The 57,671-nt window shown below is 55.6% G+C and carries 52 protein-coding genes, 1 other RNA gene and 1 pseudogene (2 of these 54 only partly in view); 24 read left to right on the forward strand and 30 right to left on the reverse strand.

Features of this window, described 5'->3' with window-relative positions:
- Positions 1-633: the 5' portion of a site-specific tyrosine recombinase XerD gene (gene xerD / locus HB631_RS07930; protein ID WP_213990614.1), read on the reverse strand. The gene continues 267 nt to the left of window position 1, outside the view; 633 of the gene's 900 nt are visible here — the first part of the coding sequence; it begins with the start codon at positions 631-633; the stop codon falls past the left edge of the window.
- A 102-nt stretch (positions 634-735) separates the two neighbouring features.
- Here xerD and fldB point away from each other — a divergent pair, with 102 nt between their 5' ends.
- The gene (fldB, locus tag HB631_RS07935; RefSeq protein ID WP_213990615.1) at positions 736-1,254 is read left to right on the forward strand and encodes a flavodoxin FldB; all 519 of its coding nucleotides are present in this window, start codon (positions 736-738) and stop codon (positions 1,252-1,254) included.
- Between the two features lie 4 nt (positions 1,255-1,258).
- On the opposite strand, the gene HB631_RS07940 is transcribed toward fldB, so the two are convergent.
- A complete protein-coding gene (locus HB631_RS07940; protein WP_213990616.1) occupies positions 1,259-1,684 on the reverse strand; it encodes a protein YgfX in 426 nt (141 codons plus the stop codon).
- Entirely contained in the window at positions 1,665-1,931 is a 267-nt protein-coding gene (sdhE, locus tag HB631_RS07945) for an FAD assembly factor SdhE (protein WP_213990617.1), read from the reverse strand. Before sdhE ends, HB631_RS07940 begins: the two co-directional genes overlap by 20 nt.
- A 216-nt stretch (positions 1,932-2,147) precedes the next feature.
- Between sdhE and ygfZ the strand changes: the two genes are divergently transcribed.
- The gene (gene ygfZ / locus HB631_RS07950; RefSeq protein ID WP_213990618.1) at positions 2,148-3,134 is read left to right on the forward strand and encodes a tRNA-modifying protein YgfZ; all 987 of its coding nucleotides are present in this window, start codon (positions 2,148-2,150) and stop codon (positions 3,132-3,134) included.
- Positions 3,135-3,186: 52 nt separating this feature from the next.
- Here ygfZ and HB631_RS07955 read toward each other — a convergent pair whose 3' ends face one another.
- The gene (locus HB631_RS07955; protein WP_345945699.1) at positions 3,187-4,140 is read right to left on the reverse strand and encodes a sugar-binding domain-containing protein; all 954 of its coding nucleotides are present in this window, start codon (positions 4,138-4,140) and stop codon (positions 3,187-3,189) included.
- 238 nt (positions 4,141-4,378) lie between these two features.
- On the opposite strand from HB631_RS07955, the gene HB631_RS07960 reads away from it, so the two are divergent.
- From HB631_RS07960 to HB631_RS07990, 7 genes are all read left to right on the forward strand, one after another.
- The gene (locus HB631_RS07960; RefSeq protein ID WP_213990620.1) at positions 4,379-5,323 is read left to right on the forward strand and encodes a tagatose-bisphosphate aldolase; all 945 of its coding nucleotides are present in this window, start codon (positions 4,379-4,381) and stop codon (positions 5,321-5,323) included.
- A complete protein-coding gene (locus HB631_RS07965; RefSeq protein ID WP_213990621.1) occupies positions 5,316-5,990 on the forward strand; it encodes an AAA family ATPase in 675 nt (224 codons plus the stop codon). Before HB631_RS07960 ends, HB631_RS07965 begins: the two co-directional genes overlap by 8 nt.
- Positions 5,991-6,195: 205 nt before the next feature.
- Complete coding sequence (locus HB631_RS07970; RefSeq protein WP_213990622.1) at positions 6,196-6,639, forward strand: PTS sugar transporter subunit IIA; 444 nt, start codon at positions 6,196-6,198, stop codon at positions 6,637-6,639.
- A gap of 11 nt (positions 6,640-6,650) precedes the next feature.
- On the forward strand, positions 6,651-7,643 hold the full coding sequence (locus HB631_RS07975; protein ID WP_213990623.1) for an ATP-dependent 6-phosphofructokinase: 993 nt from the start codon (positions 6,651-6,653) through the stop codon (positions 7,641-7,643).
- A gap of 10 nt (positions 7,644-7,653) precedes the next feature.
- Positions 7,654-7,953 carry a PTS sugar transporter subunit IIB gene (locus HB631_RS07980; protein WP_132923349.1) on the forward strand — a complete coding sequence of 100 codons (300 nt, stop codon included), beginning with the start codon at positions 7,654-7,656 and terminating at the stop codon, positions 7,951-7,953.
- A 53-nt stretch (positions 7,954-8,006) separates the two neighbouring features.
- The gene (locus HB631_RS07985) at positions 8,007-9,272 is read left to right on the forward strand and encodes a PTS sugar transporter subunit IIC (protein ID WP_213990624.1); all 1,266 of its coding nucleotides are present in this window, start codon (positions 8,007-8,009) and stop codon (positions 9,270-9,272) included.
- 17 nt (positions 9,273-9,289) lie between these two features.
- A complete protein-coding gene (locus HB631_RS07990; protein WP_213990625.1) occupies positions 9,290-9,595 on the forward strand; it encodes a hypothetical protein in 306 nt (101 codons plus the stop codon).
- Positions 9,596-9,714: 119 nt separating this feature from the next.
- On the opposite strand, the gene HB631_RS07995 is transcribed toward HB631_RS07990, so the two are convergent.
- Positions 9,715-10,362: a hemolysin III family protein gene (locus HB631_RS07995; protein ID WP_213990626.1), complete on the reverse strand. Its 648-nt coding sequence runs from the start codon at positions 10,360-10,362 to the stop codon at positions 9,715-9,717.
- A gap of 196 nt (positions 10,363-10,558) precedes the next feature.
- Between HB631_RS07995 and HB631_RS08000 the strand changes: the two genes are divergently transcribed.
- Positions 10,559-11,167 carry an HD domain-containing protein gene (locus HB631_RS08000; RefSeq protein WP_213990627.1) on the forward strand — a complete coding sequence of 203 codons (609 nt, stop codon included), beginning with the start codon at positions 10,559-10,561 and terminating at the stop codon, positions 11,165-11,167.
- A 171-nt stretch (positions 11,168-11,338) separates the two neighbouring features.
- Here HB631_RS08000 and HB631_RS08005 read toward each other — a convergent pair whose 3' ends face one another.
- Positions 11,339-13,648 (reverse strand): YgiQ family radical SAM protein, encoded by a 2,310-nt coding sequence (locus HB631_RS08005; RefSeq protein WP_255556870.1) that lies wholly within the window; start codon positions 13,646-13,648, stop codon positions 11,339-11,341.
- 159 nt (positions 13,649-13,807) lie between these two features.
- On the reverse strand, positions 13,808-14,284 hold the full coding sequence (gene mntR, locus HB631_RS08010) for a manganese-binding transcriptional regulator MntR (RefSeq protein WP_213990628.1): 477 nt from the start codon (positions 14,282-14,284) through the stop codon (positions 13,808-13,810).
- Between the two features lie 217 nt (positions 14,285-14,501).
- On the opposite strand from mntR, the gene HB631_RS08015 reads away from it, so the two are divergent.
- The 5 genes from HB631_RS08015 to HB631_RS08035 all read left to right on the forward strand — a co-directional run bounded on the left by HB631_RS08015 (position 14,502) and on the right by HB631_RS08035 (position 20,181).
- Positions 14,502-15,425, forward strand: a complete 924-nt coding sequence (locus HB631_RS08015) for a metal ABC transporter substrate-binding protein (RefSeq protein WP_213990629.1) — start codon at positions 14,502-14,504, stop codon at positions 15,423-15,425.
- A complete protein-coding gene (locus HB631_RS08020) occupies positions 15,422-16,225 on the forward strand; it encodes an ATP-binding cassette domain-containing protein (protein WP_213990630.1) in 804 nt (267 codons plus the stop codon). Before HB631_RS08015 ends, HB631_RS08020 begins: the two co-directional genes overlap by 4 nt.
- Complete coding sequence (locus HB631_RS08025; RefSeq protein ID WP_213990631.1) at positions 16,225-17,082, forward strand: metal ABC transporter permease; 858 nt, start codon at positions 16,225-16,227, stop codon at positions 17,080-17,082. Before HB631_RS08020 ends, HB631_RS08025 begins: the two co-directional genes overlap by 1 nt.
- Positions 17,082-17,930 (forward strand): metal ABC transporter permease, encoded by an 849-nt coding sequence (locus tag HB631_RS08030; RefSeq protein WP_213990632.1) that lies wholly within the window; start codon positions 17,082-17,084, stop codon positions 17,928-17,930. The genes HB631_RS08025 and HB631_RS08030 overlap by 1 nt, the downstream gene beginning before the upstream one ends.
- 274 nt (positions 17,931-18,204) lie before the next feature.
- Positions 18,205-20,181: a pentapeptide repeat-containing protein gene (locus tag HB631_RS08035; RefSeq protein ID WP_213990633.1), complete on the forward strand. Its 1,977-nt coding sequence runs from the start codon at positions 18,205-18,207 to the stop codon at positions 20,179-20,181.
- Between the two features lie 191 nt (positions 20,182-20,372).
- Here HB631_RS08035 and gcvP read toward each other — a convergent pair whose 3' ends face one another.
- From gcvP to HB631_RS08070, 7 genes are all read right to left on the reverse strand, one after another.
- Positions 20,373-23,237, reverse strand: coding sequence for an aminomethyl-transferring glycine dehydrogenase (gene gcvP, locus HB631_RS08040; RefSeq protein WP_213990634.1), 2,865 nt, complete (start codon positions 23,235-23,237; stop codon positions 20,373-20,375).
- Positions 23,238-23,327: 90 nt separating this feature from the next.
- Entirely contained in the window at positions 23,328-23,735 is a 408-nt protein-coding gene (gene gcvH / locus HB631_RS08045) for a glycine cleavage system protein GcvH (protein ID WP_213990635.1), read from the reverse strand.
- A 22-nt stretch (positions 23,736-23,757) separates the two neighbouring features.
- Complete coding sequence (gene gcvT / locus HB631_RS08050) at positions 23,758-24,858, reverse strand: glycine cleavage system aminomethyltransferase GcvT (RefSeq protein WP_213990636.1); 1,101 nt, start codon at positions 24,856-24,858, stop codon at positions 23,758-23,760.
- A gap of 340 nt (positions 24,859-25,198) precedes the next feature.
- Positions 25,199-26,428 carry an FAD-dependent 2-octaprenylphenol hydroxylase gene (gene ubiI, locus HB631_RS08055; protein WP_213990637.1) on the reverse strand — a complete coding sequence of 410 codons (1,230 nt, stop codon included), beginning with the start codon at positions 26,426-26,428 and terminating at the stop codon, positions 25,199-25,201.
- Between the two features lie 28 nt (positions 26,429-26,456).
- A complete protein-coding gene (gene ubiH, locus HB631_RS08060) occupies positions 26,457-27,635 on the reverse strand; it encodes a 2-octaprenyl-6-methoxyphenyl hydroxylase (RefSeq protein WP_213990638.1) in 1,179 nt (392 codons plus the stop codon).
- 3 nt (positions 27,636-27,638) lie between these two features.
- On the reverse strand, positions 27,639-28,952 hold the full coding sequence (gene pepP, locus HB631_RS08065; RefSeq protein WP_213990639.1) for a Xaa-Pro aminopeptidase: 1,314 nt from the start codon (positions 28,950-28,952) through the stop codon (positions 27,639-27,641).
- An 82-nt stretch (positions 28,953-29,034) separates the two neighbouring features.
- Positions 29,035-29,616, reverse strand: a complete 582-nt coding sequence (locus HB631_RS08070) for a YecA family protein (protein ID WP_213990640.1) — start codon at positions 29,614-29,616, stop codon at positions 29,035-29,037.
- A 336-nt stretch (positions 29,617-29,952) separates the two neighbouring features.
- Between HB631_RS08070 and zapA the strand changes: the two genes are divergently transcribed.
- From zapA to HB631_RS08085, 3 genes are all read left to right on the forward strand, one after another.
- Positions 29,953-30,282, forward strand: a complete 330-nt coding sequence (gene zapA / locus HB631_RS08075; protein ID WP_213990641.1) for a cell division protein ZapA — start codon at positions 29,953-29,955, stop codon at positions 30,280-30,282.
- 92 nt (positions 30,283-30,374) lie between these two features.
- Positions 30,375-30,558, forward strand: a non-coding RNA gene (gene ssrS / locus HB631_RS08080) — 6S RNA.
- A 21-nt stretch (positions 30,559-30,579) separates the two neighbouring features.
- Positions 30,580-31,179 carry a 5-formyltetrahydrofolate cyclo-ligase gene (locus HB631_RS08085; protein WP_213990642.1) on the forward strand — a complete coding sequence of 200 codons (600 nt, stop codon included), beginning with the start codon at positions 30,580-30,582 and terminating at the stop codon, positions 31,177-31,179.
- Positions 31,180-31,306: 127 nt separating this feature from the next.
- Here HB631_RS08085 and HB631_RS08090 read toward each other — a convergent pair whose 3' ends face one another.
- From HB631_RS08090 to rpiA, 6 genes are all read right to left on the reverse strand, one after another.
- Entirely contained in the window at positions 31,307-32,065 is a 759-nt protein-coding gene (locus tag HB631_RS08090; protein ID WP_213990643.1) for a DeoR/GlpR family DNA-binding transcription regulator, read from the reverse strand.
- A gap of 24 nt (positions 32,066-32,089) precedes the next feature.
- Positions 32,090-33,103: a D-threonate 4-phosphate dehydrogenase gene (locus HB631_RS08095; RefSeq protein WP_213990940.1), complete on the reverse strand. Its 1,014-nt coding sequence runs from the start codon at positions 33,101-33,103 to the stop codon at positions 32,090-32,092.
- Positions 33,063-34,337: a four-carbon acid sugar kinase family protein gene (locus HB631_RS08100; protein ID WP_213990644.1), complete on the reverse strand. Its 1,275-nt coding sequence runs from the start codon at positions 34,335-34,337 to the stop codon at positions 33,063-33,065. Before HB631_RS08100 ends, HB631_RS08095 begins: the two co-directional genes overlap by 41 nt.
- Positions 34,334-35,287 carry a 2-keto-3-deoxygluconate permease gene (locus HB631_RS08105; protein WP_213990645.1) on the reverse strand — a complete coding sequence of 318 codons (954 nt, stop codon included), beginning with the start codon at positions 35,285-35,287 and terminating at the stop codon, positions 34,334-34,336. Before HB631_RS08105 ends, HB631_RS08100 begins: the two co-directional genes overlap by 4 nt.
- A gap of 576 nt (positions 35,288-35,863) precedes the next feature.
- Positions 35,864-37,096: a phosphoglycerate dehydrogenase gene (gene serA, locus HB631_RS08110; protein WP_213990646.1), complete on the reverse strand. Its 1,233-nt coding sequence runs from the start codon at positions 37,094-37,096 to the stop codon at positions 35,864-35,866.
- A gap of 335 nt (positions 37,097-37,431) precedes the next feature.
- The gene (gene rpiA / locus HB631_RS08115) at positions 37,432-38,088 is read right to left on the reverse strand and encodes a ribose-5-phosphate isomerase RpiA (RefSeq protein ID WP_213990647.1); all 657 of its coding nucleotides are present in this window, start codon (positions 38,086-38,088) and stop codon (positions 37,432-37,434) included.
- A 177-nt stretch (positions 38,089-38,265) separates the two neighbouring features.
- Here rpiA and HB631_RS08120 point away from each other — a divergent pair, with 177 nt between their 5' ends.
- Positions 38,266-39,159, forward strand: coding sequence for a LysR family transcriptional regulator ArgP (locus tag HB631_RS08120; protein ID WP_213990648.1), 894 nt, complete (start codon positions 38,266-38,268; stop codon positions 39,157-39,159).
- On the opposite strand, the gene HB631_RS08125 is transcribed toward HB631_RS08120, so the two are convergent.
- From HB631_RS08125 to HB631_RS08165, 9 genes and pseudogenes are all read right to left on the reverse strand, one after another.
- A complete protein-coding gene (locus HB631_RS08125; RefSeq protein ID WP_213990649.1) occupies positions 39,156-39,881 on the reverse strand; it encodes an oxidative stress defense protein in 726 nt (241 codons plus the stop codon). The genes HB631_RS08120 and HB631_RS08125 overlap by 4 nt on opposite strands.
- Before the next feature lie 365 nt (positions 39,882-40,246).
- Positions 40,247-40,864, reverse strand: a pseudogene (locus tag HB631_RS08130) (LysE family transporter); the annotation flags it as partial.
- A 462-nt stretch (positions 40,865-41,326) separates the two neighbouring features.
- Complete coding sequence (mscS, locus tag HB631_RS08135) at positions 41,327-42,244, reverse strand: small-conductance mechanosensitive channel MscS (protein WP_213990651.1); 918 nt, start codon at positions 42,242-42,244, stop codon at positions 41,327-41,329.
- 207 nt (positions 42,245-42,451) lie between these two features.
- On the reverse strand, positions 42,452-43,528 hold the full coding sequence (gene fbaA / locus HB631_RS08140) for a class II fructose-bisphosphate aldolase (RefSeq protein ID WP_213990652.1): 1,077 nt from the start codon (positions 43,526-43,528) through the stop codon (positions 42,452-42,454).
- Positions 43,529-43,645: 117 nt separating this feature from the next.
- The gene (gene pgk / locus HB631_RS08145) at positions 43,646-44,809 is read right to left on the reverse strand and encodes a phosphoglycerate kinase (protein ID WP_213990653.1); all 1,164 of its coding nucleotides are present in this window, start codon (positions 44,807-44,809) and stop codon (positions 43,646-43,648) included.
- 662 nt (positions 44,810-45,471) lie between these two features.
- Positions 45,472-47,466: a transketolase gene (gene tkt, locus HB631_RS08150; protein WP_213990654.1), complete on the reverse strand. Its 1,995-nt coding sequence runs from the start codon at positions 47,464-47,466 to the stop codon at positions 45,472-45,474.
- Between the two features lie 633 nt (positions 47,467-48,099).
- Positions 48,100-49,017 carry an agmatinase gene (speB, locus tag HB631_RS08155; RefSeq protein ID WP_213990655.1) on the reverse strand — a complete coding sequence of 306 codons (918 nt, stop codon included), beginning with the start codon at positions 49,015-49,017 and terminating at the stop codon, positions 48,100-48,102.
- A gap of 22 nt (positions 49,018-49,039) precedes the next feature.
- The gene (speA, locus tag HB631_RS08160) at positions 49,040-51,016 is read right to left on the reverse strand and encodes a biosynthetic arginine decarboxylase (protein WP_213990656.1); all 1,977 of its coding nucleotides are present in this window, start codon (positions 51,014-51,016) and stop codon (positions 49,040-49,042) included.
- Positions 51,009-51,185 (reverse strand): hypothetical protein, encoded by a 177-nt coding sequence (locus tag HB631_RS08165; protein ID WP_213990657.1) that lies wholly within the window; start codon positions 51,183-51,185, stop codon positions 51,009-51,011. Before HB631_RS08165 ends, speA begins: the two co-directional genes overlap by 8 nt.
- A gap of 847 nt (positions 51,186-52,032) precedes the next feature.
- On the opposite strand from HB631_RS08165, the gene metK reads away from it, so the two are divergent.
- Complete coding sequence (gene metK / locus HB631_RS08170) at positions 52,033-53,187, forward strand: methionine adenosyltransferase (RefSeq protein WP_213990658.1); 1,155 nt, start codon at positions 52,033-52,035, stop codon at positions 53,185-53,187.
- Between the two features lie 127 nt (positions 53,188-53,314).
- Here the strand turns inward: metK and HB631_RS08175 are convergent, their stop codons facing one another.
- Positions 53,315-53,458, reverse strand: a complete 144-nt coding sequence (locus HB631_RS08175; RefSeq protein WP_213990659.1) for a hypothetical protein — start codon at positions 53,456-53,458, stop codon at positions 53,315-53,317.
- A 127-nt stretch (positions 53,459-53,585) separates the two neighbouring features.
- Here HB631_RS08175 and HB631_RS08180 point away from each other — a divergent pair, with 127 nt between their 5' ends.
- The 4 genes from HB631_RS08180 to rsmE form a co-directional block, all read left to right on the forward strand.
- Positions 53,586-54,983, forward strand: a complete 1,398-nt coding sequence (locus HB631_RS08180; RefSeq protein WP_213990660.1) for a sugar porter family MFS transporter — start codon at positions 53,586-53,588, stop codon at positions 54,981-54,983.
- A gap of 423 nt (positions 54,984-55,406) precedes the next feature.
- The gene (locus HB631_RS08185; RefSeq protein WP_213990661.1) at positions 55,407-55,913 is read left to right on the forward strand and encodes a SprT family zinc-dependent metalloprotease; all 507 of its coding nucleotides are present in this window, start codon (positions 55,407-55,409) and stop codon (positions 55,911-55,913) included.
- A gap of 194 nt (positions 55,914-56,107) precedes the next feature.
- On the forward strand, positions 56,108-56,824 hold the full coding sequence (gene endA / locus HB631_RS08190; protein WP_213990662.1) for a deoxyribonuclease I: 717 nt from the start codon (positions 56,108-56,110) through the stop codon (positions 56,822-56,824).
- A gap of 123 nt (positions 56,825-56,947) precedes the next feature.
- Positions 56,948-57,671, forward strand: the 5' portion of a protein-coding gene (gene rsmE, locus HB631_RS08195) for a 16S rRNA (uracil(1498)-N(3))-methyltransferase (protein ID WP_213990663.1). Its footprint extends 8 nt past the window's final position; the window shows 724 of its 732 coding nt (coding positions 1-724); its start codon is at positions 56,948-56,950; the stop codon falls past the right edge of the window.

Here is a 57,671-nt window from a genome sequence, read left to right on the forward strand (position 1 = left end):
AAACAGAATATCCGAGCTGTGTTCATTCATCAGCCAGGGACGGCCATGTTCCAGAAAATACTCCACCCAGTGTACCGCCTCTTCTCCCAGCGGCACCAAACGTTCCTTATCCCCTTTGCCCACCACCCGCACTACGCCCTGGCGCAGGCTGATATCACTCATGGACAGTCCCACCAGTTCGGAAACCCGCAGGCCGGTGGCATATAGCACTTCCAGCATCGCTTTGTCCCGTATTTCTATCGGTTGTTCAAGCAGCGGCGCGTTAAGCAGCGATGTCACCTGCGCTTCGCTGAGATCCTTGGGCAAACGCTGCGGCAGTTTCGGCGCCGCCAACAGGGCGCTGGGGTCGTCGTCGCGTACCTTTTCACGATACAGATACTGGAAAAAGCGCCGCATGGCGCTGAGCAGCCGCGCTGAACTGGCCGCTTTATAACCTTTTGTCAGACGGTCGGCCAGGTAGGACTGCAGATCCGACGCCGCGGCGGTAAGAAGGGAGCTGCGCTGCAAAACCAACCAATCGGCGAGCTGCTGCAAATCAAGGCGGTAGGCCGCGAGGGTGTTTTCAGCCAGATTGCGCTCCAGCCACAGGGCATCAAGGAACTGTTCTATCCATGGGTTATTCTGCTGTTGCATCTATGCCCCCCAATGGTTTACGACAGGCTACATTATGCCTGAACCGAAAGTAAATCTGGTACACTTGTTATTATCAGGTTGTCATGAAGAGTACGGGTAAAGATGAAAGTCGGTTTGTTTTATGGCTCCAGTACCTGCTATACCGAAATGGCCGCGGAAAAAATCCGCGATATTCTCGGTGCGGACCTGGTGGACCTGCATAATATCAAAGATGTGCCGCCACAGCGTATGGAAGATTATCCGGTATTGATCCTCGGTATTCCCACCTGGGATTTCGGCGAAATCCAGGAGGATTGGGATGCGGTCTGGTCGCAGCTGTCCGGACTGGATTTGTCCGGTAAAATTATCGCCTTGTACGGTATGGGGGATCAGTTGGGCTACGGCGAATGGTTTTTGGATGCGCTGGGCTATTTGCATGATGTCCTGACGCCCACCGGCGCCCGGTTTATCGGCTTTTGGCCGATTAAAGGTTACGAATTTACCAGCCCGAAAGCCTTGAGTCCCGACGGTCAGCATTTTGTCGGCTTGGCCTTGGACGAGGTGAACCAGTACGATCTGAGCGACAGCCGTTTGCAGCAATGGTGTGAGCAGATACTGAACGAAACGGCCGCACTGCTGTAAAGCGTTAACGATCGTGCCGCTGCTGCGCCGAGGCGGCATGCAGCAAAGCCTGCCGCAAGCTGCGCCACTCGCGCTGATCCATGCTGTCCGCCGCCAGCCAGAGTCTGCGGGTGCGTCTTCCCCCCACCTGGCGTAAAGAGATCAGGATGCCGCTTTTCAGCATCCAGGGCGTTCCCCGGATTAACCAGTCTCTCTTGTGCCAGCGCAGGTGCAGGCCGCTTTGCAGCACCAGTTCCCCCCGACAGGCCATGATATTTCTCTGACTGCGAATGCACTCGAATACCACAAGCGTAATCAGCGTGACCCAAACCAGACCGTAATTTTCAGGCCAAGGGGATAAAAGAATCAATAGGGTTAATATCCCGTGAATCACCAGGGAGAAGATTTGTGTGCGCCAAGACACACGAACGTCACAACGCCAGAGGGCCACGGGCTTTATTTCGTGTTTGAATCAGGTTAATCATTTTTTTCAATCCGCTATCCTGGGGTTCGCCATGATTCATCAGCCAGTTGAAAAGATCCGGATCGTCGCATTCCAGCAGGCGGACGAATAAGACTTTCTCCTCGTCGCTCAGGGTGTCGAAGTCATATTCAAAAAACGGCATTATCGAGATATCCAATTCACGCATACCCCGACGGCAGGCCCAGTGGATGCGGGCTTTATTATCGATATCCATATGGACTTTATACCTCCTATGCGTTCATTCCGGGTGCTAGTTTAACCTGTTTTGCTATTGCGTATTACATAAAACGATACATTCCGACACGTTCTGCTAAATTTTCCAGACGCGTATCGCACGGATGGGCAAAGAACCGGTGAAATAACCGCTTGCAAAGCCCCCCGGCTATTTTAACATTGAGGTCTATTTTGCCTCACTGCCCAGGAGTGTCACATGTCGCTTAAAGTTCCCTTCCCACCCCGGCTGCCGACGCCGTCCAGCCATTTGCCCCTGACGCTGATTTCACTGGAAGACTGGGCGTTGGTGACGCTTACCGGCCCGGACACCGAGAAATACCTGCAGGGACAAGTGACGACCGATGTCGCCGCCATGGCGGCCGATCAGCATATCCTGGGGGCGCATTGTGACGCGAAGGGCAAAATGTGGAGTGATTTGCGCATTTTTCACCGCAATGACGGCATGGCCTATATCGAACGCCGCAGCGTGCGGGACGCGCAGTTGGCGGAATTGAAAAAATATGCGGTGTTTTCCAAAGTCGTCATAACCGCCGACGACGGCGTCGTTTTGTTGGGGGTTGCCGGTTTCCAGGCGCGGGCGGCTCTGAGCGGCGTATTCGACACCCTGCCCGACCCGCAACACGCGGTGGTGCACGACGGTGAAACCACTATTTTGCGTTTCAACCTGCCGGCGGAGCGTTTTTTACTGGTGACCACCGAGGCGGTTTTGCAGCGTTTGCTGGACAAGCTGGCGGGTCAGGCACAGCTCACCGACAGCCGGCAATGGCTGGCATTGAATATCGAAGCGGGACTGGCGGTGATAGACAGCGCCAACAGCAATCAGTTTATTCCCCAGGCGGTCAACCTCCAGGCGCTGGGCGGCGTCAGTTTCGACAAGGGGTGCTACGCCGGACAGGAAATGGTGGCCCGCGCCAAATACCGTGGCGCCAATAAGCGCGCCCTTTACTGGCTTGCCGGTAAAGCCGGCCACGTCCCCGCCGTCGGCGACGATCTGGAGCTGCAGCTTGGGGAAAACTGGCGTCGCACCGGCACGGTATTGGCCGCCTGCCAATTGGAAGACGGCACGGTCTGGGTACAGGCGGTATTAAATAATGATTTGACGCCGGACAACCATTTACGGGTGAAAGAGGATCCCATTGGGGCGCTGGCCATTCAGCCACTGCCTTATGTCATCACGGACTAGCCATCATTGGCTAGCCCCGCCGAATAATCGGAAATAAGCCGGGGCGGCGTTTTTATTCAGGATTTTTTGCCGAGTCCGCTCCCTCCTGTGCGGATAATCGATCCAGTATCCCCTGGGCGGTATTCACATCCGTCACCAAAGCGTTGATCATGCCCGAACGCACGGCGCCGATAATCCCGGCGGCTTTTTCCGGAGTGGCGGCCACGCCGATCGTCAGCGGCGTGCGGCGCAGCTGTTCCGGCGATGCGGCGATCATCCGCTCCTCCCCTTCCCAATGCAGGATTTCCCCCGACTCGGTCACATAGTGGCGCAACACATCCCCGGCGGCCTGGCTGAGCGCCTGTTCATCAAGGGTAGCGGCGGTGGACTCGCTGGGTTTGGGCGCATGGGTCAGCCCGACGCCGACAATGGCGACGTCCAGCCGGTCCCATAGCGAAATAATGCCCTGCACGCTGCGATCGCCGAGAAAAGCATCGCGCAGCTCCGCGGAAGAGATATAAGGAGCATGAAGAAAATAAGGTGTTCCCTCCATGTGCTGCGCGGCCAGGCGAACGAACTCATTGATTTGGAAATGAGGCGCCGCCTGCTGCATACCGCCGTTCAGCGCGACGGTCAATATGCCCGGTATGCGCGGTAACCCCGCCACGGTAACCTCCCTGATCGCCCGTCCCCAGCCAATTCCCACCACCGAGCCGCTGCCCAGTTTAGCCTGCTGCAGGAGAGAGGACAGCGGCGTTGCCAACGAACTCAAAATATTGCTCGGAGGTGTCTCCACCACCGTCGCCGCCTTTAATCCAAGTCGCTGGATCAACTCGTCGGTCATATTCTCCGGCGACGTCAATTCAATCACTTCAATCCTGATGATGCCCGCCGCGCGTGCTTTGTTAAGCAAACGGGAAATGGTCGCGGTTGATAAACCCAGCTTCCGGGCGATGTCCACTTGGGACATGTCTGACTCGTAGTGCAGCTTCGCCACCATATGCATCATGGCACGCGTTGCCGTCACATCTTGCAAAATTGGTTCTTTCAGCTTGAAATTCCTTTCTGCAATGTATTACACTGTTTTTGACATAGGGGAATTATTGCTCAATGCCGGTGAAATTGCAACGACCAGCATTGGCGGGAAACCCTTATGAACCGGCCTGCGGAGCGCGTTTGACCTGTTTCTGTCAGGTCCTGCCAAGCGGCGTCAGTCGCAACAACATTGATCAATATGCAACAAATTTCACGCCCAGGAGTAATAAATGTCAAAGATGTCTACTTCAGAATTACGAGGCTATCAACAAATTTGCGGCAGTAACGGCGCAATGATGGTCATCGCCTGCGACCAGCGTGGGGCGATGCGCAGCCTGCTTACCAGCGATCCGGAGCTGCAGGCGAAAATCTCCGAAAAACAGTTGGGGATGATCAAGTCGGATATTACCCGTTATTTAGCCAGCAATGCCTCCTGCGTACTGGTGGATCCGGTTTGCGCAGTGCCGCAGTTGGTGGACGACGGCGTGATTTCCCGCAATACCGCCCTACTGATTGGCCTGGATGCATCAGGCTGGGATACCTCGCCGGAAGGTTATCGGCTTTCCCGGCTGGTGCCCAATGTGAATGCCCGGCATGTGCGTGAGCTGGGGGGCACCGGCGGCAAAATAATGGTATACCTGCGTTCCGATCGTGACGCGGCGAACCATCACAATATCGCTATACTGCGTCAGTGTGTGGAAGATTTCGCCAAGGAAGATTTATTGCTGGTGGTGGAGTACCTCACCTATCAGCTTGAGGGTGAAAGCGACCAGGAGTATAAAGCCAAATTCCCCGAGTTGATTAAAGGCGGCGCGAAAATTGCCCTGGAATGTGGCGCTAAAGTACTGAAATTGCCTTATCCGGGTTCACCGCAGGCCTGTGCCGAAATCACCCGGATTGCGGGGGATGTACCCTGGGCCGTGCTTTCCGCCGGTGTCGATCACGCCACATTTTTGCAACAGGTGGCCGATGCCATGAGCAATGGCGCTTCCGGCGTGATTGCCGGGCGTTCGCTCTGGAAGGACTGTATTTCATTGGACAGCGAAATGACGAAAGGCAAATTGAAAACGCTGGCGGTTCCACGGTTAAATGAAATCCAGGCGGTTATACGACAGTATTACCATGCGGGAAAATCTAACGGCGGCGCATTGGCCGGACAGGTAAATTATGGCTGATAACAGGGCGGCTTCTCACGTCGAACCGGGTATATCTCATCTTGCCGGCGCAGTCGGGTCGGAACATGGGCACCCTGTCGTGAAAAACGGCAAACGCATTATTCTGGTCAACGGGATCCCCGCATCCGGCAAAACCAGTATCGCCGTTGAGCTCTCTGAACGTACCGGCTGGCTGCACTTATCTTTGGACGGAATAAAGAATCCTTTCCTACAGCTCATCGACGGTGTGGACCGCGCCTTCAACCGGATTTTGGGAAGAGCGAGCTATCAGGCCATCTGGTCAATCGTTGCCGATGCTCCCGCGGGAAGTACCTTTATTGTCGATGCCTGGTTTGGTTTTCAACCCAAAGAAGTGCTCAAGGACTACTTGACACAGGCGGGCGTCACATACCTGGCTGAAATCTGGTGCGACATCTCAGGGGAACAGGCAGCGGAACGTTATGCCGCGCGTGTTGACCAAAGACTGCCCGGACACCCCGGTAAGGAATATCTGCCTGAATTGATTGCTCTGGCAAATCGCGCGGAGCCCATGGCTTTCGGCCCCGTATATCGGGCGCAACAGAATCAGCCGGTTGATATCAATAAAATGAATGACTGGATCGTTAAGATGTTCGAGTCACCCATTGATTTTAATAAACCAGACCGAGGAGTTAATACAAGCCAGTAAAAAAGAAAAATAGCAATCCTATTATTTTTGATAATTTTCGCTGGTTATTTCCATGAGATAACTACGGATATTAAATGCATTTCTATAATTATATAGCGTCATCAATACTTTTAGTTAATATCAAATAGGTATGGATGGATCACAGTTTTATTTATTTTCAGAAACTATACTTATAAAAACATTTTATATCCAAATGAGGTTTCCTATGTTAACGGACTGGATTAATGACGCTAATATCACCTTGGTTGACCAGGTAAAAAACTGGCAAAGCGCGGTGGAATTGGCTGTGCAGTCATTAATAACGCAAGAGGCGGTGGAAAACAGATATCTGCAGGCTATCTATGCCATGCATGAACAAGTTGGACCTTATTATGTATTGGGCGAAGGAATAGCCATGCCCCATGCGAGGCCTGAGGAGGGAGTAATTAAAACCGCCTTATCCTTGGTGATAGTTAAAGGAGGAGTGAACTTCGGCAGCGAAGACAATGATCCGGTATTTATTATTTTTGGACTCTCAGCCGTGGACAGCAATTCACATATTGAAATGATTGCGAGTCTATCACAATTTTTTTGCGACGAGAATGCGGTAAAAAATCTTAAATTAGCGGTCGATAAACAGCAGGTGCTGGATATAATCGGTCAATTCTGATAAGTGGAAAAATGAAGAGAATAGCCATTATCGCCAGCGGCGGCGATGCGGTGGGCATTAATTCAGCCATAGCACAAATTGCTCAGCGGGAGGAATTAGAGATTTTAGCTTTTCACGGCGGTTATGACGGTATTATTGAACAATCTCCTTTTGCATTATCAATGGCGGAGATGGGTTCATCGCTGTCTTCCGGCAAAAACCTGCTGCGCAGCGCACGCGGCCGGGCGCCCTGGACCCCGGAGGGACGCCATGCCATCCGAAGCCGCCTGCGGTCTCTGGACGTGGAAACCTTGCTGGTCTTTGGCGGCGGGGGATCATCGCAGGCGGCGTTATTGCTGGACAGGGAGGGTATGCCTACGGTGGTGTTGCCCATGTCCATTGATAATGATATTGCCGGCACTGAATTCACCATCGGTTTTGACAGCGCCCTGACGGTGGCGACCCAGGCGCTGGATCAGCTGCACAATACCGCCCGGAACATGGAGGGACGGGTGTTTATGCTGGAAGTCTTTGGCGCCGATGCCGGTCATATCGCCCTCGGCAGCGCGCTGGCCGGGGGAGCGCACGCGGTATTACTGCCTGAATTTTCCCAGGATATGGGCAGTCTTTGCCACTGGATCAGGCAGTGCCTTGCGCGGCCCCAAGGTTATGCTCTGGTGGTCTGCGCCGAAGGTTACCCGATGGCAAATGCCCATCTGGCGGGATCACAGGGCGTGTCGATAAAAATCGGCAAGATCATTGAAGAAAATATAGGATTTAAAACCCGGCATACGGTTTTGGGATTTTGCCAGCGAGCCCCTTCACCTTCGGTGAAAGATCGTTTATTGGCGATATCCCTGGGCCAAAAAGCAGCAGACGTCATCCTTGACGGCGGGCACGGAATGTTGATAGGCATTCTGAACGGACAGGCCGTTAGCTGCGAGCTGAGCAAGGCATTGAGTGGGAAACGTCAACTTGATCCCTATTTAGTCTCTGCGGCACGACATCTACATATGATCAATTAAGGAATATTCAATGAAAAAGTTATCCATTTTGGCAGTATGCGGGGCCGGTCTGGGCAGCAGTTTCGCCTGTGAAATGAGTATAGAATCGGCGTTAAAAGATCTTGGCGTGGAAGCGGATTTATCCCATTGTGATATTTCAAGCGCCACATCCATGCGGGTTGATATTATTGTTACCGGCGAAAACTTCCGTTCCCAGTTTCAACATTATACGGTTAATGCCACCATTGTTTATCTGAAAAGACTGGTGGACAAGACCGAAATAAAAACAAAGCTAACGCCTATCCTGCAAAACCTGGGCTATTTGGCATAATAAATATTTTTTAACATTAATAAGCTTACCGCTAACCCATACAGGGGCTTTATATGGCTTTCCTTCATTTTATCGTCAATGATGTGCTGGGACAGGCATCGATATTAATCGCGCTAATTGCCATGATTGGGCTTATTGCTCAAAAGAAAAGTCCGGGCCAAGTAATAACCGGAACCTTAAAAACGCTGTTAGGTTTTTTAGTTCTGCTGGCTGGCGCTAATATCATTGTTAATGCGCTTAACTTTTTGGGTGAAGTCTTCCAAAAAGGTTTCAATATGCGCGGCGTGGTGACCGACGTAGGTTCTATTGCCGGCATCGCGCAACAAACCCTCGGGCGGGAGACCGCATTAATCATGGTATTGGCATTTTGCGTCAATATTCTTATCGCCCGCTTTACCCGTTTCAAATATATTTTTCTTACCGGACAGGCCTCGCTGTGGATGGCAACGGTATGCTCCGTCATCGGCTATATGGGTGGACTGCGGGGAGCGGAATTGATAATTATCGGTGGCGTCATTGCAGGACTGATGGCAGTATGCATGCCCGCCCTGGCACAGCCCATTGTCCGAAAGATAACCGGCTCCGATGATATAGCACTCGGCCATTTTTGTACCGTGGGATATATCATCCAGGCCGGGGTGGCGAAATTGACCGGTGACGTCAGCAAAAGTACGGAAGATCTCGAACTTCCCCAATCACTGTCATTTCTACAGGACACGTATTTATCGATGATGGTGGTGATGATACCCATCTATCTTATCCCGTCCATCGCCGCCGGCCCCGATATCGTTGCCGCTTACTCGAAAGGCGTCAACTATCTGGTGTTCTCGTTTTTGCAGGCGATACAGTTTGTCGTCGGCGTCTATGTACTGCTATCCGGGGTGCGTTTATTGCTGGCGGAGATCGTGCCGGCGTTTCGCGGCATCGCCATGCGTATTGTGCCGAATGCCGTACCCGCCCTGGATTGCCCGGTGCTGTTCCCCTATGCGCCTAATGCGGTGATCATCGGTTTTATCTCCACCACCATCGGTTCGGTGATCGGCATGTTCCTTTTCCCCTGGGTCGGATTGGCGATGATCCTGCCGGGTATGCTGACCAACTTCTTTGCCGGCGGCACCGCCGGAATATTCAGTAATGCGGTGGGCGGACGGCGGGGGGCGATTATCGGCGGCATCTTCCACGGGTTATTGATAACCCTGCTGCCGGCGCTGCTGTTGCCGCTGCTCGGTCAGTATGGCTTTGCCAATGTCACCTTCAGCGATTCGGATGTCATCAGCGTCGGTCTGATATTCGGACATATACTCAACTTCTTTCATTAATCGATAAGGGAGATCCTATGGACACCGCAATAGAGGAAATTCTGGCTCAGGGGCTGCCGCCCCAGGACTGCGCGAAGGCGCTTAACGAATTGGGCAAACGCTTTTCCGAGCAAAATAATATCGACAGCGCCATTGCCTGCTGGGAAAAAAGCATGGAGTGTTACGGCAAACCCGGCTTTGCGCAGGCTCAACTGATGAAAGCCTACAATCAAAAACAACGTGAAAGCGCCCGCTCCGGCGACGGTCAGGGGATTGAGGCTTATGCCCAAAAAATTGACGCGCTGATGCAAAAAAGCAAGGACGCCATCCGTTACGGCTACTAATGTCATTCCGGCCGCGGTAGCCCTTCCTCCGCAAGCGGGCAGGCCCACGCGGCCTTCGTTTAGCCGCCGATTAAATTTAAAAGTGGAGAGCGCCACCCGGCCTAAGTTCTCGCCGCCGGTCAGATATAAAAATAGATGGCCAAAAAATGGCACAGGCTTCCGCCCAGCACAAAACCGTGCCAGATGGCATGGTTGAACGGGATACGGTTGCAGGCGTAAAAAATCACCCCCACCGTATAGATGAGCCCGCCCACCGCCAGCAGCGTCAGGCCCCCCACCGGCAAACGCTGCGCCAGTTGATAAATCACCACCAGCGACAGCCAGCCCATGGTGAGATAGGTAATCAGCGAGACCACTTCAAAACGATGGGCAAACGCCAGTTTGAAAATCACCCCCAATAACGCCATGCCCCAGATGACAACCATTAGCCCTTTCGCCAACGGCGAGGCCAGTCCCACCAGCAAAAAAGGCGTATAGGTGCCGGCAATCAGCAGATAAATGGCGCAGTGGTCCAATTTTTTCAACCATCGCTTGGCGGGCGGATGGGGGATGGCATGATAGAGGGTGGAGGCCAGAAACAGCAGGATCATGCTGCCGCCGTAGAGGCTGTAACTGGTCATGGCGGTCACGTCTGCGCCAACATCCCCGGCCTGCACCAGCAACAGAACCAGCCCGACAATACCGAATATCAAACCGACACCGTGGCTGACGCTGTTGGCAATCTCTTCCGCCAGCGTATAGCCTTGAGCTAATAATCTATTAGCCATTCTTACACTTCCTCGTACGTCTTTTGCTAAAACATGTGGTACATGGACAAGCTTAACTGAGAATAATTCCAGTGTACACGCGTAAGCTAAACAAAATATGTCCGCCATCAACCGATAGCCATTTATCGCCGCATTCGAATTTAAACCCTTTTTGCCCTACAATGATGCGCTTCACTGTCTGGCTGTTGGGGTAAGCATGTTGCAGGAATTACCGGCATTGGCGTTCGGAGAATTGACCGACGTCGTCGCCTTTTTAATGGAAATAGATAAACTTAAAAGCATTCAACGGCGTACCAAGGTGTTGGGCACGCAGCGACAGGAGAATACCGCCGAGCACAGCTGGCATTTCGCCGTGGCGGCCATGGCCCTGGCGCCCTACGCCGGCGACAAGGTGGATATCAACCGGGTGACGCAAATGGCGCTGGTGCACGATATCGTTGAAATCGATGCCGGCGACGTGCTGGTGTACGATCTGGCGGGCCGTCATGCGGTGCACGCCCTGGAAGAAGCGGCGGCGATCAGGCTGTTCGGCCTGTTACCGGAACCGCAGCGTCAACATTTTCACCAGCTGTGGCTGGAATATGAAGCGGGCGAAACGGCGGACGCACAGTTTGCCCTGCTGCTCGATCGGCTGATGCCGGTTCTGATGAACCTGCATAATCAAGGGCAAAGCTGGGTGGAAAACGGTATCCGGCTGGAGCAGGTGTTAACCCGCAATGCCTTTATCGGCGATGTCTATCCCGAACTCTGGGAGCATTTGAGACACCATCTCAACCAGGCTCAGCAAAACGGCTGGCTGAAATAAGCTTGCACCGCTAGTTTGAGCGGGTAATAGGATTTACGTGACCAACAACCGGCTAAGACAGCCAGTATGGCCACCCGCAGAATGAGTCTGGGGTGATGGTCTCTGATGGAAATCTCCAGCAAAGCGTCATGCCGCCGAAAACTTTTTTACCCGCTCTGTAGGCGCCGAAACTCAGGGCTTACGGCTGCGCACTGGTTTAGGGGCCGGTTTCACCGCCTGCGCCGGCCGCGAGACCGCGCCGCTATGTTTAACCATCGCCGGTTGCGGGACAGAACCGCTATGTTTGGTCATCGCCGGTTGCTGGACAGAGCCGCTATGTTTGGTCATCGCCGAGTGCGGGACAGAGCCGCTATGTTTGGCCATCGCCGGTTGCGGCACGGCTCCAGTATGTTTAGTCATCGCCGGCCGGGTGTAGCGCCGGGTGCGGCGCAGCTCCCGCTGTTCTTCGATGCCGGGGGCCGGCACCAGGCATTCGCGGCGGCCGCCAATCAGATCTTGCCTGCCCATCTGCTCCAGCGCGGCGCGAATCAGGGGGAAATTGGCCGGATCGTGATAGCGCAGCAGGGCCTTATGCAGCCGGCGTTGGCGATCCCCCTTGGGTATCACCACGTCTTCGCTGTCATAGTCCACCTTCCCCAACGGGTTTTTGCCGCTGTAATACATGGTGGTGGAGCTGGAGAGCGGCGAAGGATAGAAATTCTGCACCTGATCGAGGCGGTAGCGATTTTTCTTAAGCCATAACGCCAGGTTGACCATATCCTCGTCACGGGTGCCGGGATGGGCGGCAATAAAATAGGGGATCAAATACTGCTTTTTACCCGCCTGATTGGAATAAAGATCAAACAGTTCTTTAAAGCGTCTATAGCTGCCCATGCCCGGCTTCATCATTTTGGACAGCGGTTCCGGTTCGGTGTGCTCCGGCGCAATCTTCAGATACCCCCCCACATGATGCATCGCCAGCTCTTTGATATAAGCCGGATCTTCCACCGCCAGATCGTAACGGACGCCGGAGGCGATAAGGATCTTCTTGATGCCCGGTAAGGCGCGGGCGCGGCGATAGAGCTTGATGGTGGGAGCGTGATCGGTATCCATATGGGTACAGATCTCCGGATAGACACAGGACGCCCGGCGACAAGTTTGTTCAGCGCGCGGCGAGGTGCAGCGCAGCATGTACATATTGGCGGTGGGGCCGCCGAGATCGGAGATAATGCCGGTAAAACCCGGTACTTTGTCGCGTATCTCTTCGATTTCACGAATGATGGACTCTTCCGAACGGCTCTGGATAATGCGGCCTTCGTGCTCGGTGATGGAACAAAACGCACAGCCGCCAAAGCAGCCGCGCATGATGTTGACCGAGGTATAGATCATTTCGTATGCCGGGATCACCTGCTTACCGTACGACGGGTGCGGCAGGCGTTGAAACGGCAGGGCAAAAACGCTGTCCATTTCCGGCGTGCTCAGGGGGATGGCCGGCGGGTTGATCCAGACATATCTGTCGCCGTGCTGCTGCATCAGCGCCCGTGCGCAGCCGGGATTGGTTTCATGATGAAGAATGCGCGAGGCGTGGGCGTACATGACTTTATCGCCCTTAACCTTGTCAAAAGAAGGCAGCAGTACGTAGGTTTTTTCCCACGGCTTGGGTTTGGCGGCCCGTACGGTAACGGGTTTAGCACGGGATTTCGGCACCTCGCCCTCGGCGCACGGCAGGTCGTCGCCGTAAGGATTGAGAATCGGCTCGATGCGCCCGGGGGTATCGAGCCGGGTGGAATCCACGCCGCTCCAGCCCGGCAACGGGCCTTTGCGCATCACCGCGGTATTGCGCACATCCTGAATCTCGCCGATGGGTTCCCCCGCCGCCAGCCGGTGCGCCAGTTCCACCAGGGGCCGTTCGCCATTGCCATAGATCAGCATATCGGCTTTTGCGTCCACCAGGACCGAACGGCGCACGGTGTCGGACCAGTAATCGTAATGGGCGATACGGCGCAGACTGGCCTCTATCCCCCCCAGCACCACCGGCACATCGCTATAGGCCTCCTTGCAGCGCTGGCTATACACAAGCGTAGCGCGATCCGGTCGCTTGCCGCCGACATTGCCCGGCGTATAGGCGTCGTCATGGCGCAGTTTGCGATCCGCCGTATAGCGGTTAATCATGGAATCCATGTTGCCGGCGGTCACGCCGAAAAACAGGTTGGGTTTGCCCAAGCGCATAAAGTCCTGCTTCGCGGTCCAGTCCGGCTGGGCAATGATGCCGACACGAAACCCTTGGGATTCAAGCATGCGGCCGACGATGGCCATGCCGAAGCTCGGATGATCCACATAGGCATCGCCGGTGACGATAATCACATCGCAGCTATCCCAGCCCAGTTGGTCCATTTCTTCACGCGACATGGGCAAAAACGGCGCGGTGCCGTAGCATTCCGCCCAATACAGCGGATAAGAAAACAGGTCGCGTTCGGGTTGGATCAAACTGGTGGAAACCATACATGCACTCTTGAAGGGGTTATTTCGCCGGGAGGGGATTATACGTGGCCCGGCGCAAAAGCAGTATGGAAATTTCGGATTATCGCTTAATTATTCGCCTGCGGCGGCCATCGGCCAAGAAATGCAGCTCTCGGTGTTAACGCAGAGAGCTGTACCGCCTCACCGGCCGTTGCTGTTATGGGCTTGATCGGTAAAACGCTGGAATACCACCAGGGTCTCCTCGCTGACATAATGCTCCAGGCCCTCGGCGTCCCGGCGCGCGGTTTCAGCGCTGATACCCAGCGCCAGCAGGAATGACTCCACAATCTGGTGCCGTTTACGGCTTTTTGCCGCCATCACCTCCCCTTCAGCGGTGAGGAACACGCCCCGGTAGGGTAATTGTCGGATCAAACCGGCGGCGGACAATTTTTTCAGCATTTTGGCCACCGTCGGTTGCGCCACGCCCAGGCGGGCGGCCAATTCCACCTGACGCACTTCCCCCTGCTCCTGGATAAGGTCGGCAATCAGCTCGATGTAATCGTCCATAAGTTCCGACCGGTGGGCCTGCCTGACCTGCAAAAAACCCTGGGCATGTTCCCGCGCATTAACCAACTGGCCGGCGGGAACGGAGAGCGCCTCTTTCTCCGGGCGGTTCATGGTATTTCCTCATGGTTGCTAATCTGCCGGGATTATCCGTCAGCTCGTGGTTACAACGGCAAGCATAGCATTGTAACCGCCGGCGAATGATAAACAACCCGGCAGCGGCGGTCCGTACGTTGAAACGAGTAGAATCGCCTTTGCTATACAGTATAGCCTATGCTATAAATGAGCGTAATTTCATTACCTGTTAATTATTTTACCGCCAATCGCCTCTATGCTGACAAATCCGTTGACGTGCCGAATACCGCTTCCAGCCGCCCCATGGCGGTTTTTCCTCGGCTGCCTGCTGCTTTTCGCCGTCGGCGCCGCCCATGGCGAAAAAAAATTCAGGGTGGTCACCACTTTCACGGTGCTGCAGGATATGGCGCAAAATGTCGCCGGGGATGCGGCGCAGGTGGAATCCATTACCAAACCCGGAGCGGAAATCCATGATTATCAGCCGACGCCGCGGGATATCGTCAAAAGCCAATCGGCTGATCTGGTGTTATGGAACGGTCTGAACCTTGAGCGCTGGTTCAAGCGTTTTTATGACAATGTCCATGACGTCCCGTCCGCGGTGGTCAGCGAAGGCATCGAGCCGTTGCCGATTCGCGCCGGTCCCTATAACGGCAATCCCAATCCCCATGCCTGGATGTCCGCAAGCAATGCCTTAATCTACGTGGAGAATATCCGTAAAGCGCTGGTTCAATACGACCCGGCCCGTGCCGATACCTACAACCGCAACGCCCGGGAATATGCGGCCAAGATCGCCGCCCTCGACGCGCCGCTGCGGGCCCGGCTGGATAAGATTCCCGCAGGCCTTCGCTGGCTGGTCACAAGCGAAGGCGCCTTCAGCTACCTGGCGCGGGATTACGCCCTGAGCGAGCTTTATCTGTGGCCCATCAACGCGGAAGAACAGGGTACGCCCCGGCAGGTCAGGCATGTCATTCACCAGGTGCGCGAGCATCGTATCCCGGTGGTCTTCAGCGAGAGCACCGTGTCGGATAAACCGGCCCGCCAGGTCAGTAAAGAGACCGGCGCGCGCTACGGCGGCGTGCTGTATGTGGATTCTCTTTCCACAGCCGACGGGCCGGTACCCGACTATCTCAGCCTGCTTTACCAAACCACGGACACCATCGCCAGAGGATTCGGGCTATGACCCGGCCCTATCGGCCCGAGCTGCGGATGGACAGGGTTACCGTAACCTATGGCAACGGTCATACAGCCCTTAGCAACGCCAGTTTTCACCTGCGGGGCGGCACGCTTTGCGCCTTGGTCGGCATGAACGGCAGCGGGAAATCCACCCTGTTCAAAAGCATTTTGGGCATGGTGCGGCCCGCCGCCGGCACGGTCACCCTGGATAATCTGCCGGTGGCCGAGGCGTTACGGAAAAACCTTATCGCCTATGTACCCCAGGCGGAAGAGGTGGACTGGAATTTCCCGGTGCTGGTAAGGGACGTGGTAATGATGGGACGCTACGGCAGCATGTCTTTTTTGCGTATTCCCTCGGCGCGTGACAAACATTGGGTGGAGCAGGCGCTGGACCGCGTCGGGTTGTGGGAGTTGCGCCACCGTCAAATCGGCGAGCTTTCCGGCGGGCAGCGCAAGCGGGTTTTCCTGGCCCGGGCACTGGCGCAACAGGGCAAGGTGATGCTATTGGACGAGCCTTTCACCGGCGTCGATGTGCAAACCGAGAACGCCATTATCGAGCTTTTGCAATCGCTGCGCGCCGAAGACCATCTCATCATGGTCTCGACGCATAACCTGGCCGGCGTGCCGGGATTTTGCGATCGGGTGGTGATGATTAACCGCACCGTATTGGCGGCCGGCCCGACCGCCACAACCTTTACCCAGGAAAACCTGGATCGGGTGTTCGGCGGCAGGCTGCGCCAGCCGGATGTCGCGGCGGCGCAGACGGCGCCCTTGCGCACGGTCGACGCCGAAAAGCGGATATCGTGATGATGGCGCTAATGCTGCAACCGTTCCAGTACGACTATATGCTCAAGGCCATTTGGGTCAGCGGCATGGTAGGCGCGGTCTGCGCTTTTCTGTCGGCTTACCTGATGCTCAAGGGCTGGTCTCTAATGGGGGATGCGTTATCACACTCGGTAGTGCCCGGCGTGGCGGGCGCCTATGCGCTGGGTTTGCCCATCGCCGCCGGCGCGTTCATGACCGGCATGCTGGCGGCGCTGACGATGACGCTGGTGCGCCACTATACCCGGCTGCGCGAGGACGCCATTATCGGTTTTGTCTTTACCACGTTTTTCGCCGTCGGGCTGCTGATCGTTTCCCTTAACCCCACCGCGGTCAACGTGCAGTCGATTATCTTCGGCAATATCCTCGGGATAGCCGACGCGGATGTCCTGCAGGTGCAGATTATCAGCGGCGTGTCTTTTATCGTGCTTTGCGTGATCTGGAAAGATTTGCTGGCGGTCTTTTTTGACGAAAGCCATGCCGTCTCCATCGGCCTGTCGCCGCTGCGTCTGAAAATAATTTTTTTCACGCTGCTGAGCGCCTGCACCGTGGCCGCGCTGCAAACGGTCGGCGCCATCCTGGTGATAGCCATGGTGATCACCCCAGGCGCCACGGCGTACCTGCTGACCGACCAATTCCCGCGCCTTATCGCAATCGCCGTGGTCACCGGTACCCTGACCAGCGCCTGCGGCGCTTGGCTGAGCTATTTCCTTAACGGCGCCACCGGCGGGGTGATTGTCACCCTGCAAACCCTGGTTTTCCTGCTGGCGTTTTTATTTGCCCCGAAACACGGGCTGCTGGCCGCCTGGTTGCGCACTAATAAACGCCGGAGCACCTTATAATGGCCTGGCTTGAGTATGTGCTGACATATATCACCGAACCGTTGGGTTTCCCGTTTATGCAGCGGGCGATGTTCGCCGCCATCGCCACCGGCGTGGTGTGCGCCATATTGTCGTGCTTCCTGGTGCTCAAGGGATGGTCGCTGATGGGGGACGCCATCTCCCATGGGGTGCTGCCCGGCATTATCCTGGCCTATAGCGCCGGGCTGCCGATCGTTATCGGCGCCTTTGGATCGGGAATGATTTGCGCCCTGGCCACCGGTTATATCAAAGACCACTGCCGGGTAAAGGAGGACACGGTAATGGGGATTGTCTTATCGGGCATGTTTGCCCTCGGGCTGGTGCTGTTTTCGCACATCGATAGCGACCAGCACCTTAGCCATATCTTGTTCGGCAACGTGCTGGGCATTACACTCGCGGAGCTGCGGCAAGTGCTGCTGATAGCCGGCGCGGTTTCCCTGGTCATCCTGGTTAAGCGCCGGGACCTGATGCTCTATTGTTTTGACCCGGCCCAGGCGCGGGTGCTGGGCCTGCCGGTGAAGACGCTGCATTACGGCCTGTTATGCCTGCTGGCTCTGACCATCGTCGCCGCCCTGCAGGCGGTGGGGGTGATACTGGTAATTGCCATGCTGATTGCACCCGGCATCACCGCCTCTCTACTCGCCCGCCGGTTCGACGGGATGCTGCTGGCGGCGGTGCTGGTCTCGATATTCTCCTGTGTCACCGGCACGCTGATAAGCTTTTATATCGACGCCGCCACCGGTCCCTGCATCGTGATCGTTCAGGCATTGCTATTCGTGGCGGCGCAAGTCCATCGCATCGCCCGGCGCAATCCCACACAGACGGCCTAACCGCCTGAACGCGCCCTGCCGTCATGACGAAACCTATTTCCGGGTTACGCTTCGCTGCCGAAAACGTCCTGACGCACTCGTCAGGTTCATTAGGTTCCATCCGCATTAACTGATTAATCGCATCCGGGTAACACCCCCCGGCCCTGATTGGTTGACATTATGCAAAATCCATATTCAAACGTGGCTTTATCAAGGCGCGGGGGGAATTGAGCGTTTTTTAAAATATATAATATAAAATGATTATAAAATGATTTATTTCATATAGGAATAAATCATGAATGTTGTACTCTCCTCTATAAAAGCGCATTTATTTAATAGTTGCACATCAGCTGTTGATCTTGTTCAAAATAACCCATCGCCCTATAATATACATTTAGCCAGATGTTTGCTGCATGCCAAAAGGACGGCATTGGACCTCAGTTTAACCGGCGCGCACGGACGCGCAGAAATAAACGAGGCTAAAATCAATAAGTATAATAATCTTTTGATAAAACTTACTCATTTGGCTGGCCACTCACAGATAAACAATCCTTCGGACTTTCCCGAGATAACGCAAAACGATCTCCCCGCCCGCTCAAACCATGACAACACTCTGAGTGAAGGCGAAATAGATGAATTTGCAAAAACCTTTTATTTAAAAATTGCGAACTTAAGCGGCATCGATTTCACAAACCGCGATTTGAGACAGCTTGATTTCACAGACGCGAATGAATTACCTTCTTCCCACGGTATGCCCTGTTCCGAGAATTTCGCCGGGGCAGATTTAACAGCGGTAGATCTTAGCGGTGCTTTTTTGGAAGGTTCGAATTTCAAGGGTGCCACGCTAAATCATGCCAAACTGCTGATTAACAGTGCCAATTTTACTGATGCGGCACTCGATAATGTCGAAATCAAATTAGCCATACCAGAAGTTTGGGACGATTGGAGCTTAGATTGTTTACTGAATAGTGATAACAATCACGATACAGTATTATCTACAATAAACACCATTGATGACAAATACCCGGGTCTTAAAATCAATTTAATTCATCAAATTCTAGATTCATTTGAGAATAAAGTAGACATTGAAGATTCAATATTTCCAAAATCAGTGATGATAAATATGCTGTTTTCCAAACAATTTTATATTCAAGATAAAAAAATCAGCCTATTTTGTGATAAATTACTCGAAAAAGAAATCATTAAAGCAAATGAAAAGCTGTTGCTTAAAAGCTTTAACAACGGCACTTTATTATTTTTATTAGATACTATTTCACACTCTGCTGAAAGTAACAAACAAAATTTTTACATGATGGATAATAATGGATTTTTCAATCAACTCATGGTGCTCTGCGTTCATCACGACAGTGTCGAAATAAGAGAAAAATCCCGAGATATTTATAGTAATTATGTGAAGCTAGATCAGATAAAAACCTATGCTGAAAAGTTTGAATATGGTAATGGCAATAAACAGCCTGACTGGTCAGATAAAAACATATTCAATTACATTTTAATAAACAAAGATAAGGCTATAATAATTGATCACATGAACTTTGCAGGCATGCTTCATTTCAGTAAAGAACGAAACAAGATCAAATGGGATTGTTTTTTCTTTTACTGTGCTGATCAATGTCAATCTAAAAAAACCATTAATTACAGTGAGTTGTTCAATGAACAGTTTAAAATATTCAGTCATAGCTATCAATACGATCTGAATAAGTCCAGTTTTGAAAAATTAATAGATACCTTAAATCTTTGTGAGTATGAATCCCGATTCAAATCTGTAATAGCAGGCAAGCCCGTATCCCAGGAAAATAAACTTATTGAGATCAAAGATCAGCTGAGACTGCAAGAGATCTTCCAAGACATAATAGCTCCTGAAAATGATAACCCTAAAGAGACCATACTTAAAACTGCCCATATTGAAGCATTATTGAATGTATTCCAATTGGAATCAGCCAGCGATAAAGTAAAAGCACAAACTTTTGTTAGCCTTGCGGCATTATTTGCTAAATACTCATCTAGCGCGATATTTGGTACGGAAGAACAATCACCGCAAGTATTGAGGGATTATTCTTATGCGTTAATGAATAAGGCAAATGAGCTAGATTCAGAGGTGTTAGGAAATAAGTTCGGCCTCTGGAAAAACCATCTGTTAGGTTTAAATGACGCATTTACCTGTACCGCGGTCCTTTCAACTGAAATGATATATCATGCACATGAGAATTTTGATGACGTCATCTCAGCACTAAGCCCTCCCATTTGGGGCTGATTCTGCTGACTAAGATTACTTTTCCATAGGTAAGCCCTTACGAAGTTGCCGTGGAAATGCATGTTTTCCGCAATGGATTCACCATGATCGGCGACCTAAAGTCACGGTCTCCCGCCCGGACCGGTGTCAGACCGGAATGGGCGGGGGCAGTTATTGCTCGAGGAACCTGCGGGTATGGCGCCGGTTACGGCCTATTCATAATCGCCGATCGGCACGCAAGAACAGAACAGATTACGATCCCCATACACATCGTCCAGACGCTTGACGCTCGGCCAGTACTTATGCTCGAAGCCCGCCGGAAACGCCGCCGTTTCACGACTATAGGGATGGGTCCAGTCACCCGCCAGCTCGCGCTCGATATGCGGCGCGTTAACCAGCGGATTATCCTCCAGCGGCCACTCGCCTTTGGCAACCCGATCGATCTCGCCGCGAATCGCCAGCATGGCATCGATAAACCGATCCAACTCCGCCTGGCTTTCCGATTCGGTGGGCTCCACCATCAACGTACCGGCCACCGGGAATGACATGGTGGGGGCATGGAAACCGTAGTCGATAAGACGCTTGGCGATATCCATTTCACTGATACCGGTAGCGTCCTTCAGCGGACGGATATCCAAAATGCACTCATGGGCCACCCGGCCGTCGCGGCCGCTGTAAAGCACCGGAAACGCCGCGTTCAAACGGCTGGCGATATAGTTGGCGTTCAAAATCGCCACCTGGCTGGCCTGCTTAAGACCCTGCGCGCCCATCATACGAATATACATCCAGCTGATGGGCAGGATGGAAGCGCTGCCGAACGGCGCGGCGGCAACCGCGCCCTGCCGGGTCAATACCCCATCGATGTGCAGCACGGAGTGGCCCGGAACAAACGGCGCCAAATGGGCTTTCACGCCGATGGGTCCCATGCCCGGTCCGCCGCCGCCGTGAGGAATACAAAAGGTTTTGTGCAGGTTAAGATGCGACACATCGGCGCCGATGTAACCCGGCGAGGTAATGCCCACCTGGGCGTTCATATTGGCGCCGTCCAAGTACACCTGGCCGCCGTACTGATGAATTATCTGGCACACCTCGCGGATCGTCTCTTCATACACGCCGTGGGTGGAAGGATAGGTCACCATGATGCAGGACAACGCGTCGCCGGCCTGTTCGGCTTTCTCGCGCAGGTCGTGCAAATCGATATTGCCGTTTTTATCGCAGGCCACCACGACAACCGACATGCCCGCCATCTGCGCGGAAGCCGGATTGGTGCCGTGGGCTGAGCTGGGGATCAGGCAGAGATGGCGACCGCCTTCGTTCCGGCTCTCGTGATAACGCCGTATGGTCAGCATACCGGCATACTCGCCCTGGGCGCCTGAATTAGGCTGCATGCACAGCGCGTCATAGCCGGTCAATTGCACCAGCCAGCGGGAGAGCTGGGCTATCATATGCTGATAACCGGCCGCCTGTTCGGGCGGGCAAAACGGATGCAGCTCGGCGAATTCCGGCCAGGTGATGGGGATCATTTCCGCGGCGGCGTTCAGCTTCATGGTACAGGAACCCAGGGGGATCATGGATTGGTTCAGCGCCAGATCCTTGTTTTCCAGCCGGTGCATATAGCGCATCATATCGGTTTCGCTATGATAGCGGTTGAACACCGGATGGGTCAGGATCGGCGTGGTTCGCAGCCACTGCGGCGGAATCACCTCGCCGATGCCCGCATCCAGGGCATCGATATCCAGCCTGCCATCGCTGCCGGTTATAATGGCGAAGAGAGCGGCGATATCCTCGCGCCCGGTGGTTTCATCAAGGGTAATCCCCACCGCGCCGTCCAGATCGGCACGCAGGTTAACGCCGCGTTCCCGGGCGCGTTCCAGCACCGCGGCCTTATCCGCCACATCCAGCGTCAGGGTATCGAACCAGCGGGCAAAACGTGGCGTTACGCCGGCGGCGGTCAGCCCCGCAGCCAGGATTGAAGTCAGGCGATGGATACGCCCGGCGATGCGTTTCAGCCCCGCCGGCCCGTGATATACCGCATATAAACCGGCGATATTCGCCAGCAGGACCTGCGACGTACAAATATTGGAGTTGGCTTTTTCACGCCGGATATGCTGTTCGCGGGTTTGCATCGCCATGCGCAGAGCGGTATTGCCTGCCGCATCGCGGGAGACGCCGATGATGCGGCCCGGCATGGAACGTTTCACCTCGTCGCGGGCGGCAAAGAATGCCGCGTGGGGACCGCCGTAGCCCATGGGTACGCCAAAACGCTGTGAAGAACCGAATACCACATCGGCCCCCTGGGCGCCCGGCGCCGCCAACAGCACCAGCGCCATGATATCCGCCGCCACGCAGCTGACTATCCGACGGGCCTTCAGGGCCGCCAGCAGTTCGCGATAATCATGGAGCTCGCCGGTGGTGCCCGCCTGCTGCAGTAAAACCCCGAATACCCCCGTCTGTTCCAGCGCCGCCTCGGCATGGCCCACCACCAGATCAAAACCGAAGGTGCGCGCGCGGGTGCGAACCACGTCCAGGGTCTGCGGGTGCACATCATCAGCGACAAAAAAGCAGTTGGCCTGTTTCAGCTTGCTGGCGCGCTTGGCCAGCGCCATGGCTTCCGCCGCCGCGGTGGCTTCATCCAGCAGCGAGGCGGAGGCGATATCCAGGCCGGTCAAGTCCAGCGTCAGCTGCTGGAAATTCAGCAACGCCTCCAGCCTGCCCTGGGAGACTTCCGGCTGGTAAGGCGTATAGGCGGTGTACCAGCCCGGATTTTCCAGCATATTACGCAGGATCACCGGCGGAGTGATGACCGCGCTATAGCCCATGCCGATATAGGTTTTACAGCGCTGATTGCGACCGGCAATGGCTTTCAGTTCCGCGAGCGCCTGGGCTTCGGTGGCGGCCTCGCCCACCGCGGGCGGGGCGGCAAGCTGGATATCAGCGGGAACGATCTGGCCAATCAACGCGTCCAGGGTGGCGGCGCCAACGGCTGAAAGCATATGCGCCTGTTGCTCCGGGGAAGGGCCGATATGGCGCTGGATAAACGCGTCATGGTGTTCAAGCTGGCTGAGAGTCTGGGTCATAAACAACTATTCCTGCATCGGGCATGGGACGGGGGAAATCACAAACGGGTCGGGAACAGCCCCGGGAGGTTCACCGGGGCGCTGCGGCGGTTATTCGTCTTCGTCTTCTTCTTCTTCGAGGGTGGCCTCATAGGCTTCGGCATCGAGCAATGCGGCCACTTCACTTTCATCGGAGGCTTTGATCTGAAACAGCCAGCCGTCGGTGTAAGGGGAACTGTTCACCAGCTCCGGCGAGGCTTCGAGCTCATCATTCACCGCCACGATTTCACCGCTGATGGGTGCATAGATATCCGATGCGGCTTTAACCGACTCGGCGACGGCACAATCGTCGCTGGCGGCAAATTCGGCGCCCACTTCCGGCAGATCGATAAAGACCATATCCCCCAACAACTCCTGGGCATGTTCGGTAATACCGACGCTGTAAACGCCTTCACCTTCGTCACGCACCCACTCATGGGACGTGGTGTATTTTAATTCTTTTGGCACACTGCTGCTCATCGCCATCCTCACTCTTGCAAAGTTAAAATTGAACCACCGGTTTACCGGCGCGGACAAAACCAGGTTTGGTGACCTTAACCGGCATTTCGCGGTTACGGATTAATACTATAGCCTGCTCGCCGATACCTGCGGGTACGCGGGCCAGGGCAATACTGACCCCGAGCGTCGGGGAAAAGGATCCGCTGGTGATAATCCCCGTCTGCCGGTTGCCGTTGCCGTCGGTAAAATGCACCGTTTGTTCGTTGCGCAGCACGCCTTTTTCGGTCAACACCAGGCCCACCAGCTGTTCGGTGCCGGCGCGGCGCTGTGCTTCAAGGGCTTCGCGGCCGATGAAATCACGGTCTTCCGGTTGCCAGGTGATGGTCCAGCCCATATTGGCGGCCAGGGGCGAAATTCTTTCGTCCATTTCCTGTCCGTATAAATTCATGCCGGCTTCGAGACGCAGAGTATCACGCGCTCCCAGGCCACAGGGTTTGACCCCTGCCGCCAGCAGCTGTTGCCAGAACGACTCCACCCGGGTTTTCGGCAGGGCGATTTCATAGCCCGCCTCGCCGGTATAGCCGGTGGTGGCGATAAACAAATCTTGCGACTGTACGCCGAAAAAAGGCTTCATGCCGGCCACCGCCGCCAGCTGCTCCGGCGTAAACAGCGTCGCCGCCTTGGCCTGGGCCTGCGGCCCCTGCACGGCGATCAGCGCCAAATCGTCACGCACGGTCACCTGGACATTATACGGCGCGGCATGGTCGGTGACCCAGGTCACGTCCTTTTCACGGGTGGCGGAATTCACCACCAGGCGAAAGTCCGCTTCAGTCAGGAAGTAGACTATCAAATCGTCAATCACCCCACCGGACGCATTCAGCATCCCGGTATAAAGGGCTTTGCCCGGCTGGGTCAGCTTTGCCACGTCATTGGCCAGCAGGTAACGCAAAAATTCGCGGGTACGCGCCCCCTTCAGATCGATGATGGTCATATGGGACACATCGAACATGCCGGCGTCGCGGCGGACCTGATGATGCTCTTCCAGTTGCGAACCATAATGCAGCGGCATCATCCAACCATGGAAATCCACCATTTTTGCGCCGCACGCGATGTGCTGTTCATAAAGCGATGTCAACTGGGCCATCTTTTCTCTCTTTGTGGTCAACTCGGACGATATACCCGTCATACGTCACATTGCAGGTACGATGGCATGACTCGGCGCAAACGATACCTTTTGCCAGAAGTTACCACCTAATCCCGGGGGAAACCATAAATTAAATTATCCCGCCGGCAAGGAAAATGATAAACAACATTCCCCGCCTCGTCAGCATGATGTGCTGGCAAAAGGATTATAACGGCGCATAAACGATAAATGGGAGGCCGTCAACGCAAAATTTGATAACAAAAAACCCCGACATTACGCTGTTGCTATAATTATCGCCGGGGCTTCGGATTAGAAATAATAATGAAAAAAAACCGTGGAATTAGATTTTTTCAGCCGAACGGACATCCTCATCCAACCAGGCCGGCAGATCGGTGAGCCCCATCGCCTGATGAATCAAACGCGGTTTAACTCCCGGCAGGGTATCAGCTAATCGTAATCCGGCATCACGCACCCATTTCTTCAGCGGATTATTGCCGTCAAACAACTGGCGCAGCGCCTCCATGCCCGCCAGCATAACGGCGGCGCTATGCTTGCGACGGCGTTCATAGCGGCGCAAGTAGGGATAATGGCCGATATCTTTACCGGCGGCCTGCAGCCGTTGCAGTTCCGATAATAATTCCGCCACGTCCATCAATCCCAGGTTTACTCCCTGCCCCGCCAGCGGATGGACGGTATGCGCCGCGTCACCCACCAATACCAGCCGGTGCGCGGCGAAATCCCGGGCATAGCGGCCGGTAAGGGGAAAGGTCAGCCGTTCGCTTTCCAGTTCGCATAAACCCAGGGCCAGATTAAAATGCCGGGCCAGCTGGGCCGTGAATCGTTCCGGCGGCATTTGCCGCCGCTGCTCCGCCAGCTCCGGCGGCAGGGACCAGACGATGGAGCATAAATCGGGCTGTGCCAGCGGCAAAAACGCCAGGATCCCGTCGCCGTGAAACGCCTGGCGGGCAATGCCGCCGTGGGGGCGCTCGGTACGTACGGTGGCCACCAGGGCATGATGCTGATAATCCCAAAAGGTCAGCGGAATATCCGCATAGCGCCGCAGCCACGAATCGGCGCCGTCAGCCCCCACCACCAGCCGGGCGGTCAGCATCCGGTCGTCGTCCAGGGTAATAAACGCCTCGTTTTCCCCCCAGGCGATTTGCCGCAGCGACGCCGGGCAAAACAGTTCCACATCCGATAACTCACCGGCCCGGCGCCACAACGCCTGATGGATAACCGGGTTTTCAATAATGTAGCCCAATTGCTCATATCCCAGCGGTCCGCCGTCGAAGGCGATTTTGCCGAAGCTGTCGTTGTCCCAGACCTCCATGCCCCGGTAGGGGGTGGCGCGTACCGCGACAATGTCGTCCCAGACCTGGACATGGTGCAACAGACGCTGGCTGGCGGCATTAATGGCGGAAACCCGAAGCGCCGGGCTCCGGGCCGGAGGAATCGCTTCCGGCACCCGCTGCTCAACCACCGCCACGCGCAAACCGCTGCCCTGCAGGCCGCAGGCCAGGGTCAAACCCACCATTCCGCCGCCGTTGATTACCACATCGAATGCTTGCATAGCTGAAATCCTTGTTGAGGGCCGGAGATTAACGCTCCACCCAGCCCAGGGTTCGTCGCGCCAGGGTGTCCCGCAGCCAGGGTGAACGCGCCATGGCCAGCAGACCCAGATTACGCGCAATCACCAGCGGCGGGTGCGGATTGGCGAAAACGTCGATTAACCCGTCGGTGATGCCCACCGTACCGGCCTGATCGGGCTGCCTGCGCTGTTGATAGCGCTGTAATACCGAAAACCCGCCGGGATCGATTCCCTGTGCCGCCGCCTCCGCCAGCGTCTCCGCCAGGGTCATCACGTCGCGCAACCCGAGATTGAACCCCTGTCCGGCTATGGGGTGCAACGTCTGCGCCGCATTGCCCACCAGCGCCAGACGGTGCGAGATATGGTGCGAGGCGGTACGCAGGTGCAGCGGATAAACCTGCCGTTGCCCGACGGTAACAAAGCGCCCCAGGGACCAGCCGAACGCCAGCTGCAGCGCTGTCCTGAAGGCGTCGTCATCCCAGGCGGCAACCTCCTCCCTACGGGACTCGGGCAAACACCATACCAGCGCGCTGCGCCCGCCGGACAAAGGCAATAACGCCAGGGGGCCATGTTCGGTAAAACGTTCAAAGGCCCTGCCCCGATGGGGCATCGCGGTGGAGACGTTGGCGATCACCGCCAGTTGCCGGTAATCCTGCTGCCGCCACTGGATATTGCATTGCCGGGCCGCGGGCGAATGAGAGCCATCCGCCGCCACCACCAACCGGCCGGTTAGCACCCCGCCATTGTCCAGCCGCACTTCCACATCATCCCGCCGCCGGGTCAGGGTGGTGACGGTGGCGGGACAATGCAGCCTGACGCCCGGCGCCTGGCGCAACAGCGCAAACAGCCGCTGTCCCGCCTCATGCAGCTCCACCACGTAACCCAAGGCGGCCACCCGGTAATCACCGGCGTCAAGCCGCACTTTCCCGAGGTGGCCGCGATCGCTGACCTGGATCTGGGTAATGGCGGTGGCGCCGGCCGCCAACGCCGGCCAGACGCCGATAGCGGTCAACTGCCGGCAGGTTCCCTGGGCAAGGGCAATGGCCCGGCCGTCATAGCCGGGATGCAGATGCCCTTCGGGGGCGACGGTTTCCACCAGATCGATGTCAAGCCGCCCCTGGGTCAAATGGGATAACGCCAATGCCAGTGTGGCGCCGGCCATACCGCCGCCGATGATGATTACCGTCATGGATTAACGCGCCGCCGCCATCAGTGCTTCGATGGCGTCCGGATCCTTAACCACCGAATCGGTGAGATTTTCGTTGCCCTGCTCGGTAATGACGATGTTGTCTTCAATGCGGATGCCGATGCCGCGATAGGCCGAAGGCACGTCCGCGTCCAGGGCGATATAGATGCCCGGTTCAATGGTGAGCACCATGCCCGGTTCCAGGATCCGGCCCCGTTCGGGCGTACCGTAATCTCCTACATCATGGACGTCCAGCCCCAGCCAATGACCCAGTCCGTGCATGAAAAAACGCCGGTGGGCCTGTTGGCCGATCAGGGTGGCGACGTCGCCCTTCAGCACCCCCAGGTTCACCAGGCCGGTTACCATGATTTTCACCACTTCCTCGGTCACGTCGCGGATGCTGACGCCCGGCTTGAATAACGCCAGGGAGGTATTCAGCGAATCCAACACGATGTCATAAACGGCACGCTGTTCGGCGCTGAATTTCCCGCCCACCGGAAACGTCCGGGTGATATCCCCCGCATAACCGCGATATTCGCAGCCGGCGTCAATCAGCACCAAATCGCCGTCCTTCATGATCGCTTCATTTTCGGTGTAATGCAGTATGCAGCCGTTCACGCCGCTGCCCACAATGGTGTTATAGGAGGGGAAACGCGCGCCGTGGCGATTGAATTCGTGCAGGATTTCCCCCTCCAGCTGATATTCATACATGCCCGGCCGGCAGGCCCGCATGGCGCGAGTATGGCCCAGGGCGGTGATTTCACCGGCGCGGCGCATCACGGCTATTTCTTCCGCCGATTTGAACAAGCGTAATTCATGCACCCAGGGGCGCCAATCCACTATGGCGGCGGGGGACTTCAATTGCTGGCGATAACCGCGCCGCAGCGTGGCCAGGGCCTTGAACAGCAGTTCGTCGGCGAAGGGGTACTCACCCTGGGCGTGATACACCACATCGAGACCGTTCAATAACAGGTGCAGCTGATTTTTGATTTCATCCCAGGGCAAAGCCCGATCCACCCCAAGCTTAGCCGGCGCGGCATCCTGGCCCAGGCGGCGGCCGTACCAGGTTTCGGCGGTTAAATCCCGCACCCGGTTGAACAGTACGCTGTGATGATGGGTTTCATCGCTTTTGATCAGGATCAGCGCCGCTTCAGGTTCGTTGAAACCGGTGAAATACCAGAAATCGCTGTTTTGACGGTAAGGATATTCACTGTCGGCATTACGTGTCGCTTCCGGGGCGGCGAAGATCACGGCGGCGCTGGCCGGAGCCATCTTTGCCAGTAAAGCCTGACGACGGCGTAAATATTCTTGTTGTGTCATCACTCTCTCCTGCCTCTTCATGGTGATGGTATTGACCGGCTAGCGCCGTGCCGGCGACCCGATATTTGAGCGGGCCACAGGCTCAGTGCAATGTCGGTTTAGGTTTTTCCTGCGGCGAGGACGATTCCGGGTGTGTAAAATCATTATGACAAAGAATCGCCGCCATACGGACATATTCGATGACTTCTTCCAGGGACTGCGCCAGCTCCTCCTGATCTTCGTCTTCGTCATAACCCAGCTGGCCGATATTACGCAAATCGTCAATGGCTTCGCGCACCTCCCCTTTGACTTTATCCAACTGCGGCTGAACGACCCCCAGTCCCAGCAGGAAATGATTGACCCAGCCCGCCAGGGCGTCCACCCGGTCAAATACCGTTGCGTGGTCATCATCCGGCAGCAGCAGCTGAAACATGAACTCTTCGTCTTCCAGGGAGTGGGCGGTGCTCTCATGCAGCTGGCGCAAAGGTTCCGCCAGGGTCTGGGAAAAAGCCAATCCCTCATTGGTCAGCTCATGCACCAGGGTCTGCCAGCTATGGTCCCGATTGCCTCCGCACAGCATTCCGCTAATCAAACCGTGCATCTCCGCCGACGTTAACGCGACCGCCTGCTGGGTCAGCAATTGATTCAGATTTTCATAGTCCGGCAAGGTATTTTGTATAGACATGCGCTTTCATCGTCGTTGGCAGGATAAGTTCGTGTTATGCTACCACCAAGGTCCGTTGCTATACCAGAAAGGGCTTGTACTTCTGTTTTATATCTATTGTTTATACTTTAAATAATTCGAGTTGCAGGAAGGCGGCAACGCAGCGAATCCCCAGGAGCTTACACGAGTAAGTGACTGGGGTGAGTGAGGAAAGCCAACGCACCTGCAACTTGAAGTATGGCAAGTATATAGTGATCGATGGCTTCATATAGATTATAGTAGCGTCCGCTTTTTGCTCCCGCAATGGTGAAACGGGTGCCGGCAAGCGTTGGCGCGGTAACAATGCAGGAAGGTGGTATGTCCGCACAACCGGTAGATATTCAAATTTTTGGTCGCACGCTGAGGGTGAATTGCCCGCCGGAACAACAGGAAGCGTTGAACCAGGCGGCTGATGACCTTAATCAGCGGTTGCAAGATCTTAAAGTTCGAACTAGAGTCACCAATACGGAACAGCTTGTTTTCATCGCCGCCTTGAACGTCTGTCACGAACTGGCGCAAGAAAGGTTGAAAACCCGTGATTATGCGGCCAATATGGAGCAACGGATCCGGTTATTGCAGCAAACGATTGAACAAGCCTTGGTAGAGCAAGGCCGGATTTCCGAACGTCCGGGTACGCAGTTCGAATAGCAGTAAGCAGTTCGAATAGCAGCAAGCGATTCGAACAGCAGCACGAATAACGATAGCAGCCGGGTTTACAGCGCGCGAATCGTACAAATAAAATTTCTCTGAGGTGTTCGCCAGCGGGCCCGTCCCCTGAGCCGATAATTTATACCACAAGAATGTGGCGATCTTTAACTGGTGCGCATGCTCGGTTCGTCCGAGAAGCCTTAAGGTTAGAACGCTGCGTTCACCTTGAACCATGGGTTCAAGGGTTACAGCCTGCGGCGGCATCTCGGAGATCCCCTTTCATACCACTGTCTTCCTATGATCCCAGCATCGGACAAATCAATACTGCGGCAGTCAATCCGCAACCAAATTCGCAAGGCACGGCGAGCATTAAGCCCCCGTCAGCAGGCTGACGCCGCAAGCGCGGTAGGCTCACGATTGCTGGCGCATCCGCGCGTTGCCGTCGCCAAAACCCTGGCGCTGTTTTTATCCTTTGACGGTGAACTGGATACCCGGCCGATAATCGAGGCCTTACGGCAGCGCGGTCAGCAGGTTTACCTGCCGGTGCTGCACCCGTTCAGTCCGGGACATTTGCTGTTCCTGTGTTATGAGGCCGACACGCCGCTGGTTTTCAATCGTCTGCGCATCCGCGAACCCAAACTGGACGTTACCGGATTACTGCCCCTGGCTCAGCTGGATGTGCTGTTTACCCCGCTGGTGGCGTTTGATGCGGACGGACGACGTCTCGGCATGGGCGGCGGCTTCTATGACCGTACCTTGCAGTACCGGCGGCGTGAGTCCGGGTTTTACCCCATCGGCCTGGCCCATGATTGCCAGCAGGTGGATGAGGTGCCGGATGAACCCTGGGATATCCCTTTGCCCGAAATCATCACGCCGTCCCGTCACTGGCAGTGGTAACCGCCAATCAGCCAATCAGCCAATCAGCCAATCAGCCAATCAGCCAATCAGCCAATCAGCCAATCAGCCAATCAGCCAATCAGCCAATCAGCCAATCAGCCAATCAGCCAATCAGCCAATCAGCCAATCAGGCCAGCGTCAGGGTAAACGACTGCTGCCGCAAGGAAGATTCAATCTCGCCGGGAATGCCGCGATCGGTTATCACATGCGTCAGGTCGGATAGCGGCGAGACGCAGAACAGGGAATAAGCGCCATATTTACTGCTGTCCGCCAGCAGCACCCGCCGCCGGGCATTGGCGGCCAGATCCCGCTTCAGGCCGGCCTTCTCTTCGGTGGGAGTGGTAATGCCTTTGGGCAGGCTCCAGGAATTACAGCTGATAAAGGCGATATCGGGGTAGATACTGCGCAATAGCTGGCGGCCATGCTCGCCGATACAGGATTGGCTGCTATCGTCGATGCGACCACCGATAATCGTCACCTCGATCTGTTTGAATTCAGACAACAACAGGGCAATATGCAAATCGGCGGTAATCACCCGCAGCGGCAGGTGGGTAAGGTTGCGCGCCAGTTCAAGCATGGTGGTGCCGGCATCCAGCACCACCGAATCGCCGGGCTGAATCAGCTGCGCCGCCATCTCGGCGATAGCCCTTTTTTCCGGCAGATTGCGCTGCATCTTTTCATTGGTGGTGGGCTGGCTGGGAACAAAACGGTTTAAGGTCACTCCACCATGGCTACGGCTGATCACACCCTGTTCATCGAGTTTAATCAGATCGCGCCGGATGGTAGCGGGAGAAGCAGAAACCGCAGCGACCAGTTGATCTACAGTGACCAGATTATGGCTTTTTAGAAAATCCATAATCTGATCCAAGCGACTTTGTCCTATCATAACATCCGCTTAACTATGCCATGACTATGCCAGTTGCATGGCTAACTGAATCGATATCGCCATGCTCTCAGACTTGGCTTTGCCTGTCCAGGCAATATCGAAGGCAGTACCGTGGTCGGCGGAAGTCCGGATAAAAGGCAACCCGGCGGTGATATTCACCCCATCATAAAAACCAAGTAATTTCAACGGGATATGCCCCTGATCGTGATACATCGCCACCACCATGTCATATTGGCCCTCATAGGCCTGTAGAAAAACGGTGTCCGGCGGACAGGGACCGAAAACATTTATTTTCCTGGCTTTCATCGCCTCAATGGCCGGACCGACGATGGTTATCTCCTCGTCGCCGAACAGACCATGCTCGCCGGCATGGGGATTGACCCCGGCCACCGCGATGCGCGGCGCGGAAAATCCCACGCGTTTAAGAAACGTATCGGCAATGCCGATGACCGTTTCAATCCGCTTCTGGTTCAGGGTATCGAGGAATTTCCGTAAGGCGATATGGGTGCTTACATGGATGACCTTCAACTTATCGGTGTAGAGCACCATGGCAAAATCGCGGCTGTCGGTCAGTTCCGCCAGCAGTTCGGTATGCCCCGGATAGATATGCCCGGCGGCATGCAGCGCTTCTTTGTTGAGCGGGGCGGTGGCTATTCCCTGCACCTCCCCCGCCATCGCCATGGCCGTGGCCTTGGCGATGCAACGATAGGCCAAATCGCCGGCGGCGGGCTGAACCTGGCCCGGAACCAGAGCCTGAGGGTCCGCCAGCGGCACATCGATAACGTTAATGACGCCGGGGGCGAACACCGCCTGGTCCACCCGTTCGATGACCTTCAGCTCAGCCGTCGGGGTAATGCCCAATGCCTGTATGCGCCGCAGGGTTTGCAAACAGCCCGCCACCACGGCCCTGCATCCTGACAGATCCCCCTGCGCCAGGGATTTCAAAATAATTTCCGGGCCGATGCCCGCCGGGTCACCCATCGTGATTGCTATGGTTTTATTTACCACTGTACATCTCCTCAATAAAATAAAGTGCATCGCGCAAGGTGGTTTCATTACCAAAACCGCCGGCTTTGGTTATCACCGGTAAATCATCAATCTCGCTGTTGACAAAGGTGCCGCAGGGCACGCAAGGCGCCACCTCCGCGGCTATGCGATATCCCTCGGCCCCAAGGGCACGGGCCACGGCGATGGCGATATCGCCGCCGGTGAGAAACAGCCCGCCTATTTGGGTTTCGGCGATAATTTGCCGGGTGACCTCGCCGAGCCGCAAACCGATATAATCCCCCAACTGCTGGCGCGTATAGCCGTATTGACGGCACAATCCGTCAATAGCCTGCCGCGCCCCGGCGTCACGGCAGGTGCGCAAGACACAGTGCTGCCGATCCTCGAGCACCGCCACCGCCGACCGGACGTAAGGGATTATCGTCTGCGGTTCCGGTGACGCCAGCAGCGCTTCAACATCAATGTCCACAATACCCAGCGACTTCTCCCGCACCGCAAAGGCGATTTGCCGCTGGGTTATTTCACTCATGGAACCGGCCACCGCCAGCACCGGCAGACGCTGTTTGGGCGTGAGATAGCTCGCGGAAGGTAAGGCGTTGGCCAGGCCCGCCGCGCCGACCAAAATATAAGAAACCGTCAGACTGCTCACCGCCTGGGCAATCTGTACCAAATCACCGTCCAGCTCGGCGTCCATCACCACGCAGCAGGGTCCTTTGGTGGCCATCTGCTGCAGGTAGGCAGTAAGCCCGTTGCCCCGCACCGTCTCAAGCCCCGCCTCATAAACCGGTAATGCGCTCTGTAAACCGATCAGCGTGCCGATGTGCGAGGATAAAATCGGTGTCTTCGGATCGCTGGCGAACTCGGTTTCCACCAGGGGAACTCCCTGCACCAGACACTGCCCCTCACGGGTGGTACGGCCCGCCGCCGGAATGGCGGCGGCGATAATGGCCAGCATGGCTCCGCTTGCCTGCATGGCGGCGTCGATTTCCGCCCCGACATTACCCCGAAAGGTGGAGTCGATTTTTTTGTAAATCACCGGTTGCCCGGCGTCCTCCTGAAAAAACGGCCGCAACGCCCGGCTGACTTCCTCTCCCGCCTGTTTTGCACCCAGCGCCCGGCTTTCGGTATTGATCACCAGGACATCGGCCCGCGGCGAGATCGCGGCCCGCTCATCAAGCAACACCTCGGTCCTTGCCCCTTTCTTTGCAAACTGCACGCCGGTATCGTTAGCCCCGGTAAAATCATCGGCAATCACCACCAGTTTCATGCTTTATTCTCCTTCAGCACCGATGCGGCATTCCGTTTTGCCACCCAGGCACAAAGTAACGGGGTCAGGATGGCGGTGGTAATCACCGAGGCGGCAATCAGGGGCGCCGCCGCCGCCGCGGCCGACGCCATGGAAGGATCGGCCTGAGCAATGGCCAACGGCGTCGCCACGGCGTTGCCCGCGGTGCTTGACGCCGCGGCGCCGGCGATACCGGAGCCCCCCACCAGCCGATCGACCCGGATATTAAAGAAACCGCCCAGGACCGTCACCAGAACACCCAGTACGACCCCCGCCACCCCGCCCTTCACCAGCATATCAAGATTGATGCCTGCTCCCAGGGCAAAAGCGAACAGAGGAATCAAAATCGGACCGCCGCGCGTGAGAAAATCACGCATTTGATGATCAAGATTCCCTAGAATCATGCCCACCAGTATCGGCACCAGCACCGCCACCAAGGCCATAAACGGAATATTGGCCATACCCGCCGCCCCCAGGGCTATCATGGTAAACAGCGGACCGTCGCCAAGGGACAAAATGGAAATGGCGCCGAGATCCCGCTCGTTGCCGTACTCCCCCACCAGCGCGGCGTAAAGGCCGCCGTTGGCATTCGCCATCGCCACGATGACCGTCAGGCTGGAGAGGCCGTAAATGCCGCCGGTACCGAAGATATGTTCAATGCCGAATCCCAATACAACCCCCACCAACACCTTGGTCACCGTGATGGTAGTCCCCTGCAGCAACGCCCGGGGAGCGGCCTTGAAACTGATTCCCGCACCCATGCAGAGTAAAAACGCCCCGATCAGCGGCAAGGCGCCATGCTTAAACAGCGCCGAGGTAAAGCCTCCGATCTCCAATGATTGCGGAGCAAAGGTATTGAGTAAGGCGGCGAGAATCAGCGGGACCAGCATCATGCCCCCAGGCACTCTCTCGATAGTGGCTTTGATTTTCATTTTGCCCTCATAATTATGATTACATTTAATCATAATGATTATATTGAGTCAAAACTAAAAAAATGCGATCTGGATCTGATTATTACCCGTCATAATAAACAGAATCAATTTTAAATAAGATTATTTTGATTGTATTAAATCACAATAGCGCAATCCGCACGCGCATGATCAGCAAAAAAGCGTAACCGCTATACCGACGGCATTAAGCGTTGAAAGGAACGTATAGTGAAACAAGCGCGTGTGAAGGAAGCATAGGCTGAAGCGGGCGTGTTAAAGGGAGAGCGTGCCGACAGGGCCGAAGCGGGCGTGTTAAAGGGAGAGCGTGCCGACAGGGCCGAAGCGGGCGTGGTTTTTCCGCCCGCCGGAGTGCGCCTAGTAGGGTGGGCCCGCGACCATCGATCGTGCAACGAGCCTGTTAAAGGGAGACCATGCTGATGGGGCCGAAGCGGGCGTGGTTTTTCCCCCCGCCGGAGCGCCCCATAGTACGGTGGGCCCGCGACCATCGATCGTGCAACGAGCCTGTTAAAGGGAGAAAGGTATCCCACAAGGCGCCCGGCCCCGCTCGGGGCCGAACACTCAGTACAGCAAACGAGCGCGGATCGTGCCGGGTATCGCCTTAAGCAATTGCAAAGCGGTATTTTCCGCATCGGTTTCCACATCGATTACCACATAGCCGATTTCCGGCGTGGTTTGCAGATACTGGGCGGCAATATTGATGCTCTGTTCGGCAAAAATCTGGTTTATACGAGTCAGGATACCGGGACGGTTCTCATGAATATGCAACAGCCGGCTGACGTTTTTCCCATGCTCCGGTAAAGAAACCTCCGGGAAATTCACCGCCGACAGGGTAGAGCCGTTATCGGAATATTTAACCAGTTTACCGGCCACTTCCGTACCGATGTTCTCCTGCGCTTCCTGGGTCGACCCGCCGATATGCGGCGTCAGGATTACATTGTCAAACTCGCACAGAGGGGAATTGAACGGATCGGCATTGGTGGCGGGTTCCTCAGGGAACACATCCACGGCGGCGCCGCCAAGATGCTTAGCGGCCAACGCATCGCACAGCGCCGGAATATCCACCACCGTACCGCGGGCGGCGTTGATAAACAACGCGCCTTTCTTCATATGGCCAAATTCCGCCTCCCCCATCATATTACGGGTGGAGTGGGTATCAGGCACGTGCAGGGTCACCACATCGCTGATGCTCAGCAATTCCGGCAGCGATTCCACCTGATGGGCATTACCCAGCGGCAGCTTACTCTCGATATCATAAAAGTAGACCTGCATACCCAGGCTTTCCGCCAGGACACCCAGTTGCGTACCGATGTGACCATAACCGATGATGCCCAGCTTTTTCCCCCGGGCCTCGAAGCTGCCCTGCGCCTGTTTGTTCCACTGGCCGCGATGGGCTTTGGCATTGGCTTCCGGCACGCCGCGGATCATCAGCAGCATCTCGCCGATCACCAGCTCAGCCACGGATCGCGTATTGGAAAAAGGCGCATTGAACACCGGCACACCCCGTTTCAGGGCGGCTATGAGATCAACCTGATTGGTGCCGATACAAAAGCAGCCCACCGCCACCAATTTCTCCGCGGCGGCAAACACCTCTTCCGTCAAATTGGTGCGGGATCGGATGCCGACAAAATGCGCATCGCGAATAGATGCCTTCAGTGATTCGGTGTCCAATGCGCCTTTATGGTATTCAATATTGGTATAACCGGCATGCCGCAGATTATCGATGGCGGTCTGATGGACGCCCTCTACCAATAAAAATTTGATTTTGTCTTTTTCCAACGATACTTTCGCCATTTCCCGACCCTTTTTGATACTTCAGAAGCGGCTGTAAAACACAGCACCCGGACAAAATAACAAATATTGCCGCATCGGCAAGTTCATTAAGTTATGTGCGCAGAGCATAAGAGACGAACATAAGTGATTGCTATGGATAATTCCTCTGGAGGGACAGGAATGCGTCCTATATATGGCAATAAAATGACCGGTATGTGATATTTATCACTGAATTTCAGACAAAGAATTAAAAGATGCTATGTAAACAAAATTAACACTTACCCCGCTGCCACAAGCAAGCCGCCGATGATGAAAATCATCATCGCCGCCCTGCCCGCGCAAGGTAATTCCGGCACTTATTCGAGAACCTTGACCCCTTGCGGGGTGCCTATCAGCGCCACGTCCGCGCCGCGCCGCGCAAACAAGCCGACGGTAACCACGCCGGGCAGGCTGTTGATTTTATCTTCCAGCGCCACCGCGTCCAGGATACGGAGGTTACGCACATCAAGGATGATATTGCCGTTATCCGTCACCACACCCTGGCGATATTCGGGCAAACCGCCCAGCTTCACCAGCTCACGGGCCACATAGGACCGCGCCATGGGAATCACTTCCACCGGCAGGGGAAAGCTACCCAATATATCCACTTGTTTTGAGGCATCGACAATGCAGATAAACCGTCGCGCCACCGCGGAGATGATTTTTTCCCGGGTCAGCGCCGCGCCGCCGCCTTTGATCATCTGCATATGGCTGTTGATTTCATCCGCCCCGTCAACATAGATATCCAGTGAATCCACGCTGTTTAAATCAAGCAATGGAATACCCAGTGCTTTTAATTTCGCCGACGACGCCTCAGAGCTGGATACCGCCCCGTCTATCTGGTGTTTCATCGTGCCCAGCGCGTCAATAAAATGCGCGGCGGTGGAACCGGTGCCGACCCCGACAATGGTACCGGGTTGCACGTATTTTAATGCCGCCCAGCCCACCGCTTTTTTCAGTTCATCCTGCGTCATGGTATGTTTTGCCTGTGGAAACCCATCTTGTGCGTATTATAAAGCAATATTCAGCCAAAAAGCTTGTATTCCGCCGCAACGGTACGCACGGGCATCACCGTTAAGATTTTAAGACCTTAACGGGGCAAAACTATGGCATAGTGCAGGGATATACCGACGTTAGGGGACGAAGATTTAATGAAACGCCCGGACTATCGAACGCTGCAGGCGCTCGACGCCGTGATACGTGAACGAGGTTTCGAACGTGCCGCGCAGAAACTCTGTATAACGCAATCCGCGGTATCGCAGCGTATTAAACAATTGGAAAACCTGTTCGGCCAGCCGCTGCTGGTACGGACCGTCCCGCCCCGGCCAACGGAACAGGGCCAAAAGCTGTTGGCATTATTGCATCAGGTTGAATTGCTGGAAGATGAATGGCTTGGCAGCGATAACGGCGGCGACACCCCCCTGCTGTTATCCCTGGCGGTTAATGCCGATAGCTTGGCCACCTGGCTGCTGCCGGCGCTGAAACCGGTGCTGACCGATTCGCCCATCCGGCTCAATTTGCAGGTGGAGGATGAAACCCGTACTCAGGAACGCTTACGGCGTGGTGAAGTGGTGGGAGCGGTGAGTATCCAGCCACAGCCGCTGCCCAGTTGCCTGGTGGACCAATTGGGCGCCCTCGATTACCTGTTCGTGGCCTCGAAACCTTTTGCCGACCGCTACTTCCCGAACGGCGTCACCCGCAGCGCGCTGCTGAAAGCGCCGGCGGTGGCGTTCGATCATCTCGACGATATGCACCAGGCGTTTTTGCAGCAAAACTTCGATCTGCCGCCGGGCAGCGTACCCTGCCATATCGTCAACTCGTCGGAAGCGTTTGTCCAACTGGCCCGCCAGGGCACCACCTGTTGCATGATCCCCCATCTGCAAATCGAAAGGGAACTGGACAACGGCGAGCTGATTGATCTCACGCCGGGGCTGTTCCAGCGCCGGATGCTGTTCTGGCATCGTTTTGCGCCGGAAAGCCGGATGATGCGTAAAGTGACCGATGCCTTGCTATCCTATGGACGCAAGGCGCTGCGCCAGGTTTAAGGCTGGGGCCGCAGCTCGAACACCACGTCCACCTGATCGTCGAAACGGATGGTTTGCTGCGCGTAGGTTTGCGCGGCATCGGTTTGCGCCATGGCGTCATTGGCTTTGAACATCCGGGCCACCGGCATCGGCTGAAAGTTTGACACATGGTAGCGGATACTGAATATAGGCCCCAACTGGGTATTGAAGCCCGCAGCCAGCGCGCGGGCCTGGGAGGTGGCGTTTGCCATGGCCTGCGCAAGCGCCTTGTCGCGATAGGCGCCCGGATTGGCGACCCCAAACTCCACCGCCCTGATTTCGTTCAGGCCGGATTTCAGCGCGCCGTCCAGTATCTCATTGAGTTTATCCAGCTGCCGCACCGTAACCTGTACCTGGCGCACCGCACGGTAACCTCGAAGCACCGATTCGCCGGTTTTCAGGAAATCATAGTCGGGTTGGATCAGGAGATTGGCGGCAAAAATGTCTCGCTTTTCAACACCGCTTTTCGCCAGGAAATCAAAATATTGCGCCACGCGCGCATCGGCCTGATTTTTGGCATCGCCGGCGTCCTTGGACGAGATGGACACCACAATGGTCAGGGTGGCGATATCCGGCACCGCCTCCACGCTCGCAGTCCCCGAGGTAATCACATGGGGCCCGGCGGGCAGCTCCGCGGCCGGCGCCTGGGTCGATAGTACTCCCCACCCCACTATGGCGGCTAATGCCAATGCCTTTACCTTCATGATACCTCCCGTCGAGTTGAATTGCGTATGTACCCGCCGTCTTTCAGGTTGCGGCAAGGCGGCACGTTGAACGCTATTGCTGATGCAGCATATCATTACCGATTTTCGTCTTGTGGCCAGGTTATTTGCAGATATTTACCGTTTGGTTATGCTGCGCAGGCAGCTTAACGCACCGTACATCCGATAAAATATAGGAGGAGTCTTCAATCGGGGCATTTGAGACAACCTATACCCTATAGATTTCGAGTTGCGGGCAGGCGGCAAGCGAGAGAACCCCGATGAGCTTACACAAGTAAGTGATTCGGGTGAACGAACGCAGCCAACACACCTGCAACTTGAAACATGACGGGTATAGTCGGCCACGATAGCGGCCAGGCCTGGAAAGCCAGCTTCAACGCCACCATCCACATGACGATCCCCACAAACAGTTGGATGCCCCGTTGTACCGGCGGCCGGTTCAGCCAGGGGGAGAGACGCGCCGACAGCAGAGCCAGTGCGTAAAACCAGACCACGGAGGCGCCGATGGAGCCGGCGGCAAAAAAACGTCGCGCCATGGGCTCTAACTGGCCGCCGAGGCTGCCCAGCACCACCAGGGTATCCAGATAGACGTGGGGATTGAGCCAGGTCACCGCCAGCATGGTAATGACCACGCGTCGCCGGGTTGAGGGGCGCATTTCGGTTTGGGACGCTATTGCCCCGCCGCCGCGCCAGGCATGTCTGACGGCGGTATAGCCATAGACGGTGAGAAAGATCACTCCGGCCAGGGTGACCCCTTGCAGCAGGATGGACGATCGCGACAGCAGCGCGCTGCCGCCGAATACGCCCGCCATAATCAGTATCATGTCGCTGAGCAGGCACAGGGAAGCGATCAGCAGGTGGTGTTGCCGCCGGATGCCTTGATTCATCACCAGCACATTTTGTGGTCCCAGCGGGACTATGGTCGCCATGCCCAGGGCAAATCCCTGGAAAAATATTGCCAACACGCCGTATTCCTTCAGTTATTCAATAGCAAATACCGGCAGTGTAGTGAAAAGCGGCCATCAGTTGAAATGGAAATTTCTAATTAATAATTAGCAAAACTAATAATGAGGGGGGGGGGGTGGCCCGAGGGCAGCGGGCCGGGCTGCGGGGGGGCACCCATCAGCATCCGCTCACGTTGACCGGCTCGTTGTCACGGTCGGTGATAGCGGGCCTACCGTGCTGTGGGCGCTCGGTCGGGCAGAAAAACCATGCCCGATTCGACCCGGCCTCAGCAAACGCGGTCTCCCTTTAACACGCGTTCACTTTGACAGGCTCGTTGTCAGGTTAGGTGATAGCGGGCCTAGCGCGCCGTAGGGCGCTCCGGCGGGCGGAAAAACCACGCCCGCTTCGACCCTATCGGCACGCTCTCCCTTTAACACGCGCTCACTTTGACAGGCTCGTTGTCATGTTCGGTGATCGCGGGCCTACCGTGCTGTGGGATTGTCGGTCGCTGGAGCCGGTTTTTTGCTTTCGTCCTCGTTGGCGGCATTCTGCGGCTTGGGGGTGCGGTACATATGCACATCCATTTGCGAGTAAGGTATGCCGATTTGACGCTCATCGAAGGCATGTTTGAATTTTTCAAGCCAGTCAAAGTTCACATTTTGCAGGTCGCCGCTTTTCACCCAGGCCCGCACCATAAAATCCAGTGACGACGCCCCCAGATTATTAAGTCCCACGGTAATGCCCAGATTTTTCAGCACGCGGCTGTCCGCATTAATGATATCGGTAATCACCTTTTTGACCGTATTGATATCAGCGTCGTAGCTGACGCTGATGGTGAGATTCACCAGCCGGTTAGGTTCGCGGGAAAAATTGGTGATATTGCCTGCCAGGATCTTATTATTGGGCAGTACGATCAGTAATCCGTCGTAGGTGCGCACGGTGGTGGAAAAAATCTGCACGATCAGCACCGTGCCGGCGGTACCGGCGAAGTCCACATACTCGCCGGCGCGAAAGGGCCGGAAGGTCACCAGCAGGACCCCTGCGGCAAAATTGGACAGCGACCCTTGCAGGGCCAAACCCACCGCCAGGCCGGCGGCGCCGATAACCGCGATGACCGAGGCGGTTTGAACGCCCACCCGCCCCAGCGCGGCGATCACCGTAAAGATGATGATGCCGTAACGGATAATCGCCGACAGGAAGTCAGCCACCGTGATATCGATGTGACGCGCCCGCATGAGTTGATTGATGGTGCGGGAAATCACTTTGGCGATAAGGATCCCGGCAATGAGGATGATGATGGCGGCAACGACATTCACCGCGTAAGAAACCAGTAACTGCTCGTTATTGGCCAGCCAGTTGCCGGCATGGTCGATTTTATCGACGACGTTTAGGTCTTCCATTCTGTTTTCCTGCCCTCTGGTGTATTGCGAAAAAAAACCGGCCGGCCGTAACTGCCGACGACAACGGAGTTTCTTAAGCCTAACCAATAATCGTTTTCAGTGCCAATTTACGGCAGAAAAAAGAGCAGGAATATTCCTATATTTCATTATGTTAAAGGCCTCCAAATCGGAGGCCTTTTATCAAAACATTTATTGCCGAACGGGAAATTACAATACGTCGACAGCGTTCAGTTCATGGAATGCCAGTTCAAGACGGGCAGCCATGGACGCTTGGCCGGCACGCAGCCAGGCGCGCGGATCGTAGTATTTCTTGTTTGGTTTATCGTCGCCTTCAGGGTTGCCCAACTGCGATTCCAGATAACCGGCGTTCTTGTGGTAGTACTTCAGAATACCTTCCCAGGTTGCCCATTGGGTATCGGTATCGATGTTCATTTTAACCACGCCGTAGCTCACCGCTTCCTTGATTTCTTCCGGGGTGGAGCCCGAACCGCCGTGGAACACCAGGTTCAGGGAATTAGCCGGCAAGCCGTATTTTTCGGAAACGAATTTTTGCGAGTTATCCAGGATTTTCGGGGTCAGTTTCACGTTGCCCGGCTTGTAAACTCCATGCACGTTACCGAAAGAAGCGGCGATGGTGAAACGGGGGCTGATGGCATTCAACTTTTCATACGCATAAGCAACGTCTTCCGGCTGGGTATACAGCGAAGAATTGTCCAAATGGCTGTTATCGACGCCGTCTTCTTCACCACCGGTGCAGCCCAGTTCGATTTCCAGGGTCATATTGATCTTTGCCATACGGGCCAGATATTTACTGCAGATGGCAACGTTTTCTTCCAGCGGCTCTTCCGAAAGATCGATCATATGGGAAGAGAACAACGGCTTACCGGTCTTGGCGAAATGTTTTTCGCCGGCGTCAAGCAGGCCGTCAAGCCAGGGCAGCAGTTTTTTGGCGCAGTGGTCGGTGTGCAGGATGACCGGCACGCCGTAATGTTCAGCCATATGGTGCACATGCAGCGCACCGGAAATAGCGCCCAGCACGGACGGAGTCTGGCCTTCAGCCTTCAGGCCTTTGCCGGCGATAAACGCCGCGCCGCCGTTGGAAAACTGAACGATGACCGGCGCGCGCACTTTGGCGGCGGCTTCCAGCACGGCATTGATTGAATCGGTGCCTACGCAGTTAGCGGCGGGCAGAGCAAAGTGGTTTTCCTTCGCTACGGCAAACACTTTCTGTACATCGTCACCGGTGATGACACCTGGTTTTACAATATCAAAAATCTTAGACATATTGCTTTGTCCTGTTTTGTAGGCCATTAAAAAAGAGGAATCGGACACCGTTGCCCCGAACAGCCTTCGCAACGGCGGAAGCGGGCGCCGATGACGCGCGCCCGGCTGACCGTTGCGTTACTGTTTAGCGCGCTCTTCCAGCATTACCACGGCCGGCAGTTTTTTACCTTCCACAAACTCCAGGAACGCGCCGCCACCGGTGGAAATATAGGAAATTTGATCGGCGATGCCGAACAGATCGATTGCCGCCAGGGTATCGCCGCCGCCTGCAATGGAGAAGGCTTCGCTTTCAGCGATGGCCCTGGCGACGATTTCGGTACCTTTACGGAAATTAGGGAACTCAAACACACCTACCGGACCGTTCCAAAGAATGGTCTTGGCATTTTTCAGGATTTCCGCCAGCTGGGCGGCGGAGGCATCACCGATATCAAGCACCTGTTCATTATCTTTGATATCGCTGGCCGATTTCAGGGTCGCCGCGGCGGTTTCGGAGAATTCGGTGGCGACACGCACGTCGGCGGGCACCGGAATTTCACAGATTTGCAGCAGGCGTTTGGCTTCCGGGATCAGATCGGCTTCATACAGGGATTTACCGACATTGTGACCCTGGGCGGCGATAAAGGTATTGGCAATGCCGCCGCCGACAATCAGCTGGTCGGCAATTTTTGACAACGAGTCCAACACGGTCAGTTTAGTGGACACCTTGGAGCCGCCGACGATGGCAACCATCGGCCGCGCCGGGTTGCCCAGGGCTTTACCCAGCGCTTCGAGCTCATTGGACAGCAACGGACCGGCACAGGCCACCGGGGCAAATTTGCCGACGCCGTGGGTGGACGCCTGGGCGCGATGGGCGGTGCCGAAGGCATCCATCACATAGACGTCGCACAGGGCGGCATATTTTTTCGACAGGGTTTCGTCGTCTTTCTTTTCGCCTTTATTAAAGCGAACGTTTTCCAACACCACCAGCTCACCGGCGGCCACGTCCACGCCGTCCAGGTAATCCTTGGCCAGACGAACCGGTGACGACAGCTTTTCCTTCAGATAATTGACCACCGGCAGCAATGAGTATTCTTCATTATATTCGCCTTCGGTGGGACGGCCGAGATGGGACGTTACCATTACATGCGCGCCTTGTTTTAGCGCGGCTTCGATGGTAGGTAATGAAGCGCGGATGCGCGCGTCCGACGTGACTTTCCCGTCTTTAACCGGAACATTCAGATCCGAACGGATAAGCACTCGTTTACCAGCCAGATCCAGATCAATCATCTTAATTACAGCCATGGTGAACCCTCTTGTTTGATTCTTGTAAAGTTGCCTGAGCGGCGAAAGGAGTCTTACCCCTCCGCCGGACGAGAAGCCTTTTGCGGATGTTGACCACGCTTTGCCGCGCAGTCTGCAGTCTTAACACACCCTTCCCCCGGGAACGTTGCCGGGAATGCTTCACCGGCCCGGGTAATGCCATTTACCGCCCGGAACAGCGCGGGGAAGGGTGAAATCATTCGGAACCCAAGATCATTTTGTACAGTCAACTATATCACGAAATAAACCCGCTGCCGTTTTTTGCGATGGGGCCGGGAGTGCGCATACCTCCCGCCCAAAGCCGGTTTTAGACAAGATATCGGACTAAAATGGCGCAAGGGCAGAAGGTTTCGCCGCGCTAATATAGCCTGCGTATAATCGGGATTAACGTCAACTGAAACGCTTCAGCTAGAATAATCAAAAAAACCCCCTTACGGAATATTTTTGATAAATTTGTGACGCAGGTCCGCTTAATGGGTTAAAAAATCAGCATTTAAACGGTTTAGAGCGCAATATTTGCCGGATTAACCCGCGAACGGGACGAAAAAAGGCCCCGGAAACTTCTCCGGGGCACAGATCATGGGGAATGTCGTTTTATCACCCGGGTTTATCGAACCGGGTCCGACGAAACCGAGTGATAACCCTTATCCCACCAAGGTATGGGCTTTATCCAATACGTTCTCAACGGTGAAACCAAACAGCTTGAACAGCTCTTCGGCCGGGGCCGACTCACCGAAACCGGTCATGCCGATAATCGCCCCGTTCAGTCCCACGTATTTGTACCAGTAATCGGCGATACCGGCCTCAATGGCCAGACGCGCCGACACCGCCTTGGGCAGCACCGCTTCGCGATAGGACGCATCCTGCAAATCGAACACTTCCGGCGAAGGCAATGATACCACCCGGACCTTGCGGCCTTCCCCGCTCAGTTTTTCCCAGGCGGATACCGCCAGCGCCACTTCCGAACCGGTGGCGATGATAATCAGCTCAGGCGTGCCGTCGGCATCCTTGAGGATATAACCGCCGCGGGCGATATCCGACAGCTGCTGCGGCGTGCGTTCCTGCTGAGCCAGATTTTGCCGGGACAATACCAGGGTGCTCGGGCCGTGGGCGTGTTCAATCGCCTGCTGCCAGGCCACGGCGGATTCCACCTGATCGCAGGGCCGCCAGGTGCGCATATTCGGCGTCAGGCGCAGGCTGGCCAGCTGTTCCACCGGCTGATGGGTCGGGCCGTCTTCACCCAGACCGATAGAGTCGTGGGTATAGACATAAATGGAGCGGATTTTCATCAGCGCCGCCATGCGCACCGCGTTGCGGGCGTACTCGACAAACATCAGGAAGGTGGCGGTATAGGGAATAAAGCCGCCATGTACGGCAATACCGTTGGCTATGGCGGTCATGCCGAACTCGCGCACGCCGTAGTGGATATAGTTGCCCCCCTGGTTGTCGCCGAGAGAGACCGATTTCGACCAAATGGTGAGATTGCTGGGAGCCAGGTCGGCGGAGCCGCCCAAAAATTCCGGCAGCAGCGGACCGAACGCTTCCAAGGCATTTTGCGATGCTTTACGGCTGGCGATACTGGCCGGATTGCCCTGGAGCTTTTCAATATAGGCACGGCTCTGCTGCTGCCAGTCGGCGGGCAGGCGGCCTTCGGTGCGGCGTTTGAACTCCGACGCCAGCTCCGGGAAGGCTTTTTCGTAAGCGGCGAATTTTTCGTTCCACGCGGCCTCGCGGGCGGCGCCGGCGGCTTTGGCATCCCAGGCGTCGTAAATGTCACGGGGGATAACAAACGGCGCTTCGGTCCAACCCAACTGCTTGCGGGTGGCGGCCACTTCGGCGTCACCCAGGGGGGCGCCGTGGGCATCATGGGAACCGGCCTTGTTCGGCGAACCGAAGCCAATCACCGTTTTGCACATCAGCAGCGAGGGCTTGTCGGTAACGGCCTGGGCCTGTTCAATGGCGGCCTTGATGGATTCGGCGTCATGTCCGTCCACGCCGCGCACCACGTGCCAGCCGTAGGCTTCAAACCGTTTGGCGGTATCGTCGCTGAACCAGCCTTCCACATGCCCGTCGATGGAGATGCCGTTGTCGTCGTAAAACGCCGTCAGCTTGCCGAGCTTCATGGTGCCCGCCAGTGAACAGACTTCGTGGGAAATCCCCTCCATCATGCAGCCGTCGCCCATGAACACATAGGTGTGATGATCAACGATGTCATGGCCCGGGCGGTTGAACTGCGCCGCCAGGGTGCGTTCGGCAATGGCCATGCCCACTCCGTTGGCAATGCCCTGCCCCAGGGGACCGGTGGTGGTTTCCACGCCGTCGGTGTAACCGTATTCCGGGTGGCCCGGGGTTTTGGAATGCAGCTGGCGGAAATTTTGCAGCTCGGACATCGGCAGGTTATAGCCGGTGAGATGCAGCAGGCTGTAAAGCAGCATGGAGCCGTGGCCATTGGACAAGACAAATCGATCACGTCCGGCCCATTTCGGGTTGGACGGATTGTGCTGCAGATAGTCGCGCCACAGGACTTCGGCGATATCGGCCATACCCATAGGAGCGCCGGGATGGCCGGATTTAGCTTTTTGCACAGCATCCATGCTTAAAGCGCGAATGGCATTTGCCAATGTTTTACGGGGTGTCATTTTTATACTCCAGTTCGGATTGAATAGTGTCTCGTTGACCAAGCTATGTAAAATCAATCACTTAACTTCAGAGACCAAGAAAAAAATATCGCTAAATGTAACCTAAATTGGTGATAAATGTATATGCAGGAATGCGCGAAATATAAGGTGAGAATCGGGCGAAAGGAGGATAGGGCCGCCAAGGGCGGGGAAGAACGGGTTGTTTCCAGCAGCATGGGCGCTGAGGAAAGGGTCGGGTTGAAGCTTCGGCGATCGCGGGCCTACCGTGCCATAGGGCTACTCCGGCGGCCGGAAAAACCACGGCCGCTTCGACCCTATTGGCGCGGTCTCCCTTTAACACGCCCGGTTCCAGCTTCAGTGGTTGCGGGCCTACCGTGCCATGAGGCACTCGGTCGGGCGGAAAAACCACGCCCGATTCGACCTCATTGGCGCGGTCTCCCTTTAACACGCCCGGTTCCAGCTTCAGTGGTTGCGGGCCTACCGTGCCATGAGGCGCTCGGGCGGCCGGAAAAACCACGGCCGCTTCGACCTCATTGGCGCGGTCTCCCTTTAACACGCCCGGTTTCACATTTGATGATCGCGGGCCTTTAACACGCCCGATTCAGCCTTCGATGAAGGGTTAACCTTGCTCCATCAGGCTTTCTTCGCGCCTTGGATATAGAGCATTTCCAGGGCCAGCGTGGCGGCGGCCAGGGCGGTGATTTGCGCGTGATCGTAGGATGGCGCCACTTCCACCAGATCCATGCCGACGATATTCAGCGATTGCAGACCGCGCACCAGCTTCAAGGCCCGATCGGTGCTCAGCCCGCCGATTACCGGCGTACCGGTACCCGGCGCACAGGCCGGATCCAGGCAGTCGATATCAAAGGTCAGGTACACCGGTAAATCGCCTACAATCCCCTTTACCTGGGCCAGAATGTCTTCCACGCCGCGATCGTTAACCTGCGCCGCGTCCAGCACGGTGAAGCCGTTGTCGCGGTCATATTCGGTGCGGATGCCGATTTGCACCGAATGCCTGGGATCGATCAATCCCTCGTTGGGGGCGTGGAAGAACATGGTGCCGTGGTCGAATTTGCTGCCGTTGGCATAGGTATCGGTGTGGGCGTCGAAATGCACCAGGGCCATTTTGCCAAACTGCTTGGCATGGGCCCGCAGCAGGGGCAGCGTGACAAAATGATCGCCGCCGAAGGAGAGCAGGCGTTTGCCCGCCGCCAGCAGGCGTTCCGCATGCAGCTGCAGTTTGTCGCTGAAATCCTGTGCGTCGCCGAATTCAAATACCAGGTCGCCGCAATCCACGACCTTCAGGCGCTGGCGCACGTCAAAATCCCACGGCCAGCGGCAGCCTTCCCAGGCCAGATTGGTGGAAACCTGCCGAATAGCCGCCGGACCGTGGCGGCTGCCGGAACGCCCGCTGGTGGCCATGTCAAAAGGAATCCCGGTGATAACCCAATCGGCATCGCTGTCGTAGGGGTTGAATTCCAATGGCAGCCGCAGAAAACCGAACGCATTGGAAACCAGAGAGTTATCATATTGATGGCCCAGGGTACTCATATTTATTCCTTCACTATTCATCTCATTCATCTTCAAGGTAAGTGTAGCCATATAGACCGGCCTCGAACTCCTCGAGGAATTCCGCCTGCAGCGCCGGATCAAGATCGGTCTCTTTCACCTGGTCGCGGAAGCGGGCAAGCAGCACATCCGGCTCAAGCTGAACATATTGCAGCATATCGGCCACGGAATCCCCTTCATCGGATTCATTCAGCTCAACGCTGCCGTCTTTAAAGACAAACACGTCCACCGCCGCGGTATCGCCGAACAGATTATGCATATTGCCGAGGATTTCCTGATAGGCGCCCACCATGAAAAATCCCAGCAGCGGAGGGTTATCCACATCATAAGGCGGCATCGGCATGGTGGTGGCGATGCCGTCGCCGTCGATATAATGATCGATGGTGCCGTCGGAGTCGCAGGTGATGTCCAGCAACACCGCGCGGCCTTCGGGGGGCTTGTCCAGCCCTTCCAGCGGCAGCACCGGGAACAGTTGATCGATGCCCCAGGCATCCGGCATCGACTGGAACAGCGAGAAGTTCACATACAGCTTGTCCGCCATGCGCTCCTGCAGTTCATCGATGATGGGGCGATGGGCGCGGTTGCTGGGATCCAGCTGTACCTGGATCATGCGGCAAATATTCAGGTAAAGCTGTTCCGCCCAGGCCCGCTGGGTCAGATCAAGCATGCCGTGGGTGTATTGGGTATGGACATCGTGCAGATCCATCTGGCTGTCATGGAGCCATTCGCGCAGGGAGCGGCGATTGAGCGGCTCCTGCATTTCCTGCCAGGTCTGCCACAGGCTTTCCAGCGCCCGCGGCGCGTCTTCATCCGGCGGGTTCGGCTCGCTGAATTCGTTACGCTCGACGCCGATAATGTTCGATACCAGCACCGTATGATGGGCGGTGACCGCCCGGCCGGATTCGGTTATCACCGTGGGATGCGGCAGATCAAACTCATTACAGGCGTCGCCGATGCCCCAAATCACATTATTGGCGTATTCGTTAAGACCGTAGTTGGCGGAGCAGTCCGACTGGGAACGGGTGCCCTCGTAATCCACCCCCAGGCCGCCGCCCACATCGAAACACTCGATGTTAACCCCCAGCCGGTGGAGTTCCACATAAAACCGCGCCGATTCGCGCACGCCGGAAGCGATATCGCGGATATTGGACAGTTGGGATCCCAGATGGAAATGCAGCAGTTGCAGACTGTCGAGCCGGCCTTTGCTGCGCAGGAGTTCCACCAGTTGCAGGACCTGGACCGCCGCCAGCCCGAATTTTGATTTTTCGCCGCCGCTGGATTGCCATTTGCCGGAGCCCTGCGACGCCAGACGGGCGCGCACGCCGAGACGGGGCACCACGTTCAGCCGCTCGGCCTCTTCCAGCACCAGCTTGATTTCGGTGAGCTTTTCAATCACCAGATAAACCTTGTGGCCCAGCTTCTCGCCAATCAGCGCCAGGCGGATATACTCGCGGTCTTTATAGCCATTGCAGACGATCACGGTGCGGGTCATGCCTGCATGGGCCAATACCGCCATCAATTCCGCCTTGGAACCCGCTTCCAGTCCCAGGGGCTCGCCGGAATTGATCAGGGATTCAATCACCCGGCGATGCTGGTTCACCTTAATGGGATAAACCAGAAAATAGCCGCCTTGATAACCAAAGGATTCCCGGGCGCGTTTAAAGGCGCCGTTAATGGAACGCAGCCGGTGCTGGAGGATTTGCGGAAAGCAAAACAGCGCCGGCAACCGCTGGCCGTCGTTTTGCCGCTCTTTGACCAGTTCGGCCAAATCCACCCGCGCATCGGGAAAATCCGGATCCGGGCATACGCTGATATGGCCCAGTTCATTGACATCAAAGTAGTTGTTGCCCCAGTACGCGACGTTGTAGGTGCGCATCATTTTACTGGCATCGCTGTCATTCATGGCGACCTCCTGCATGGAACGCAAAGTGTCATGTGGGCCGGTGCGGTGAGGCCCTTGGTGTTTTTGATCATCAAACATGATGTTGCTCTCTCCCACGGTTCACGTTGATGATCCCGTGCACCGTTTTTACAGCGTAAAAACCACCGTCGGTGGCATAGTTAAGCGTGCGCGCGCAGGCCGCCAACAGCAATAAACGCCGCCGGATGCAGCCGGCATCCGGTACATCGGTACCATAATTGTAAAACACCTTGATGAACTCCGTGCTACGGGAAGAAGACGCCCATGAAAAATGGGTCGTATGAAATGCCTGATGCAACCGGCCCTGTTGTCGCCGGATTGGTTGCCGGATTGATTACCGGATTGGCTGCCAAATCAGTTGCCGGCGCATGAATAGTCGGTCCAGGCAGCGGGCACCACGCCGGAATATCGGTAACATCGGCGAGAAACAAAGTACAACGCGGAATAAGTATAGGTTACCGGGCGTGCCGGACAGAGGAGAACAGGGTCGGTGACGACCGATGAAATGCGGATCATTAACAGTGCCACCCCCGGGATAGCGCACCCGACGGCGTGGAAGCCTGGCCGGTGCAAATAAAAAGTTACAAGATGTAAATGAAAGCCATTCACATCCCGCTGTTCATGCGCGCGAATTTATACAACCAACGCCGCGAAAATGCAAAATGAAAATCATGACAAGGCATGTTTTAGGGGGAAATCATCGCCGTTACCCCTTTGGCTGACACATTTCAGCAGAAAAATTGCTGGCGTTTCCACGACCGGGTGTCCTAGAATAGCCATCCAGAAGTTAATCCATCTATACCCGTCATACTTCATATTACAGGTGCGTTGGCTTTACTCGCTCACCCCAGTCACTTACTTGAGTAAGCTCCTGGGGATTCGCTGCGTCGCCGCCTTCCTGTAACTCGAATTATTTTGGGTATCACCGATTAACTCAGCGACTCACTGCTTAATAATTTTAATCCGCGGGACGTTGCAGGACGCGTAACACCATCTGCGGAAAATCGCTTTTCCCGGTGGTTTATCCACAGCGCTACGCAGTCATTTCTAACCCGTATTCTAAGGTAAAGAGACCGATGGCTAAACACCTATTTACGTCCGAATCCGTTTCAGAAGGACATCCTGATAAAATCGCGGATCAAATTTCCGATGCCGTGCTTGATGCGATCCTGGCTCAGGATCCGAAAGCCCGAGTGGCCTGCGAGACCTATGTGAAAACCGGTATGGTGCTGGTTGGCGGAGAAATCACCACCAGCGCCTGGGTGGATATTGAAGAATTGACCCGCAGAACCATTCGCGAAATCGGTTATATCAATTCGGAAATGGGTTTTGACGCCAACTCGTGCGCCGTGCTCAGCGCTATCGGCAAACAATCCCCCGATATCAACCAGGGCGTGGACCGTACCGATCCCCTGGAACAGGGTGCGGGGGATCAGGGCCTGATGTTCGGTTACGCCACCAACGAAACCGACGTATTGATGCCCGCGCCGATCACCTACGCCCATCGCCTGGTTTCACGCCAGTCACAGGTGCGGAAAAACGGCACACTGCCCTGGCTGCGCCCGGATGCCAAGAGCCAGGTCACCTTTGCCTACGATAACGATAAAGTCGTCGGTATAGATACCGTGGTACTGTCCACCCAGCATTCCGATGACATCTCGCTGAAGGATCTCCATGAAGCTGTAATGGAAGAGATCATCAAGCCGGTGCTGCCGGCTGAATGGCTTTCACCCTCAACCAAATATTTCATCAATCCCACCGGTCGTTTTGTTATCGGCGGCCCCATGGGGGATTGCGGCCTGACCGGACGTAAAATCATCGTCGATACCTACGGCGGCATGGCTCGCCACGGTGGCGGCGCATTCTCCGGCAAGGATCCGTCCAAGGTCGACCGCTCAGCCGCTTATGCCGCCCGTTATGTCGCCAAGAATATCGTGGCCGCGGGTCTGGCCAGCCGCTGTGAAATCCAGGTGTCTTATGCCATCGGCGTGGCTGAACCTACCTCTATCTCCATCGAGACGTTCGGCACCGGCAAAATAGACGACGAAAAATTGATCCCGCTGGTGCGTGAATTCTTCGATTTGCGCCCGTACGGTTTGATCACCATGCTTGATTTACTGCAGCCGATTTACCGTGAAACCGCCGCATATGGACATTTTGGCCGCGAACATTTCCCTTGGGAAAAAACCGACCGGGCGCATTTGCTGCGTGATGCCGCCGGTTTAAAATAAGCAGTAAACTTATTATTTAGCGCGAAAATTTCATTTTCGGCTACGCTCACTAAACGGCGATCGTGATGATCGTCGTTTTTTTTATGAATTTTTTGAAACCGATTACAGTATTGCATTCCCATCAATTTCATTCAGTTAAATCACCATTAGCATAATAATTTTTTTTGTCCACCGCTTCGTTTTCAGCTATAGCTAATAGAGGGCGAATTGCGGCTTTTCCGACGGCAGAAAAACATGCATTTTGAGTGGTTATAATCGCCGGCACAGCCATAAATGCTTACCAAACAAAAATATGTGAGTGTAATCGATTACATAGTTGTGATCTGACGCACATATCGTCCGCGCGCATTTACATAACATACATAATTATTAATTTACGAAGTTATTAGGGAGGTACTATGAGTACTGCCAAACATAGGTCAGGCAGCTCTAATGCTCGCATAACCTTTTTTGTCTGTTTTATGGCCGCACTTGCCGGCTTGCTTTTTGGCTTGGATATCGGCGTGATTGCCGGCGCCTTGCCCTTCTTGTCAAAAGATTTCCAAATCACGCCGCATGAACAGGAATGGGTGGTCAGTTCGATGATGTTCGGCGCGGCGGTGGGTGCCGTGGGTGCCGGTTGGCTCTCCGCGAAACTGGGCCGTAAATACAGCCTGCTGATTGGCGCTTTGCTGTTTGTCGTCGGCTCGTTATGTTCCGCGTTCGCCCCCAATACCGAATTTCTCATTGTTGCCAGGGTTATCCTCGGCCTGGCGGTGGGTGTCGCCTCTTACACCGCGCCACTGTACCTGTCCGAAATCGCGCCGGAAAAAATCCGCGGCAGCATGATTTCCATGTACCAATTGATGATTACCATCGGCATCCTGGCGGCCTATCTGTCCGATACCGGTTTTAGCTACAGCGGATCCTGGCGCTGGATGCTGGGGGTGATAACCATTCCCGCGGTATTGCTGTTCATCGGCGTTCTGTTCCTGCCGGGCAGCCCGCGCTGGCTGGCGGCGCGAGGACGTTTTATCGAAGCGCAGAAAGTGCTGGATATGCTGCGGGATACTTCGGCACAGGCCAAAAACGAACTGGATGAAATCCGCGAAAGCCTTAAGATCAAGCAAAGCGGCTGGGCATTGTTCACCAGCAACGGCAACTTCCGCCGGGTAGTGTTTCTGGGCATCTTGTTACAGGTAATGCAACAGTTCACCGGCATGAACGTCATCATGTATTATGCGCCGAAGATTTTCGGCATCGCCGGATTCTCCGGTACCGCTGATCAAATGTGGGGAACGGTCATCGTCGGTCTGGTGAACGTCCTGGCCACCTTTATCGCCATCGGCCTGGTAGATCGCTGGGGCCGCAAACCCACCCTCACGCTGGGTTTCCTGGTAATGGCCGTGGGCATGGGCGTGCTGGGTACGCTACTGCATATCGGGGTCGAAACCGATTTCAGAAAATACTTCGCCATTGTCATGCTGATGCTGTTTATCGTCGGTTTCGCCATGAGCGCCGGTCCGCTGATTTGGGTACTGTGTTCTGAAATACAGCCCCTGAAAGGCCGTGATTTCGGTATCACCGTTTCCACCGCCACCAACTGGATTGCCAATATGATTGTCGGCGCCACCTTCCTGACCATGCTGGATAAATTGGGCAACGCCAATACCTTCTGGGTCTATGGCGGCCTGAACGTCCTGTTTATCCTCCTGACTTACTGGTTGATACCGGAAACCAAAAACATCTCCCTCGAACATATCGAGCGCAACCTGATGACCGGCAAATCCTTGCGTGAAATAGGCGATCGCGCCTAAACACTGCCGGGCGCGGATTAACGTGAGCGCGTGTTTGCCAAAGTGAGCGCGTGTTAAAGGGAGACCGTGCTGATGGGGTCGAATCGGGCATGGTTTTTCTGCCCGACCGAGCGCCCCACAGCATGGTAGGCCCGCTATCACCGAACGTGACGACAAGCCCGCCAAAGTGAGCGCGTGTTAAAGGGAAACGCGTGCATCGGACGTGCAACGAGCGTGTTAAAGGGAGACCGTGCTGATGGGGTCGAATCGGGCATGGTTTTTCTGCCCGACCGAGCGCCCCACAGCGCGGTAGGCCCGCGATCACCCAACGTGCAGCAAACGTGTTAAAGGACACCGCGCCCAACAGATCAAAAGCGGCCGGCCCGACGCCATCGGGCCACCCCCCCACTTGCCCCGGCCTCAAAGCTGGTTTATCTTGCTCTCATGAAACCGATCCGCATCCCCATAGCTCTTCAGCAGGCCGTCATGCAGTGCTTGCGCGAAAACTTGCGCTTGGCCGGCCAGCACTTTAACTACGAATTTCCTGAACCGGCGCTAACCTATCGGCAACGGGGCACCTCGGCGGGCACCGCCTGGCTGGAAAAATGGGAAATCCGCATCAATCCGGTACTCTTACTGGCCAACCAGGCCAACTTTATTGATGAAGTCATCCCCCATGAGCTGGCGCATTTACTGGTTTTTCGCCAGTTTGGCCGCGTGGCGCCCCATGGCAAGGAATGGCGTTGGATGATGGCCGAAGTCCTGAAATCCGACCCCCGACGCACCCATGAATTCGATCTCACCACCGTACGCACCCATACCTATCCTTACGCATGCGGCTGCCGGCGCCATGATTTAACCGTCCGCCGTCATAATCGCATCCGCCGCGGCGAAGCCACCTATCGCTGCCGCCAGTGCGGCAATATCCTCCATTACGATGAAAACGCCTGACTCACTTTACATAATCAATGCCTGCTCACTCCCCTTGGAATTCCTATCTTTTTCCGTTAATAACAGAACCTTTTGATCCATATCTGCGAAGAATATTCCCAAAACCCTTTTGCGACGGGCAAATTCCCCCCTTCGATTTGCCTGCAACCTCAGTATTCGCTACGCTGCGTTTTTCCTTTTGTTGAATGACCGTTATGCCAAATAGAACTCTCCTGGCTTTTTCAATATCCTTAGTCTCTTCCCTCTTCTTGCTGCTGATGCCCACCGCCGCACCGGCGAAAGGGATTAATAACTTCAGCCAGGCCAAGGCGGCGGCGGTTAAAATCAACCAGGACGCCCCAGGCAGCTTTTACTGCGGCTGTAAAATCACCTGGCAAGGTAAAAAAGGCACCCCGGACCTGGCTTCTTGCGGTTATCAAATTCGCAAAAGCGCCCTGCGCGCCAACCGTATCGAATGGGAGCATGTGGTACCGGCCTGGGAGTTCGGTCACCAGCGGCAATGCTGGCAAAACGGCGGCCGCAAACACTGCGCCGAAGACGCCGGCTACCGGCAAATGGAAAATGATTTGCATAACCTGCAGCCCGCCGTCGGCGAAGTCAACGGCGACCGGGAAAATTTCCAGTACGGCCAATGGAACGGCGGTGAAGGGCAATACGGCCAATGCGCCATGAAAATCGATTTCAAGAATAAGCTGGCGGAGCCGCCGGCCCGCGCCCGGGGCGCCATTGCCCGTACTTATTTTTATATGCGCGATCGCTATCAGTTGCACCTGTCCCACCAGCAAACCCAGCTGTTCGAGGCCTGGGACCGGCTTTATCCGGTCACGCAGTGGGAATGCCAACGAGACCGGCGCATCGAGGCGGTGCAAGGCAATGCCAATCCTTATGTACAGCGTGCTTGCCAGCCATAAAACCCCTGACCTACTATAGGACTTCCCGATGCGCGGCTATACGGCGCCGGAAAGCGACTCCAGGCTGTGCAATCGCCCCGCGCAGCAGTATATTTTTGGCATCAAGACTAAAGCGAAAACAGCATGCGTATACCGCGTATCTATCATGCCGGGCCGCTCCCGGCCGAGGGCAGCGTGACACTCAGTGAAGACGCGGCCCATCACCTGACCCGGGTGCTGCGCCTGTCCGAAGGACAGCCATTGCACCTTTTTGACGGCAGCAATCATGTCTTCGAGGCACAGATTGCCGTGGCGGGCAAAAAAAACGTCGTGGCCCGTGTACACGCCGCGCTTCCCCAGGACTGTGAATCACCCTTACACCTGCATTTGGGCCAGGTCATGTCCCGAGGCGAAAAAATGGAGTTCACCATCCAGAAATCCATCGAATTGGGGGTAAATGTCATTACCCCATTGTTTTCGGAGCGCTGCGGCATCAAGCTGGATGGGGAACGCCTGACGAAAAAGATCCAGCAGTGGCAGAAAATCGCCATCGGCGCCTGTGAACAATGCGGCCGCAACACCCTGCCGCAGATACGCGACGCCATGAATCTCGCTGACTGGTGCGCGGAACAAGAACCGGGACTGAAACTGAACCTGCATCCGCGAGCCCGTCACAGCATCAATACCCTGCCCCTGCCGGTGGAACGGGTACGGCTGCTTATTGGTCCGGAAGGAGGACTGTCCTCCGAAGAAATTGCCATGACCTCCAGCCACGGATTTACCGAAATCCAGCTGGGGCCCCGAGTTTTGCGCACAGAAACCACAGCGCTCACCGCTATTACGGCTTTACAGGTTCGTTTCGGTGATC

Origin of the sequence: Sodalis sp. dw_96 (assembly GCF_018449575.1) — a bacterium.
Taxonomy (GTDB): Bacteria; Pseudomonadota; Gammaproteobacteria; order Enterobacterales; family Enterobacteriaceae; genus Acerihabitans.

Excerpts from the sequence above, each read along its gene's own strand:
- fldB (WP_213990615.1), top strand. The coding sequence starts at position 736 with ATGAAAGTCGGTTTGTTTTATGGCTCCAGTACCTGCTATACCGAAATG.
- sdhE (WP_213990617.1), bottom strand. The coding sequence starts at position 1,931 with ATGGATATCGATAATAAAGCCCGCATCCACTGGGCCTGCCGTCGGGGT.
- ygfZ (WP_213990618.1), top strand. The coding sequence starts at position 2,148 with ATGTCGCTTAAAGTTCCCTTCCCACCCCGGCTGCCGACGCCGTCCAGC.
- HB631_RS07960 (WP_213990620.1), top strand. The coding sequence starts at position 4,379 with ATGTCAAAGATGTCTACTTCAGAATTACGAGGCTATCAACAAATTTGC.
- HB631_RS07965 (WP_213990621.1), top strand. The coding sequence starts at position 5,316 with ATGGCTGATAACAGGGCGGCTTCTCACGTCGAACCGGGTATATCTCAT.
- HB631_RS07970 (WP_213990622.1), top strand. The coding sequence starts at position 6,196 with ATGTTAACGGACTGGATTAATGACGCTAATATCACCTTGGTTGACCAG.
- HB631_RS07975 (WP_213990623.1), top strand. The coding sequence starts at position 6,651 with ATGAAGAGAATAGCCATTATCGCCAGCGGCGGCGATGCGGTGGGCATT.
- HB631_RS07980 (WP_132923349.1), top strand. The coding sequence starts at position 7,654 with ATGAAAAAGTTATCCATTTTGGCAGTATGCGGGGCCGGTCTGGGCAGC.
- HB631_RS07985 (WP_213990624.1), top strand. The coding sequence starts at position 8,007 with ATGGCTTTCCTTCATTTTATCGTCAATGATGTGCTGGGACAGGCATCG.
- HB631_RS07990 (WP_213990625.1), top strand. The coding sequence starts at position 9,290 with ATGGACACCGCAATAGAGGAAATTCTGGCTCAGGGGCTGCCGCCCCAG.
- HB631_RS07995 (WP_213990626.1), bottom strand. The coding sequence starts at position 10,362 with ATGGCTAATAGATTATTAGCTCAAGGCTATACGCTGGCGGAAGAGATT.
- HB631_RS08000 (WP_213990627.1), top strand. The coding sequence starts at position 10,559 with ATGTTGCAGGAATTACCGGCATTGGCGTTCGGAGAATTGACCGACGTC.
- HB631_RS08005 (WP_255556870.1), bottom strand. The coding sequence starts at position 13,648 with ATGGTTTCCACCAGTTTGATCCAACCCGAACGCGACCTGTTTTCTTAT.
- mntR (WP_213990628.1), bottom strand. The coding sequence starts at position 14,284 with ATGAACCGCCCGGAGAAAGAGGCGCTCTCCGTTCCCGCCGGCCAGTTG.
- HB631_RS08015 (WP_213990629.1), top strand. The coding sequence starts at position 14,502 with ATGCTGACAAATCCGTTGACGTGCCGAATACCGCTTCCAGCCGCCCCA.
- HB631_RS08020 (WP_213990630.1), top strand. The coding sequence starts at position 15,422 with ATGACCCGGCCCTATCGGCCCGAGCTGCGGATGGACAGGGTTACCGTA.
- HB631_RS08025 (WP_213990631.1), top strand. The coding sequence starts at position 16,225 with ATGATGGCGCTAATGCTGCAACCGTTCCAGTACGACTATATGCTCAAG.
- HB631_RS08030 (WP_213990632.1), top strand. The coding sequence starts at position 17,082 with ATGGCCTGGCTTGAGTATGTGCTGACATATATCACCGAACCGTTGGGT.
- HB631_RS08035 (WP_213990633.1), top strand. The coding sequence starts at position 18,205 with ATGAATGTTGTACTCTCCTCTATAAAAGCGCATTTATTTAATAGTTGC.
- gcvP (WP_213990634.1), bottom strand. The coding sequence starts at position 23,237 with ATGACCCAGACTCTCAGCCAGCTTGAACACCATGACGCGTTTATCCAG.
- gcvH (WP_213990635.1), bottom strand. The coding sequence starts at position 23,735 with ATGAGCAGCAGTGTGCCAAAAGAATTAAAATACACCACGTCCCATGAG.
- gcvT (WP_213990636.1), bottom strand. The coding sequence starts at position 24,858 with ATGGCCCAGTTGACATCGCTTTATGAACAGCACATCGCGTGCGGCGCA.
- ubiI (WP_213990637.1), bottom strand. The coding sequence starts at position 26,428 with ATGCAAGCATTCGATGTGGTAATCAACGGCGGCGGAATGGTGGGTTTG.
- ubiH (WP_213990638.1), bottom strand. The coding sequence starts at position 27,635 with ATGACGGTAATCATCATCGGCGGCGGTATGGCCGGCGCCACACTGGCA.
- pepP (WP_213990639.1), bottom strand. The coding sequence starts at position 28,952 with ATGACACAACAAGAATATTTACGCCGTCGTCAGGCTTTACTGGCAAAG.
- HB631_RS08070 (WP_213990640.1), bottom strand. The coding sequence starts at position 29,616 with ATGTCTATACAAAATACCTTGCCGGACTATGAAAATCTGAATCAATTG.
- zapA (WP_213990641.1), top strand. The coding sequence starts at position 29,953 with ATGTCCGCACAACCGGTAGATATTCAAATTTTTGGTCGCACGCTGAGG.
- HB631_RS08085 (WP_213990642.1), top strand. The coding sequence starts at position 30,580 with ATGATCCCAGCATCGGACAAATCAATACTGCGGCAGTCAATCCGCAAC.
- HB631_RS08090 (WP_213990643.1), bottom strand. The coding sequence starts at position 32,065 with ATGATAGGACAAAGTCGCTTGGATCAGATTATGGATTTTCTAAAAAGC.
- HB631_RS08095 (WP_213990940.1), bottom strand. The coding sequence starts at position 33,103 with ATGCACTTTATTTTATTGAGGAGATGTACAGTGGTAAATAAAACCATA.
- HB631_RS08100 (WP_213990644.1), bottom strand. The coding sequence starts at position 34,337 with ATGAAACTGGTGGTGATTGCCGATGATTTTACCGGGGCTAACGATACC.
- HB631_RS08105 (WP_213990645.1), bottom strand. The coding sequence starts at position 35,287 with ATGAAAATCAAAGCCACTATCGAGAGAGTGCCTGGGGGCATGATGCTG.
- serA (WP_213990646.1), bottom strand. The coding sequence starts at position 37,096 with ATGGCGAAAGTATCGTTGGAAAAAGACAAAATCAAATTTTTATTGGTA.
- rpiA (WP_213990647.1), bottom strand. The coding sequence starts at position 38,088 with ATGACGCAGGATGAACTGAAAAAAGCGGTGGGCTGGGCGGCATTAAAA.
- HB631_RS08120 (WP_213990648.1), top strand. The coding sequence starts at position 38,266 with ATGAAACGCCCGGACTATCGAACGCTGCAGGCGCTCGACGCCGTGATA.
- HB631_RS08125 (WP_213990649.1), bottom strand. The coding sequence starts at position 39,881 with ATGAAGGTAAAGGCATTGGCATTAGCCGCCATAGTGGGGTGGGGAGTA.
- mscS (WP_213990651.1), bottom strand. The coding sequence starts at position 42,244 with ATGGAAGACCTAAACGTCGTCGATAAAATCGACCATGCCGGCAACTGG.
- fbaA (WP_213990652.1), bottom strand. The coding sequence starts at position 43,528 with ATGTCTAAGATTTTTGATATTGTAAAACCAGGTGTCATCACCGGTGAC.
- pgk (WP_213990653.1), bottom strand. The coding sequence starts at position 44,809 with ATGGCTGTAATTAAGATGATTGATCTGGATCTGGCTGGTAAACGAGTG.
- tkt (WP_213990654.1), bottom strand. The coding sequence starts at position 47,466 with ATGACACCCCGTAAAACATTGGCAAATGCCATTCGCGCTTTAAGCATG.
- speB (WP_213990655.1), bottom strand. The coding sequence starts at position 49,017 with ATGAGTACCCTGGGCCATCAATATGATAACTCTCTGGTTTCCAATGCG.
- speA (WP_213990656.1), bottom strand. The coding sequence starts at position 51,016 with ATGTTTGATGATCAAAAACACCAAGGGCCTCACCGCACCGGCCCACAT.
- metK (WP_213990658.1), top strand. The coding sequence starts at position 52,033 with ATGGCTAAACACCTATTTACGTCCGAATCCGTTTCAGAAGGACATCCT.
- HB631_RS08175 (WP_213990659.1), bottom strand. The coding sequence starts at position 53,458 with ATGGCTGTGCCGGCGATTATAACCACTCAAAATGCATGTTTTTCTGCC.
- HB631_RS08180 (WP_213990660.1), top strand. The coding sequence starts at position 53,586 with ATGAGTACTGCCAAACATAGGTCAGGCAGCTCTAATGCTCGCATAACC.
- HB631_RS08185 (WP_213990661.1), top strand. The coding sequence starts at position 55,407 with ATGAAACCGATCCGCATCCCCATAGCTCTTCAGCAGGCCGTCATGCAG.
- endA (WP_213990662.1), top strand. The coding sequence starts at position 56,108 with ATGCCAAATAGAACTCTCCTGGCTTTTTCAATATCCTTAGTCTCTTCC.